The organism is Thermocrispum agreste DSM 44070 (assembly GCF_000427905.1).
In the GTDB taxonomy this organism is placed as follows: Bacteria; Actinomycetota; Actinomycetes; order Mycobacteriales; family Pseudonocardiaceae; genus Thermocrispum; species Thermocrispum agreste.
On sequence record NZ_KE386604.1, the window covers coordinates 227355 to 285025 of the forward strand.

General features: G+C 69.6%; 52 protein-coding genes, 1 tRNA gene, 1 pseudogene and 1 riboswitch (2 of these 55 cut by a window edge). Of the genes and pseudogenes, 37 read left to right on the top strand and 17 right to left on the bottom strand.

The window, feature by feature from the left end; all coding sequences use genetic code 11:
* The 21 genes and pseudogenes from YWY_RS0115800 to YWY_RS23830 all read left to right on the top strand — a co-directional run.
* On the top strand, nt 1-762 hold the end of the coding sequence (locus YWY_RS0115800) for a flavin-containing monooxygenase (protein WP_038045449.1). It extends 990 nt beyond the left edge of the window; 762 of the gene's 1752 nt are visible here — the last part of the coding sequence; the start codon falls outside the window, past its left edge; its stop codon occupies nt 760-762.
* Nucleotides 763-778: 16 nt separating this feature from the next.
* The gene (locus YWY_RS0115805; protein ID WP_038045451.1) at nt 779-1630 is read left to right on the top strand and encodes a mycofactocin-coupled SDR family oxidoreductase; all 852 of its coding nucleotides are present in this window, start codon (nt 779-781) and stop codon (nt 1628-1630) included.
* A gap of 175 nt (nt 1631-1805) precedes the next feature.
* Nucleotides 1806-2210 carry a nuclear transport factor 2 family protein gene (locus tag YWY_RS0115810; protein WP_028848410.1) on the top strand — a complete coding sequence of 135 codons (405 nt, stop codon included), beginning with the start codon at nt 1806-1808 and terminating at the stop codon, nt 2208-2210.
* A 46-nt stretch (nt 2211-2256) separates the two neighbouring features.
* Nucleotides 2257-3810 carry an AMP-binding protein gene (locus tag YWY_RS0115815; RefSeq protein WP_028848411.1) on the top strand — a complete coding sequence of 518 codons (1554 nt, stop codon included), beginning with the start codon at nt 2257-2259 and terminating at the stop codon, nt 3808-3810.
* Nucleotides 3803-4237 (top strand): hypothetical protein, encoded by a 435-nt coding sequence (locus tag YWY_RS0115820; RefSeq protein WP_028848412.1) that lies wholly within the window; start codon nt 3803-3805, stop codon nt 4235-4237. The genes YWY_RS0115815 and YWY_RS0115820 overlap by 8 nt, the downstream gene beginning before the upstream one ends.
* Nucleotides 4234-4668: a MaoC family dehydratase gene (locus YWY_RS0115825; protein WP_245566699.1), complete on the top strand. Its 435-nt coding sequence runs from the start codon at nt 4234-4236 to the stop codon at nt 4666-4668. Before YWY_RS0115820 ends, YWY_RS0115825 begins: the two co-directional genes overlap by 4 nt.
* Before the next feature lie 5 nt (nt 4669-4673).
* Entirely contained in the window at nt 4674-5120 is a 447-nt protein-coding gene (locus tag YWY_RS0115830; RefSeq protein WP_051310440.1) for an acyl-CoA thioesterase, read from the top strand.
* 4 nt (nt 5121-5124) lie between these two features.
* Complete coding sequence (locus YWY_RS22360; protein WP_051310340.1) at nt 5125-5631, top strand: nuclear transport factor 2 family protein; 507 nt, start codon at nt 5125-5127, stop codon at nt 5629-5631.
* Nucleotides 5632-6518: 887 nt separating this feature from the next.
* Nucleotides 6519-8255, top strand: coding sequence for an FAD-dependent oxidoreductase (locus YWY_RS22365; protein ID WP_084609316.1), 1737 nt, complete (start codon nt 6519-6521; stop codon nt 8253-8255).
* Nucleotides 8256-8310: 55 nt separating this feature from the next.
* Nucleotides 8311-9474, top strand: a complete 1164-nt coding sequence (locus YWY_RS0115845) for an ABC transporter substrate-binding protein (protein ID WP_038045453.1) — start codon at nt 8311-8313, stop codon at nt 9472-9474.
* Between the two features lie 73 nt (nt 9475-9547).
* Nucleotides 9548-10432 (top strand): branched-chain amino acid ABC transporter permease, encoded by an 885-nt coding sequence (locus tag YWY_RS0115850; RefSeq protein ID WP_028848416.1) that lies wholly within the window; start codon nt 9548-9550, stop codon nt 10430-10432.
* On the top strand, nt 10429-11313 hold the full coding sequence (locus YWY_RS22370; protein ID WP_084609317.1) for a branched-chain amino acid ABC transporter permease: 885 nt from the start codon (nt 10429-10431) through the stop codon (nt 11311-11313). Before YWY_RS0115850 ends, YWY_RS22370 begins: the two co-directional genes overlap by 4 nt.
* Nucleotides 11314-11316: 3 nt before the next feature.
* Entirely contained in the window at nt 11317-12075 is a 759-nt protein-coding gene (locus tag YWY_RS0115860; protein WP_028848417.1) for an ABC transporter ATP-binding protein, read from the top strand.
* Nucleotides 12068-12787: an ABC transporter ATP-binding protein gene (locus YWY_RS0115865; protein WP_028848418.1), complete on the top strand. Its 720-nt coding sequence runs from the start codon at nt 12068-12070 to the stop codon at nt 12785-12787. The genes YWY_RS0115860 and YWY_RS0115865 overlap by 8 nt, the downstream gene beginning before the upstream one ends.
* Nucleotides 12777-13298 (top strand): pyridoxamine 5'-phosphate oxidase family protein, encoded by a 522-nt coding sequence (locus tag YWY_RS0115870; RefSeq protein WP_051310342.1) that lies wholly within the window; start codon nt 12777-12779, stop codon nt 13296-13298. Before YWY_RS0115865 ends, YWY_RS0115870 begins: the two co-directional genes overlap by 11 nt.
* A gap of 23 nt (nt 13299-13321) precedes the next feature.
* Entirely contained in the window at nt 13322-14920 is a 1599-nt protein-coding gene (locus YWY_RS0115875; protein WP_028848420.1) for an AMP-binding protein, read from the top strand.
* Complete coding sequence (locus YWY_RS22375; protein ID WP_051310343.1) at nt 14917-15702, top strand: enoyl-CoA hydratase/isomerase family protein; 786 nt, start codon at nt 14917-14919, stop codon at nt 15700-15702. Before YWY_RS0115875 ends, YWY_RS22375 begins: the two co-directional genes overlap by 4 nt.
* Nucleotides 15703-16171: 469 nt before the next feature.
* Nucleotides 16172-16981 (top strand): enoyl-CoA hydratase/isomerase family protein, encoded by an 810-nt coding sequence (locus YWY_RS22380; RefSeq protein WP_245566700.1) that lies wholly within the window; start codon nt 16172-16174, stop codon nt 16979-16981.
* Nucleotides 16978-18630 carry an ATP-dependent acyl-CoA ligase gene (locus YWY_RS0115890; RefSeq protein ID WP_028848421.1) on the top strand — a complete coding sequence of 551 codons (1653 nt, stop codon included), beginning with the start codon at nt 16978-16980 and terminating at the stop codon, nt 18628-18630. The genes YWY_RS22380 and YWY_RS0115890 overlap by 4 nt, the downstream gene beginning before the upstream one ends.
* A gap of 20 nt (nt 18631-18650) precedes the next feature.
* The gene (locus YWY_RS0115895) at nt 18651-19538 is read left to right on the top strand and encodes an HpcH/HpaI aldolase/citrate lyase family protein (RefSeq protein WP_028848422.1); all 888 of its coding nucleotides are present in this window, start codon (nt 18651-18653) and stop codon (nt 19536-19538) included.
* 696 nt (nt 19539-20234) lie between these two features.
* Nucleotides 20235-20603, top strand: a pseudogene (locus YWY_RS23830) (histidine phosphatase family protein); the annotation flags it as partial.
* Nucleotides 20604-20605: 2 nt separating this feature from the next.
* On the opposite strand, the gene YWY_RS0115905 reads toward YWY_RS23830, so the two are convergent.
* From YWY_RS0115905 to YWY_RS0115915, 3 genes are read right to left on the bottom strand one after another with little or no spacing between them, the layout of a single operon-like run.
* A complete protein-coding gene (locus tag YWY_RS0115905; protein ID WP_028848424.1) occupies nt 20606-21373 on the bottom strand; it encodes a crotonase/enoyl-CoA hydratase family protein in 768 nt (255 codons plus the stop codon).
* Nucleotides 21370-22128 (bottom strand): SDR family NAD(P)-dependent oxidoreductase, encoded by a 759-nt coding sequence (locus YWY_RS0115910; RefSeq protein ID WP_028848425.1) that lies wholly within the window; start codon nt 22126-22128, stop codon nt 21370-21372. Before YWY_RS0115910 ends, YWY_RS0115905 begins: the two co-directional genes overlap by 4 nt.
* Nucleotides 22129-22156: 28 nt before the next feature.
* Nucleotides 22157-23362 (bottom strand): thiolase family protein, encoded by a 1206-nt coding sequence (locus YWY_RS0115915; protein WP_051310345.1) that lies wholly within the window; start codon nt 23360-23362, stop codon nt 22157-22159.
* 142 nt (nt 23363-23504) lie between these two features.
* Here YWY_RS0115915 and YWY_RS0115920 point away from each other — a divergent pair, with 142 nt between their 5' ends.
* From YWY_RS0115920 to YWY_RS0115935, 4 genes are read left to right on the top strand one after another with little or no spacing between them, the layout of a single operon-like run.
* Nucleotides 23505-24656 (top strand): acyl-CoA dehydrogenase family protein, encoded by a 1152-nt coding sequence (locus YWY_RS0115920; protein ID WP_211227623.1) that lies wholly within the window; start codon nt 23505-23507, stop codon nt 24654-24656.
* A 33-nt stretch (nt 24657-24689) separates the two neighbouring features.
* Nucleotides 24690-25832 carry an acyl-CoA dehydrogenase family protein gene (locus YWY_RS0115925; RefSeq protein ID WP_245566701.1) on the top strand — a complete coding sequence of 381 codons (1143 nt, stop codon included), beginning with the start codon at nt 24690-24692 and terminating at the stop codon, nt 25830-25832.
* The gene (locus YWY_RS0115930) at nt 25832-26581 is read left to right on the top strand and encodes an SDR family NAD(P)-dependent oxidoreductase (protein ID WP_028848429.1); all 750 of its coding nucleotides are present in this window, start codon (nt 25832-25834) and stop codon (nt 26579-26581) included. Before YWY_RS0115925 ends, YWY_RS0115930 begins: the two co-directional genes overlap by 1 nt.
* A 19-nt stretch (nt 26582-26600) precedes the next feature.
* Nucleotides 26601-27398 (top strand): amidohydrolase family protein, encoded by a 798-nt coding sequence (locus tag YWY_RS0115935; protein ID WP_028848430.1) that lies wholly within the window; start codon nt 26601-26603, stop codon nt 27396-27398.
* 495 nt (nt 27399-27893) lie between these two features.
* Here the strand turns inward: YWY_RS0115935 and YWY_RS0115940 are convergent, their stop codons facing one another.
* Entirely contained in the window at nt 27894-29156 is a 1263-nt protein-coding gene (locus YWY_RS0115940; protein WP_028848431.1) for a cytochrome P450, read from the bottom strand.
* A 214-nt stretch (nt 29157-29370) separates the two neighbouring features.
* Here YWY_RS0115940 and YWY_RS0115945 point away from each other — a divergent pair, with 214 nt between their 5' ends.
* Entirely contained in the window at nt 29371-30210 is an 840-nt protein-coding gene (locus YWY_RS0115945; RefSeq protein ID WP_028848432.1) for a mycofactocin-coupled SDR family oxidoreductase, read from the top strand.
* A 724-nt stretch (nt 30211-30934) separates the two neighbouring features.
* On the opposite strand, the gene YWY_RS0115950 is transcribed toward YWY_RS0115945, so the two are convergent.
* Together YWY_RS0115950 and YWY_RS22385 are read right to left on the bottom strand one after the other, a co-directional pair.
* Complete coding sequence (locus tag YWY_RS0115950) at nt 30935-31672, bottom strand: FadR/GntR family transcriptional regulator (protein WP_028848433.1); 738 nt, start codon at nt 31670-31672, stop codon at nt 30935-30937.
* Between the two features lie 100 nt (nt 31673-31772).
* A complete protein-coding gene (locus YWY_RS22385) occupies nt 31773-33011 on the bottom strand; it encodes a CaiB/BaiF CoA transferase family protein (protein ID WP_051310346.1) in 1239 nt (412 codons plus the stop codon).
* Between the two features lie 304 nt (nt 33012-33315).
* On the opposite strand from YWY_RS22385, the gene YWY_RS0115960 reads away from it, so the two are divergent.
* The 6 genes from YWY_RS0115960 (at nt 33316) to YWY_RS0115985 (ending at nt 40235) form a co-directional block, all read left to right on the top strand.
* A complete protein-coding gene (locus tag YWY_RS0115960; RefSeq protein ID WP_028848434.1) occupies nt 33316-33903 on the top strand; it encodes a nucleotidyltransferase family protein in 588 nt (195 codons plus the stop codon).
* A 98-nt stretch (nt 33904-34001) separates the two neighbouring features.
* Nucleotides 34002-34616, top strand: coding sequence for a hypothetical protein (locus YWY_RS23380; RefSeq protein WP_156899301.1), 615 nt, complete (start codon nt 34002-34004; stop codon nt 34614-34616).
* A 163-nt stretch (nt 34617-34779) separates the two neighbouring features.
* Nucleotides 34780-35154 carry an FKBP-type peptidyl-prolyl cis-trans isomerase gene (locus tag YWY_RS0115970; RefSeq protein ID WP_028848436.1) on the top strand — a complete coding sequence of 125 codons (375 nt, stop codon included), beginning with the start codon at nt 34780-34782 and terminating at the stop codon, nt 35152-35154.
* A gap of 61 nt (nt 35155-35215) precedes the next feature.
* Nucleotides 35216-35432, top strand: a riboswitch (cobalamin riboswitch).
* 106 nt (nt 35433-35538) lie between these two features.
* Nucleotides 35539-38358, top strand: coding sequence for a ribonucleoside-diphosphate reductase subunit alpha (locus YWY_RS0115975; protein WP_051310348.1), 2820 nt, complete (start codon nt 35539-35541; stop codon nt 38356-38358).
* A gap of 16 nt (nt 38359-38374) precedes the next feature.
* Entirely contained in the window at nt 38375-39463 is a 1089-nt protein-coding gene (locus tag YWY_RS0115980; protein ID WP_084609320.1) for a ribonucleotide-diphosphate reductase subunit beta, read from the top strand.
* Between the two features lie 361 nt (nt 39464-39824).
* Nucleotides 39825-40235, top strand: a complete 411-nt coding sequence (locus YWY_RS0115985) for a nitroreductase family deazaflavin-dependent oxidoreductase (protein WP_028848439.1) — start codon at nt 39825-39827, stop codon at nt 40233-40235.
* 201 nt (nt 40236-40436) lie between these two features.
* Here YWY_RS0115985 and YWY_RS0115990 read toward each other — a convergent pair whose 3' ends face one another.
* Together YWY_RS0115990 and YWY_RS0115995 are read right to left on the bottom strand one after the other, a co-directional pair.
* Nucleotides 40437-41096: a response regulator gene (locus YWY_RS0115990; protein ID WP_028848440.1), complete on the bottom strand. Its 660-nt coding sequence runs from the start codon at nt 41094-41096 to the stop codon at nt 40437-40439.
* Nucleotides 41093-42874, bottom strand: a complete 1782-nt coding sequence (locus YWY_RS0115995; RefSeq protein WP_051310349.1) for a sensor histidine kinase — start codon at nt 42872-42874, stop codon at nt 41093-41095. The genes YWY_RS0115990 and YWY_RS0115995 overlap by 4 nt, the downstream gene beginning before the upstream one ends.
* A 193-nt stretch (nt 42875-43067) precedes the next feature.
* Here YWY_RS0115995 and YWY_RS0116000 point away from each other — a divergent pair, with 193 nt between their 5' ends.
* The 3 genes from YWY_RS0116000 (at nt 43068) to YWY_RS24195 (ending at nt 46408) form a co-directional block, all read left to right on the top strand.
* The gene (locus tag YWY_RS0116000; protein ID WP_028848442.1) at nt 43068-43763 is read left to right on the top strand and encodes an ABC transporter ATP-binding protein; all 696 of its coding nucleotides are present in this window, start codon (nt 43068-43070) and stop codon (nt 43761-43763) included.
* Complete coding sequence (locus tag YWY_RS0116005; protein WP_028848443.1) at nt 43760-45961, top strand: FtsX-like permease family protein; 2202 nt, start codon at nt 43760-43762, stop codon at nt 45959-45961. The genes YWY_RS0116000 and YWY_RS0116005 overlap by 4 nt, the downstream gene beginning before the upstream one ends.
* Before the next feature lie 285 nt (nt 45962-46246).
* Complete coding sequence (locus YWY_RS24195) at nt 46247-46408, top strand: hypothetical protein (protein WP_156899303.1); 162 nt, start codon at nt 46247-46249, stop codon at nt 46406-46408.
* Nucleotides 46409-46652: 244 nt separating this feature from the next.
* Here YWY_RS24195 and YWY_RS0116015 read toward each other — a convergent pair whose 3' ends face one another.
* The 5 genes from YWY_RS0116015 to YWY_RS0116035 form a co-directional block, all read right to left on the bottom strand.
* Nucleotides 46653-47501 (bottom strand): hypothetical protein, encoded by an 849-nt coding sequence (locus tag YWY_RS0116015; protein ID WP_028848444.1) that lies wholly within the window; start codon nt 47499-47501, stop codon nt 46653-46655.
* Nucleotides 47502-47899: 398 nt separating this feature from the next.
* Nucleotides 47900-47987, bottom strand: a tRNA-Ser gene (locus YWY_RS0116020).
* Between the two features lie 95 nt (nt 47988-48082).
* Entirely contained in the window at nt 48083-48259 is a 177-nt protein-coding gene (locus tag YWY_RS24200; RefSeq protein ID WP_156899304.1) for a hypothetical protein, read from the bottom strand.
* Between the two features lie 91 nt (nt 48260-48350).
* Nucleotides 48351-48818, bottom strand: a complete 468-nt coding sequence (locus YWY_RS0116030; RefSeq protein ID WP_038045456.1) for a nucleoside deaminase — start codon at nt 48816-48818, stop codon at nt 48351-48353.
* Between the two features lie 2 nt (nt 48819-48820).
* Nucleotides 48821-49315 (bottom strand): tRNA adenosine deaminase-associated protein, encoded by a 495-nt coding sequence (locus tag YWY_RS0116035; RefSeq protein ID WP_028848446.1) that lies wholly within the window; start codon nt 49313-49315, stop codon nt 48821-48823.
* A 162-nt stretch (nt 49316-49477) separates the two neighbouring features.
* Here YWY_RS0116035 and YWY_RS0116040 point away from each other — a divergent pair, with 162 nt between their 5' ends.
* Nucleotides 49478-50446 carry a prephenate dehydrogenase gene (locus tag YWY_RS0116040; RefSeq protein ID WP_038045676.1) on the top strand — a complete coding sequence of 323 codons (969 nt, stop codon included), beginning with the start codon at nt 49478-49480 and terminating at the stop codon, nt 50444-50446.
* A gap of 120 nt (nt 50447-50566) precedes the next feature.
* Here YWY_RS0116040 and YWY_RS23385 read toward each other — a convergent pair whose 3' ends face one another.
* Complete coding sequence (locus tag YWY_RS23385) at nt 50567-51118, bottom strand: antitoxin (RefSeq protein ID WP_051310350.1); 552 nt, start codon at nt 51116-51118, stop codon at nt 50567-50569.
* 397 nt (nt 51119-51515) lie between these two features.
* Here YWY_RS23385 and YWY_RS0116050 point away from each other — a divergent pair, with 397 nt between their 5' ends.
* Complete coding sequence (locus tag YWY_RS0116050) at nt 51516-52499, top strand: glucosyl-3-phosphoglycerate synthase (protein WP_028848448.1); 984 nt, start codon at nt 51516-51518, stop codon at nt 52497-52499.
* A 72-nt stretch (nt 52500-52571) separates the two neighbouring features.
* Here YWY_RS0116050 and YWY_RS0116055 read toward each other — a convergent pair whose 3' ends face one another.
* From YWY_RS0116055 to YWY_RS0116065, 3 genes are all read right to left on the bottom strand, one after another.
* Nucleotides 52572-54263, bottom strand: coding sequence for a thiamine pyrophosphate-binding protein (locus tag YWY_RS0116055; RefSeq protein WP_028848449.1), 1692 nt, complete (start codon nt 54261-54263; stop codon nt 52572-52574).
* A 135-nt stretch (nt 54264-54398) separates the two neighbouring features.
* Nucleotides 54399-56294: an FAD-binding monooxygenase gene (locus YWY_RS0116060; RefSeq protein WP_028848450.1), complete on the bottom strand. Its 1896-nt coding sequence runs from the start codon at nt 56292-56294 to the stop codon at nt 54399-54401.
* 81 nt (nt 56295-56375) lie between these two features.
* Nucleotides 56376-57671: the 3' portion of an MFS transporter gene (locus YWY_RS0116065; protein ID WP_028848451.1), read on the bottom strand. It continues 75 nt past the right edge of the window; the window shows 1296 of its 1371 coding nt (coding positions 76-1371); its start codon lies off the right edge, out of view; it ends in the stop codon at nt 56376-56378.

A 57671-nucleotide genomic window follows, 5' to 3' on the forward strand; every position in this document is an offset into this window, starting at 1 on the left:
GTCGACTTCTCCGGGAAGAAGGCGGTCGTCGTCGGCACCGGCAACAGCGGTCACGACCTCGCCCAGGAGCTGTTCGACGGCGGCGCCGAGGTGACCATGATCCAGCGGTCACCCACCTACGTGGTCAGCCTCGCCGGGTCGGCCATCGCGATGACCGGTCTGTACGAGGAGTCCGGCCCGCCGACCGACGTCGCTGACCTGCTCGGCGCGTCGTTCCCGTTCAAGTGCGCCCCGGAGATGCACCAGGCCACCACGGCGGCCATGGCCGAGCACGACAAGGAGCTGCTCGCCGACCTGGAGAAGGCGGGCTTTCTGCTCACCTCCGGGATCAACGGCACCGGCGCGCTTCAGCTGTTCCTGCAACGCGGCGGCGGCTACTACATCAACGTGGGCTGCTCGGAGCTCATCGCCGACGGCTCGATCGGCCTGCGTTCCGGGGTCGAGGCGGTCCGGTTCACCTCGACCGGGCTCGAGCTGTCGGACGGCAGCACGGTGGACGCCGACGTCGTCGTCTTCGCCACCGGCTACCTGGGCATGCGCGAGACCGCCCGGCGCTTGCTCGGCGACGAGGTCGCGGACCGGTGCGGGCCGGTCTGGGGGTTGGACGACGAGGGCGAGCTGCAGGGCGTGTGGCGACGCTCCGGACAGGACGGCCTGTGGTTCATGGGCGGGAACCTCGCGATGGCCCGCTTCTACGGCAAGTTCCTCGCACTGCAGATCAAGGCGCATCAGGTGGGGCTGCTCGAGTCCCGCACCAGGTGAAAGGAGGCAATCCAGCATGAGCGCACCGGGGGCACCGCTGGACGGAAAGGTCGCACTGATCACCGGAGCCGCGCGGGGGCAGGGGCGCAGCCACGCGTTGCGGCTCGCCCGGGACGGCGCGGCGATCATCGCCGTGGACATCTGCGCGCCCATCGGCAGCGTCGAGGGTTTCTACGACCTGGCCACGCCGGACGACCTCGCGGAGACGGTACGACTGGTCGAGCAGGCCGGCGGCCGGATCCACGCCGCCCAGGCCGACGTGCGGGACATCGAGGCGTTGACCGCAGCGGTGAACGCGGGCGTGGACAAGTTCGGCAGGCTGGACGTCGTGGTGGCCAACGCGGGCATCTTCACCTTCGGTGAAGCCACCCACGAGGTCAGTGAGGACGCCTGGCGCGAGCTGATGGACGTCAACGTGACGGGTGTGTGGCACACGTACAAGGCCGCGGCCCCGCACCTGCTGGCTGCCGGTCCCGGTGGCTCGGTGATCATCATCGCCTCGCTGGCGGGTTTCAAGGGCCTGGCCAACGTGGCGGCGTACACCACGACGAAGCACGCGATCGTCGGCCTGATGAAGGTGCTCGCCAACGAGCTGGGCCCGCACGGCATCCGGGTGAACACCATCCATCCCAACTCGATCGACACCCCGATGGTGAAGAACACCCGCACCTACAAGCTGTTCCGGCCCGATCTGGACGAACCCAAGGCCGAGGACGCCGAAGCGTCCTTCGCGAGCCTGAACCCGATGGGCAAGGCGTGGATCGAGCCGGAGCACGTGTCCAACGTCGTCGCCTGGCTCGCCGGGCCGGAGTCCTACTACGTCTCCGGGGGCCAGATCCCGGTCGACGGCGGTGCGTCGGTGCATTGATCGTGGTGCGGTCCATCCGCCGCCGGGAGCGCGACGCAGTCCTTCCGGCGTTCGCGGCGCCGTCGGCCGCATGGATGGGCAGCGGGGCATGACCAGGTGAAACGGCGCTTGCCTCGTGACAGAAACCATATGTATAGTTCTCAGCATTATCCCGTTTTGGATGTGAGGAGACGTCATGTCCGACCGCGCCGCCATCGAGAACCTGCTCAACCGCTACTCCCTGGCCTACGACCTGCCCGATCTGGACATGATGGAGTCGGTCTTCACCAAGGACGCGGTGTTCACCCTGGTGATCGCCGGCGGCGACCCGGTGACGTTCGAAGGGCGCGACGCGATCATGAAGCTGATGCGCGACTCGCTGGCGCAGCAGACCGATCAGCGTCGGCACAACAACAGCAACCTGATCATCGACGACTCCGACCCCGACGTCATCCGCACCACGCACTACCTCACCCTCCTGGCGACCGAGAACGGCGAGATCTCCCTGCTGTCGGCCGGGGTCTACCGCAACGAGATCGTCGAGGAGGAAGGGCAGCTCAAGATTCGCAAGCTGCACCTGGAACTGGACAAGTCCTACTGACCAGAGCACCAGCCCGACAAGCCGCGGCAACCCACGGAGACCAGCGATGAACCAAGGACTCATTCCTGCCAAGTGGGCACGCCTGACGCCGTCCCGGCAGGCGATCTACGACGCCCCCAACGACCGTCGCGTCACCTGGCGCGAGCTGGACGAGCTCGTGCGCCGCATGGCCAACGGCCTGCTGGACCTCGGCTTGTCCAAAGGCGACCGGGTGGCGATGCTGTCCCGCAACTGCGTGGAGTACCAGGCGCTCTACTTCGCCGCGGGCCGCGCCGGCCTGGTCACGCAGCCGCTGAACTGGCGGCTGGCCGCCCCCGAGCTGATCAAGGTGGTCAAGGACGCCGCGCCGAAGGTGCTCATCACGCAGAACGAGTTCCTCCCGGTGGCCAAGGAGATCGAGCGCGAGGTCGACCTGACCGCTTCGTTGTCCTTCGGGGAGGGCTCCGACGGCAGTCTCGACGACCTGATCGCCCGCTCGTCGGACGCCGAGCCAGAGCCGAGCGCGCACGTGTCCGAGGACGACCCGTTCTTCGTGCTCTACACCGGCGGTACGACAGGTGAGTCGAAGGGCGCGGTGCACACCCACCGCAGCGCCGCGGCCGGGATGCTGAACCAGACCGTCGCGGAACGCATCGTGCCGTCGGACGTGTACATGCTGACCGGGCAGATGTACCACATCCCGATCGTGCTGGCGATGAACTACCTCAAGCACGGCTGCCCGCTGGTGCTGATGAACTTCGCCCCGAAGCTGGCGCTGGAGCTCATCGAGAGCGAGAAGGTCTCCGCCTTCCTCGGCGTGACCACCATGCTGAACTGGATGATGGCCGAGCCGAACTTCGCCAGCTACGACTTGTCCAGCCTGCGCAACATCCAGTACGGCGGCGGTCCGATGCCGTCGCACATCGTCCGGCAGGCGCTGGACGCGTTCCCGTGCACGCTGATCCAGGGTTACGGCCAGACCGAGGGCACGACGATGACGTTCCTCTCCCAGGAGGATCACATCGACGCGCTGAACGGCATCCACCCGGAGCGGCTGCGCTCGTGCGGCCGGGAAGGCTTCATCACCACCGTGCGGGTGGTGGACCCGGAGGGCAGGGACGTGCCCAAGGACGGCAAGACGCCCGGCGAGATCATCGTCAAGAGCCCGGCCAACATGATCGGCTACCTCAACCGTCCCGACCTCACCGCGAAGACGCTGCGCAACGGCTGGATGTGGACCGGCGACATCGCCACGTGGGACGAGGACAACTACGTGTTCATCGTCGACCGGGCCAAGGACATGATCATCTCCGGCGGCGAGAACATCTACTCGGTGCAGGTCGAGGAGGCCATCGCCACCCACCCCGCGGTGCTGGAGTGCGCGGTGATCGGCGTGCCGGACGACGAGTGGGGTGAGGTCGTCAAGGGCTTCGTGGTGCTCAAGCCCGGCCAGCAGGCCACCGAGCAGGAGATCATCGACCAGGCGAAGAAGCACCTGGCCAGCTACCAGAAGCCGCGCTCGGTCGAGTTCGTCAAGGAACTGCCCAAGGCGCCGACCGGCAAGATCCTCAAGCGCGAGCTGCGCGCTCCCTACTGGGAGGGCCGCGAGCGGAATGTCTGAGCCGGACGGCTACGCCGACCGGGTCGGGCGGGAGTTCCCCGGCGGTGAGTACACGCTCGCCCCGTGGCGTGCCTGGCTCACCGCGGACGCCTTGCTCGACGACCCGTACGACGAGGTACCCCACCCCGTACTCGCCTGGATGGCAGGTGTGTCGGGGTGGGGGCTGACGTGGGACGAGTTCTTCGCCTGGTTCGACGCCACCGCCGACGACGGTCCGATGTTCGGCGAGCACCGCACCACGTTGTACCGCCCGCTGCGGATGGGCGCCACCTACCGTGTGTCCGGGCGGGTGGTCTCGGTCGAGCGCAAGGTCGGCCGTAAGGCGGGCACGATGGACATCGTCGGATACGAGCTCGACCTGCACGTGGCCGGCGACCACGTGGCCCGGTGTTTCAACTCGATCATCTTCCCGCGGAGGTCGGCGTGAGTCAGCACATCAGCACCCAGGCCCGCGACGTCCAGGTCGGCACGGAGATTCCGCCGCTGGAGCTCACGGTCGACCCGGAGAAGATGAAGGTGATGACGGCGCTGCTCGCCGATCCGAATCCGATCCACTTCGACCCCCGCGCGCTGGCCGCGCTCGGCATGCCGGAGCGCACCGTCAACCAGGGCCCGTTGAACATGGGCTATCTGCAGACGATGCTGGCCAGATGGGCGGGCGGCCGGGACCGGCTGCTGTCGTTCCAGGTGCGCTTCCGGGGCAACGTGCTGGCGGGCGACCGGGTGCGCGCGCAGGGAACCGTCACCGCGATCGAGGACACCGAGCGCGGCCGGGTGGCCACGTGTGACATCAGCCTGGTGGTGGTGGGCGGCGCGGAAGTGCTCACCGGCACCGCCGACGTGATCATCGAGGAGTAGTGAGCATGGCCCTGGTCCACGAGCCGAGCGAGGGGCGGCTGGCCTTCCAGCTGGCCTACGGCGACACCGACACCGTCGGCATCGCCTACTTCGACATCTACTACCGCTGGATGGAGCGCTGCTACTCGACGTGGCTGTACTCGAAGGGCATCCGCAGTGGTCAGATGGTCGACGACCTCGGCATCGTCACCGTGGGGATCAGCTCGGGGTGCCGCTACCTGGACACCGTCAAGGTCTTCGACGAGATCGTCTGCCAGGCGGTGAGCGAGCACATCGGCACCAGCTCCTATGCCGTCGGCTTCGAGTTCACCAGGGGCGATCAGCTGGTGACCAAGGGACAGATGGTGTTCGCCGCCCGCAACCCGGACGACTTCAGCAAAGCGGCGATCCCCGAGCGGCTGCTGAAGGCGTTGCACTCCCTGCCGGAACCGCGGTTCGACGTGAAGGTGTGACGTCGTGGTCGACCAGGTGCAGCGGCTGCTGGATCGCGAGGCGCTGCGTGACCTCACGGCCCGGTACGCGTTCGCCGTGGACGACCACGATCTGGACGCGCTCGCCACGATGTTCCACCCGGACGCCGTGTTCGACCGGGACGGCGAGATCGCGCGCGGGTGGCCGGAGATCGCGGCCATGCTGGGCGCCTCGATGCGCGGGTTCCGGCGCATGATCCACACGCCTCATGCGGTGGTCGTCGACCTGACCGGGGACGACGAGGCGACCGGCATGTCGAGTGGGCACGCGGAGCTGGTCACTTCTCGTGGGGTGCTGCTGGCCGCCTACCGCTATGCCGACCGGTACGCGCGGCACGAGGGCCGCTGGGTGTTCACCCGCCGCGAGGTCCGCTTCCTCTACGCCACCTCGGCGACCGAGTACGCCGCGACCCTGCCGGACACCGACCGCGTGCGCTTCCCGGGCGAGCCGCCACGCGCCAGCGCAGTGACACCACTCGCCGCTGGCCACTGACCTGAGACGGGTGGCATCAGCCAACGGCCGGAAGGTCATGACCGCCACGGGGGCTGGCGCACTTGCGTCCCCTGGGCGCCCCGGATGTCGTGGGGCCGGGCCGGTAGCTCCATGTGTGCCACAGGCCTGACGTCGGAGTCATGGTTCCCCGGACGCCTTGGCTCCGCGGCGGTGTCGCTGGCTGCTGGACGCCCCGGCTCGGTGTCGGTCGGTCGCTGCTGGCTGCGTGAGTCTGGGGTTGGCGATCGAGCTTCCTGACGTCTGGGCACGGGGGAGTGGTTTTCCGGCCACGGCCGGAGCCCGTTGGCGGTCTCCGTCGTTCGGCGGCCGTCGAGGTGTGGGCTCGGTATCCGTGCCTTTCGGACGCGTCGGTCACGTGGTGGTGTCGTGTCTGGTGGGCGCCTTGGTTGTGCTGGCGGTGTCCGTGGTCGTCTGGTCGTCGAGGTGCGGGTGGGTGTTCGGGGTTTCGGGGTGTCTTGGTCGTGGGGTGGTGTCGTGTCTGGTGGGCGCCTCGGTCCTGCTGGCGGCCTCCGTCGCCTTCCGGCCGCCGAGGCACCGGTGCTGGCCGTAGCTCGATGAGTGGCCCCGGCGCCGGTGCCCGTGGGTTCCCGGGACGCCGCGATCCGGCGTCGGTGTCCACTGCAGCCCCGGTCGCTTCGCCCCAGCGTCAGCGTCCGTTGGTCCCCGGTCCCTGCGGCGCCTTCGCCGAGCTCCTCCGGCCCGCGTCGGTGCCGGCGGATTCCCGGCCGCGCGGGCCACAGGTGACGTATCGGCACCAATGATGCGCAGGGATATTGACACAACGCTGATCATCATATTCACTCTTCAGGGCGACAGTGTGACATGCACCATGGCCCCCTCAAAGGCCCTCAAAGGAGAGAGCGAGCATGGCGAACAGGCCCGTCGAGCAGCGTGCGGCGACCTGGAGTACGGACCACGGGGAGCAGCGGCCGGTGCTGGTCGTGGGTGCCGGCCTGTCCGGTCTGGCAACGGCCCTGACGTGTGCGCTCAACGGTCGGCCTGCCGTCGTCCTGGAGGCGGCAGAGCTGGTCGGCGGCGCCGCTGCGTATTCCGGCGGACAGGTGTGGTGCGGAGCCAACCACGTCGCCGTCCGCGAGGGGATCACCGGCGATTCCAAGGAACTCACCGAGACCTACATCCGTGACGTCGCTTCCCACTTCGCGCCGGAGGTGCTCGACGAGCAGGCGCTGCTGCGCTGGATCGACATCGCACCGCAGGCGATGAAGTACTTCGAGGACAACGGTGCGATCCGGTGGACCGTGATCCCGGGGCTGGCCGACTACCACAACGAGGCCAAGGGCGCCCTGCCCGAGGGCCGCTACCTCACCAACGAGGTCATCGACGGCTCCGTGCTCGGCCCGTGGCGGGCAAAGCTCCGCTACAGCCCCTACTTCCCGGTCGGCAGGACCTACCGCGAACTGCTGGAGAAGGGGCGGCGCGCCACCTACGTCGACGACTCGGGCAAGGAAAGGTCGGCGACCAAGCAGTCGCATGCCGGCCTGCCCGCCTTCGGCCTCGCCGACGGCACCGCGTTCGAGCAGGCCGGTCACGACGACCCGCTCACGTACGGCACCGGTGTGGTCGCAAGCTTCCTCGCCCGCGTCGTCCGGCACGACCTGATCGACATCCGCACCGAGCACCGGGTCACCGAACTGATCCAGGAGGACGGCGAGGTGGTCGGCCTCCGGGCCCAGGCCCCGGACGGCACGGTCGAACTGCGCGGGCCGGTCGTGCTCGCCACCAGCACCTACGACTGGGACCCCGAGCTGGTGCGGGAAGTGCTCGGGCTGGACGAGGAGGACTGGGGGTCGGTGGCGCCGGAGACGCTGCGCGGGGACGGCATCAAGCTGGCCCGCCAGGTCGGCGGCCGGCTGGTCAAGATCCCGGCCAACGCCACGCCGATCCTGCCCGGCTGGCGCTCCCAGGTGGGCACCGGCTTCGGCTACGGGCCGGAGTACGCCATGCCGCACTCGATGATCGTCGACCGGCACGGCAAGCGGTACTGCAACGACTCGTACTGGGTCGACATCTGCCGGCGCACGCTCGACCCGGACGACAAGCACCTGCCGTTCTTCCTGATCTGGGACGACCAGCACCGCAGGAAGTACGGCCTGGCAGCCACCCCACCGGGTGGCGAGTATCCCGAGGGTTGGGTGGAATCCGCCGACACCCTCCAGGAACTCGGGGCGCGGCTCGGCATCGACGGCGAGCAGCTGGCTCGCACCGCCGAGCGGTTCAGCCACTTCGCCGAGCGCGGCGAGGACCCCGACTTCGGCCGCGGCACGGTGGACTACGTCAACAAGTTCGCCGGCGACCCGGAGCACGAACCCAACCCGGTGCTGGGGCCGATCGTGCAGCCGCCGTTCCACGGCCTCCGGCTGCGTTTCGTCGGCACCGGCATCGGCACGTCAGGTGTGCACATCGACGGTGACGGGCGCGTCCTCGACGAGTCCGCACGACCGATCCCCGGGCTCTACGCCGCGGGGTCGGTGGCGGCGCTGACGACCACCGGGACCGCCTACAACTCGGGCATCGCGCTGGGCCGCGGGCTCACGCTGGCCTACCTCATCGGCCATGAACTCGCCGGCGATCCCGTCGCCTGACCCCGTCCGCCGCGGTCGCGGCTGGACCTGCATACACGAACAAGTTGGAGGAGCTATGGGTAGTGCAGCGCGCAAGCGCAGGACACTGCTGGCAGGGCTGGCCGTCTCCGCGGTCGTGGCGACCGCGGCCTGTGGCGGCCCCGAAGCGGGGGGCAGCGGTGGCGGTGGCATCGAGAAGACCATCAAGATCGCCCAGGTCCAGGACCAGACCGGGCCGATCGCCTACGCCGGCCTCGGCGCGTCGGAAGGCGCCGAGCTGGCGATCGAGGAGATCGAGCAGCAGAACTTCCTCGGTGAGGGCGTCAAGATCGAGCTGCAGAAGCTGGACACCGCGGGCGAGATCGAACGCGCATCCAGCGAGATGAACAAGGCCATGGGCGACCGGGACGTCGACGCCATCATCGGCCCGGCCGCCACTCAGCAGGCCGCCGCCGTCGCGCCGCTGGTGGGCAGGCAGAAGGTGCCGACCGTGTTCACCCAGGCCGGTGGGCAGGGCGTGGTCATCAACGACTACACCTTCCGCGTCACCCCGCCGATGGAGTCCTACTACGAGCTGGCGGTGGACTACCTCGACAAGAAGGGCGTCAAGACCATCTCGGTGCTGTACAACGCCACGTTCCCGACCTTCGCCGAGCTCGGCGAGAAGCGGGTGCCGCAGATGGCCAAGGACCGCGGCATCGAGATCGTGCAGTCGCTGCCGGTGCAGATGACCACGCAGGACTTCGCCGGCCAGTCCCAGCAGATCGCCAGGAAGAACCCGGACGCGTTGGTCATGCTGCTCATCGCGCCGCAGTCGGTGACGGCGCTGCGCCAGCTGAAGGACGCCGGCTACGACAACCTGATCGTGGCCACGTCGGTGCAGGCGGCGGGCAACATCAAGGAGGCGGGTGACGCCGCCAACGGCCTGGTCTACCCGGTGCCGTTCTCCACCGCGATGGACGGCGAGTCCTCGGCGGCGTTCACCGAGGCGTTCCGGAAGAAGTTCAACAAGGACCCGGACCCGTACGCCGCCGACGGCTACGACGCGATGTGGTTCATCGCACGCGCGATCAAGGCATCGGGTGACTCGTCCCGGGAAGGCATCCGCAAAGGCCTGGCCCAGGTGGCGAAGGAAGGCTTCACCGGTGCCATGGGGAACCTGACCTTCGAGGGCAACGACGCCCGCATCGAGGGCGCGCTGGTCCAGTGGCAGGACGGCAAGGAGATCCTGGCGCAGTGAGCCGGTTCCGCGGGGTGCGGCCGCGGCCGCACCCCGCGGGGCGGTCTCTCGCCCCTACCCGAGGGGAAGCAACGTGCAAGACCTGTTGAACGTCGTCACGCTTGGCTCGATCTACCTGTTGTTCGCGCTGGGCATGGCCTTGGTGTGGGGGACCATCGGCATCCTCAACTTCGCGCACGGGGCCACGTTCATGTTCTCCGCGTTCGTCGGCCATCTCGTCACGCGGGAGACCGAGCTGCCGTTCCTGCCGGTCGTGGCGGTCTCGGTGCTGGTCGGGGCGGCCATCGCGGCGCTCACCCAGCTGCTGGCCTTCCAGCCGATCCTCAAGCGGTCGAAGAACCAGCACGCCGCCGAGATGCGCATCCTCATCGGCGGCATCGGGGTCGCCGCCATCCCGCTGGCGCTCGCCCAGCACCAGACCCGCTCCAGCCCGTTCGGCTTCAATTCCAGTTACGACGCCGAGGTCATGGACGTCTTCGGATTGCGGCTGACCACCACGTCGGCCGTCATCATCGTGTCCGGCCTGGCCATCGGGATCGGCCTGACCGTCTGGGTGCGGCGGTCCCGGCAGGGCCTTGCACTGCGCGCGATCGGGGTCGACGCGGAGACCGCCGCGGGCATGGGCGTCAACCGGACCGCCCTGGCGTTCGGCACCATGGCCACGGCCGGGGCACTGGCCGGCCTCGCCGGGGCGCTGCTGACCTTCCAGCTCGGTGCCATCGCCCCGGAGACCGGAGACCAGCTGCTCATCAAGGCGTTCGCGATCATCGTGCTCGGCGGCCTCGGCTCGATGGCAGGCACGGTCATCGGCGCGTACGTCCTGGCCGGGGCCGAGACGCTCGTGCTGAACCTCAACTACGGCACCTGGGTGGACGCCGTCTCGTTCGGTCTGATCTTCCTGATCCTGCTCGCCCGGCCCCAGGGCCTGCTGGGCCGCAAGGAGGTGCGCCGCACATGAGCGACTGGTACGCGATGAACGTCGTGCTGATCCAGACGACGCTCACCACGCTGCTGCTGGCGTTGAGCATCCAGGTGCCGATCCGCTTCGGAGTCTTCTCCTTCGCCGGGGTCGGCGCCTTCGGTATCGGCGGCTACACCGCCGCCATCGCCATGGTCCACCTGGGCTGGACCACGTGGCCGTCGGTCGCGCTCGGCGCGGTGCTCGCCGGCGTCGTGGTCTTCGCGCTCGGCCTGGTGGTGCAGCGGCTGACCGGCCTGTACATGGGCATGGCGACGATCGCGTTCACGCTGATCGTCTCGGTGGTGGCGGTCAACGGCGGGGAACTCACCGGCGGGCCGGGTGGCCTGTTCGGCGCGCTCGGCGAGATCGACACCGGCCACATCCTGGCGGTCGTGGTCGTGGTGGTGGCCGTGCTGGTGTGGACCGAGGCGAAAGGGATGGGCAGGCGCGTCGACACCGTCCGCGAAGACCCGGAACTGGCCACCGCCATGGGCATCGACGTGGCCAGGTACCGGCTGGCGTCGTTCGCCATTTCCGGGGTCATCGGCGGTCTGGCCGGTGCGATCACCACGCTGCTGCGGTCCACCATCACGCCGGCGGAAGTGAACTTCCACATGGTGGTTCTCGCGTTGACGGCGATCATCGTCGGCGGCGCCCGGTCCTGGCTGGGGGCGTTCATCGGCGCGGTCATCTTCGTCTGGCTGCCGACGGTCATCTCGTTCGTGCAGGAGTGGGAGAAGGTCGTCTACGGGTTTCTGGTGGCGGTGGCCGCGATCTACCTGCCCAACGGTGTGCTCGGCCTGATCAAGGACCTCGTCCATCGCTTGCGCACCCGGCAGGAGCGTGCCCGCATGGCCGTGCTGCAGGAGAAGGGCTGACGGATGGCTGAAAGCGCAGTGGGCAGGCAGACGGCGCTGCTCGCCATGGAGGACGTGGCCGTGCACTTCGGCGGCGTCAAGGCCGTCGACGGCATCACCCTGGAGATGTACGAAGGGAACATCTACGGCGTGATCGGCCCCAACGGGTCGGGCAAGTCGACCTTGCTGGGGGCGATGACCAGGCTGACGCCGTCGACCCGGGGCCGGTTCCTGCTGGACGGCAAGGACTACACCAGGGTCCCGGCGCGGAACGTGCACCGTATGGGCATTTCGCGCACGTTCCAGACCGTGCGCCTGCTCGACGACCGCTCGGTCCGCGACAACATCCTGCTCGGCCTCGACGCGCTGCCCAAGCAGACCCGCAAGGAGACGGCGATGCAGGTCGACGAGGTGATGGAACGGGTCGGCGTGCGGGAGGTGGCGCAGCTGCGCCCCGACGAGCTGTCGTACGGCATGCAGCGCAGGGTGGAGTTCGCCCGCGCCATCATCGGCCGTCCCCGGCTGCTGCTTTTGGACGAGCCCACCGCGGGCATGAACACCGCGGAGCGCAAGGAGATCGGCAAGCTGATGCGGCAGCTGTGCGACGAGGGGATCACCCAGTTCATCGTCGAGCACGACGTGGAAATGATGGTCGAGACCTGCGACTACCTGTTCGCGATGAACGTCGGGAAGCTCATCGCCGAAGGCGAGCCGCAGGACGTGGTCCGGCATCCCGCCGTCCAGGAGGCGTACTTGGGGAAGGGGGCGGCGGCCGATGCTTGAGGTCACCGATCTGCACGTCAGTTACGGGCCGGTACGCGCGGTCCACGGGGTGTCGTTGACCGCCACCGCGGGGCAGGTGACGTTGGTGCTCGGCGCCAACGGCGCGGGCAAGACCACGAGCCTGCGCGCCATCGCCGGGTTCCACAAACCCGACGCCGGGTCGGTGTGGTTCGACGGCCGCGACATCACCGGGATGGCCGCCCACCGGGTGGTGCGGCGCGGCATGGTGCTGGTGCCGGAGGGCCGCAAGATCTTCCTTCCGCTCACCGTCGAGGAGAACTTGCGCATGGGCGGGTACGCCGCCCCGAAGGGCTCGGTCGAGAAGGGGATCGAGGAGATCTACCAGACGTTCCCGATTCTCGCCGAGCGCAGGCATGCGCAGGCCGGCCTGCTCAGCGGTGGCGAACAGCAGATGCTGGCGTTCGGCCGCGCGTTGATGTCCAGGCCCAAGCTCATGCTGATGGACGAACCGTCCATGGGGCTGGCGCCCGCCATGGTCGAGCGGGTGCTCTCCAGCGTCCGCGCGATGGCCGACACCGGGATCGGCATCCTCATGGTCGAGCAGAACGCCGAAGCCGGGCTGCGCATCGCGGACACCGTCGCCGTCGTCAGCCGTGGCGAGACGGTGTGGACGGGCACCGCCGACGAAGCCCGCGACAGCAAGGCGATCGTGCACGCCATGCTCGGGGAGGCGGCGCTGGATGGCGTCTGAGGATGCCGACGACCTGCCCGGAGCGAAGGACATCGAGGACTTGTCCCGGGCCAGGTTGGCTCCGGAGGGCAGGGCGGAGCTGTTCGCCGAGCAGACCGAATGCGTGCTGTCGTTCCTCGAGGACGGCTTGCCGACCGCGGTGGTGCTCAGCTACCTGGTCGACGAGCACGGTCATTTCTGGTTCGCCACGGTGGAAGGCCGGCGCCAGGTGCGTGGCGTGGACGCCGATCCACGGGTTGCGGTGGTGGTGTCCAGTGCGGGCACCGGCCTACCCGGCAGGCGCATGGTCGCGTTGCGCGGCCGGGCCCGGGTGCACCGTGATCGAGCCGTGGTGATGGATCGGGTGCGTCGGCTGGCCCCGCGCCTGGCGCCCGGCGACCCGGAAGCGTTCGTCCGGCTCTTGGACAGCCCCAATCGCGTGGTGATCGAGGTCGTCCCGACCGAGGTGACGGCCTCCCATGACTCGACCCGGCTGGCAGGCGACGGACGAGGCGGCCCTGCCCGTTCGTGACGACGTGTGACGAAGGAGCGCAGGTGGAGCACGACGTGAGTCTCGGTGAGTGGCTGGCCGCGGTGGCGGCCGACCCGGCACGCAAGGGCGCCGAGGTGGTGATCGAGGACGAGCAGGTGGGTGTGCGGGACCTGGACGCGCACGCCTCGAGCGTCGCGGCGGGCTTGCTGGATCTCGGTTTGCAGCCCGGCGAGCGGGTCGCGGTGCTGACCCCGGCTCGGGTGGCGTCGTTGCAGGCGTGGTTCGGTATCGCTCGCGCGGGTCTGGTCGAAGTGCCGCTCAATCCGGCCGCGGGGCCGGTCGCGCTGGCCCACTGCCTGGTGCTGTCCCGGGTTCGCGCTGCGGTGTGCGCGCCGGACCTGGTGCCGCTTCTGGCCAGAGCGATGGCCCAGGCGCGCAGCGACGGAGGGGAGCTGCAGCTGCAGCACCTGCTGCTGCTCGACCCGCTGCCGGGCACCCCGGCCGCCGAGCCCGCCGACACCGGCCTGCGCACGACGCCGTTCACCGATCTTCTCGCGACTTCGCCCCGCGACCTGCCCGCGGTCGACCCCGGGAGCACCGCGGTGGTGCTCTACACCTCCGGGACCACCGGGCCGCCCAAGGGGGTCCGGCTCAGCCACCGGGCCAACGTCAACCTCGCCAGGCACACCACCGAGCTGATGGGTTACACCTCCGACGACCGCCTCTACAGCGTGTTCCCGCTCTACCACGCCAACGCGCGGTACTGCTCGGTCATGACCGGGTTCGACGCGGGGGCGCGCGTCCTCATGCACCGCAAGTTCACCGCGTCCGGCTTCTGGGACATCTGCCGTCGCGAGGGGATCACCGCGTTCAACTACCAGGGCGCGATGATGAGCATCCTGGCCAAGAAGCCTGCTCGGGACGACGACCGCGACAACCCGGTGCGGGTGGCGTTCGGGGCACCGTGCCCGAAGGAGATCTTCACCGAGTTCGAACAGCGCTTCGGGGTGCGGCTGACCGAGATCTACGGCAGCACCGAGGTGTCCCTGGTCTGCGAGATGCCGCCGGAGCGGCGCCGGATCGGCACCGCGGGACAGGAGTCGCCGATCTACACGGTCGCGGTGGTGGACGAGCTGGACCGACCGGTGCCGCCGGGCACTCCGGGGGAGATCGTGGTCCGGCCGAAGAAGCCGGGCTGGATGTTCGACGGCTACGAGGGCGACCCGGCCGCGACCGTCAAGGCGTGGCGCAACCTGTGGTTCCACACCGGCGACCGTGGCGTCCTGGACGAGGACGGCTTCCTCACTTTCCTCGACCGGGCCAAGGACACCGTGCGCAGGCGCGGCGAGAACATTTCGACCTGGGAGGTCGAGCGGGTCATCGCCGAGCACCCGGACGTCGGCCAGGTCGCGGCCTACGGTGTGGCCTCCGAGTTGTCCGAGGAAGAGGTCATGGTCGCGGTCGTCCCGGCGCCGGGCGCGGAGATCGACCCGGCTGCCCTGGTGGAGTTCTGCCGGGGCAGGCTGACCGCCTTCGCTGTGCCGCGTTACGTCCGGGTGGTCGAGGCGTTGCCGCTCACCCCGAGCCAGCGGGTGGAGAAGTACAAGCTGCGCGCCGAGGGCGTCACGCCGGACACCTGGGACCGGGAGGCGGCCCGGTGACCGATCTGCCCGAACACCTGCGGGGCTACGAGCGGTTCCGGCTGGAATCGCCGGCACCCGGCGTGCTGCTGGTGACCATGTGCCGCCCGGAGAAGCTCAACGCGATGGACCAGCTGTGGTTCGCCGAGCTGACCCGGCTCATGCGCACTCTCGGCAAGGACGACGACGAGCACCGCGCGGTCGTGCTGACGGGAGAGGGACGCGCGTTCTCCGCCGGTGGCGACATCGACATGTTCCACGACCTCGACGGCGACGTGAACCTGGTCCGTCCGCACCTGCTGCGGGTGTACGAGGCGTTCCACGCCGTGGAGAAGTGCGCCATCCCGGTCATCGCGGCGGTCAACGGGATCGCGTTCGGTGGTGGGACCGAGCTGACCTTGGCGTGCGACATCGCGTACGCCGCGGAGTCGGCTCAGTTCTCCTTCAAGGAGGTGACGGTCGGCCTCATGCCGGGCTACGGGATCATCCGCGGCCCGGACGTGATCGGGCGCCACCACACCCGGTACCTGGCGCTGAGCGGCCGCACCGTCGACGCGCACGAAGCCCGGTCGATGGGACTGGTCTGCCAGGTGCATTCCGACGACGACCTGGTCCCGGCGGCGGTCGCGCTCGCCGAGGAAATCGCGGCCAACCCACCGCTGGCCGTCCAGGTGGGCAAGGCGTTCATCAACCGGGGGACCGAAGTCGGCTACCCCGAGTCGGTGGAGGCGATCGCCCTGCTGTTCGCCCGGCCGGAGCACCGGGCCGCGGTCGACGCGTTCCGTGCTCGCCGGTTGCGTTGAGGTCGGGGCGCGGGGGTGTGGTGGATGCGTTCCGCGCCCGTCGGATGCGCGCTGGTGGACGAGGTCGTACGAGGACGGATGTGGTGCGTGCTCGTCGGTTGCGCCGACGCCGGCGTCCTGGCTCCGCAGGACGTGCTCGTTCTCACTGGCTGCGCCAAGGTCGCGCCTGGCTGCGCAGGACGAGCTCCGTTTCCACCTCCGTTCTCACCGTTGGCGTCGAGGGCGGAGCGTCGGGCTGCGCAGGACGTGCTCGTTCCCGCCGTCGGTGCCGAGTTCGGAGCGCCGAGCTGCCGTCGACACGTCCCGTGCCTGCCGGTCGTGCTGAGGCCGGACCGCGGAATCGGCCTTGGCTCCGGTGCCGCCATCAGCGCTCGTCACCGGCTTTCCGCAGGCGCCGACGCCTTCCACGTCGCACCATTGCCTGGGGACACGATCTCCGGGTAATGTTGATTATGAACAGCATCATTAGGTGAGGAGCGTCGTGGGCAGCATCGAGGTGGCCGAACGTCGCAACGTCGTCTGGATCACGATCAACGCGCCAGAGCGGCGCAACGCGTACGACCTCGAGATGGCGCGCGCCATAATCGCCGCGATCGAGGACGCCGCAGAGGCCCATGCGGTGGTGATCACCGGCGCGGGCGGCAGCTTTTGCGCCGGCGGCGCGCTCACCGAGCTCGGCGACCCGGACCCGGAACAGCTGCGCCGGCTGTTCACCACGTCGGCGCGGCTGCTCGACACCATCCGGGCCTGCCCTCGGCCGGTGATCGCCGCGGTCGACGGTCCCGCCGCGGGCGGCGGAAACGAACTCGTCGTCGCCTGTGACTTCGCCATCGCCACCGAACGCTCCACGTTCGGCCAGACCGGCCCCAAGGTCGGTTCCGCCCCCGTGCTCGGCGCCACGAACCTGATGGCCGTCCAGATCGGTGAGCGCCGGGCCAAGGAAATGGCGATGATGTGCCGCCGGTACTCGGCCCGTCAAGCGCTGGAGTGGGGGCTGGTCAACGAGGTGGTCCCCGACGGCGAACTCGAAGCCGCCGTCGAGCGCTGGCTCGACGAGATCGACGCGCTCAGCCCTCGCTACCTCGAGATCGCCAAGACCAGCAGCAACCAGTGGTGGAACCAGTCCAAGGACAACATGGCCGCCAACCTCGGCGCGCTCATCCAGGCCATCGGCAGCGAGGACATGCTCGAGGGCGCCCGTGCCTTCCTGGAGAAGCGCAAGCCCGACTTCCGCGGACTCCGCCGTGCCCGCAACGTTGACGAAGGACGGAACCAGTGACCCGCTACTACCGCGACCTGAAGCCGACGTTCCCCGACCGCTCCCAGTGGGCGCTGCCGATCGTGCTGCGTCACCAGGCCGCCGAGCGTCCGGACGCGGTCTGGCTCGACGTCCCCGAGGAGGGCCTGACCTGGACCTATGCCGAGATGCTCGCCTCCGCCGAGCGAGTGGGACGCAACCTCCTCGCGCACGGCGGGGCCAAAGGTGACCGGGTGATCATCGTCGCGGCGAACTCCTCCCGGTTCGTCCGCACCTGGGTCGGCAGTGCCGTCGCCGGCATGGTCGAGGTGCCGATCAACACCGCCTACGAGCACGACTTCCTGGCCCACCAGGTGCGCACGGTGGAAGCGAAGTTCGCGGTCGTCGACGACGTCTACGCGGAACGGTTCGTCGCGGTGAAGGAAGCCGCGAAGGACATCACCAAGTTCTGGGTGATCGACACCGGACAGCAGGACAAGGCGATCGCGGTGCTGCGCGAGGCGGGCTGGGAGGCCGCGCCGTGGGACGAGCTGGAGGCCGAGTTGCCCGCGGGCAGCGACGTGCAGCTGCCGGAGGTGTACCCGCACGACTTGGCCTCGGTGTTCTTCACCTCGGGGACGACGGGCCCGTCGAAGGGCGTCGCCATGCCGCACGCGCAGATGTTCTTCTTCGCCGAGGAGTGTGTGTCCCTGGTGCGGCTCACCGCCGAGGACGCGTGGATGACGGTGACGCCGTTGTTCCACGGCAACGCCCAGTTCATGGCCGCCTACCCGGCGATGGTCGCCGGAGCCCGGGTGGTGGTCCGCCCCCGGTTCTCCGCCAGCCGGTGGATCGACCAGATCCGGGAGAGCCGGGTGACGGTCACCAACTTCATCGGCGTGATGATGGACTTCATCTGGAAGCAGCAGCGACGCCCGGACGACGCCGACAACCCGCTCCGGGTGGTCTTCGCCGCGCCCACCGCGTCCTCGCTGGTGGAGCCGATGAAGGAGCGGTACGGCATCGAAGCGTTCGTCGAGGTCTTCGGCCTCACCGAGACGTCGGCACCGATCATCTCCCCGTACGGGGAGCCGCGGCCCGCGGGCGCGGCCGGTCTCGCCGCGGACGAGTGGTTCGACGTGCGCTTGGTCGACCCGGAGACCGACGAGGAGGTCCCGGTCGGTCAGATCGGTGAGCTGGTGGTGCGGCCGAAGGTGCCGTTCATCTGCTCGATGGGCTACTACAACATGCCGGAGAAGACCGTCGAGGCGTGGCGCAACCTGTGGTTCCACACCGGCGATGCGCTCAAGCGCGACGAGGAGGGCTGGTACTACTTCGTCGACCGGTTCAAGGACGCGCTGCGCAGGCGCGGCGAGAACATCAGCTCCTACGAGATCGAGACCGCGATCCTGGCGCATCCCGCGGTGCTGGAGACGGCGGTGATCGCGGTGCCCGCCGACACCGAAGCGGGCGAGGACGAGGTGATGGCCTATGTGATCACCTCGGAGCCGATCACCCCGGAGGAGCTGTGGGAGCACTGCGACCGCAGGATCCCGTCGTTCGCCGTGCCGCGATATCTGCGCTTCGTCGACGAGCTGCCCAAGACCCCGTCGCAGCGGGTGCAGAAGGCCAAGCTGCGCGAGCTCGGTGTCACGCCGGACACCCACGACCGGACGTCGGTCGGTCGCTGAGCCTGCCGAGGAGCGTGAAGGTGCATCCCTACCGTTCGGTTCTGTTCGTCCCCGCGCACAAGCCGTCGTGGGCGCCCAAGGCGCTGGCGTCGGGGGCCGATTGCATCGTCGTCGACCTCGAGGACTCGGTACCCGAGCACTTGAAGGAGTCCGCCAGGGAGACCGCGCGGCAGATCCTGGCGGACCTGCGCAAGGAGTCGTCCCGGGTGGGCTTGTTCGTCCGCCCGAACGCGCTCGACACCAAGCTCGCGGGCGCGGATCTCGAGGCCGTGGTGGGTCCGGAGTTGAACGGCCTGTTCACCCCGAAGATCCGCAACGCCACGGACGTGCTGCGCTGGGAGACCCTGATCGACTGGTTCGAGACGCGCAACGGCGCCGACGGGCTGGAGATGATTGTCCCGGTGGAGATGGTCGACGCCATCAACAACGCGCTGGAGATCGCCGGGGCGTCGCCGCGCGTCGGGGCGATGATCGGCCCGACCTCGCAGCATGCGGACATCGCCAGGGCTGTCGGCTACCGGCAGTCGCGCGAGGGCAGCGAGACGCTGTACTTGCGCAGCCGGATCCTGCTGGCCTGCCGTCAGTACGGTCTGCACCCGCTGACCGGGCTGTGGGAGGACCTGGAGGATCTCGAGGGACTGCGTGCGTTCGCCGACTACGGCCTCCAGCTCGGCTTCCGCGGGCAGATCCTCATCCACCCGTCGCACGTGCCGGTGGTGCACGAGGTGTACACGCCGTCCGACGAAGAGGTCGCCTACCACGAAGAACTCGTCGCCACCGTGGAGAAGGCGATCGCCGAGGGGCACGGTGCCGTGCGGTTCCGCGGCACGCACGTCGACATCGCGCACATGGAGAAGGCGAAGGACTGGCTGGCGCACGCCAGGCTGGTGCGTGGCGAGGCCGAGTAGCAGCCGGGCGCGGCAGCCCAGCACGAGCGGGCCGGGCGGTCCCGCGGACTCCGATGACCCGCAGGGCGCAAAGGTGGTGCGGTGGACGCCGCCGACGGCCCACCCCAGTCGAGGCGCGCTGGGGCGTACCCAGCCAAGGAGCCTCATCACATTCCCGCGGCTCCCTCACCTGTGGGAGTGTCGTCCAGCCCGGCCGAAGTTGTCCGGCCCGTTGGCTGTCTGGGAAGAACCGACCAGTCGCCTCCGAGGCGGTCGCCGCTGCGCACGACCGTGGCATCGCGATCACTGGGAACGCGGGAATCGCGATGCCCCGCGGCCGGCATCGCGGTCAGCGGCCGCTGCTCGGTGGCCACTCAGCGGCTGCCCGGCGGCCTCTCGGCGGTCGACCTGCCCGCAGCGGCACGTGCCGCCCCAGCGCCTCGACCACAGGCGGATCGGGTCGACGAGTTCAGCCGGTGAGTCTCCCGGGCAGCGAGAAGCAGCTACCCGCAAGATCGCCCACCCACGACCGCCACGAAGCGACGGATGCGGCAATCAGGCCATGGACTCCCAGTCCGCGGGAGGGTCCGCGCGGCAGGGGAAGCGGCGGCCCGAGCCGGAACAGACCATGATCCCGCTGGAGACGGCCTCCACCGAGGCCCAGCCACGCCGCGTGCAGCTCCTCGTCGAGGCGGACGGCGGGTCCCGCCAGCGACCGTGGAACAGCATCCCGGCCTGCTGGAGACCGACTTCGGGCAGTGGGAGGGTCTGACGTTCGCCGAGGCGGCCGCGCGCGAGCGCACCAAGCTCAACCACGAGTCTCCCGGGCAGCAAGGAGCAGCTGCTCGGGCTTCGTCGGAGGGGCAGGCCGCGACCGACGCCATCGCGATCCGCAATCCGCTGGCGGGCCGCGGCGCGCCGGGCCGCGGCTTGCTCGTCGGCCAGCCGCCGCAGCATGGAGCAGCCCCCGCACGACGCCTTCTCGACGGACGCCCACGTCGGCCCCAGACCGGTCGACGGGCGTGGTTCGCTGGTCCGCAGAAAAGAGTGGTCGGGCGAACCCGGCCACCTCTCCGTGGGCGGTGACCTCAGGTGCCGGTCCAGCGGGGCGCGCGCTTCTCCACGAAGGCCCGGGCACCCTCCTTGGCGTCCGCGGACTCGCGTACCGGCTGCACGTACTCGTGCTGCCGTTCGAACATCTCGTCCAGCGACCAGTCCTGCGAGCGCATGATCACCTGCTTCGACGCGGCCAGCGCGAGCGGTGCGTTGGCGGCGATCTCGTCGGCCAGCTCCAGCGCGGTGTCCAGCGCCTTTCCCGGCTCGGCCAGCCGGTTGACCAAGTGCACCTCGGCCGCTTCGGTGGCTGGCCACATCCGGCCGGTCAGCACCAGTTCCATGGCCAGGTGGTACGGGATGCGACGCTGCAGCCGCAGCAGGCCCCCCGCCGCGGCGGTCAGGCCGCGCTTGACCTCGGGCAGCCCGAACTTCGCCTCGCGCGACGCCACGACCAGATCGCACGCCAGCACGATTTCGAAGCCACCGGCCAGGGCGTACCCTTCGACGGCGGCGATGAGCGGCTTGCGCGGCGGCTGCTGCACCAGGCCCGCGAAACCGCGGCCTTCCACCACCGGCCGCTCGCCGCGGGCGAACCCCTTGAGGTCCATTCCCGAGCAGAACGTCCGGTTCGCGCCGGTGATCACGCCGACGCTCAGGTCGGACCTGCTGTCCAGCTGGTCGAGCGCATCGGCGATCTCGTGCGCCATCCGCAGTGACATCGCGTTGCGTGCTTCCGGGCGGTTCATCTCCAGCACCAGCACGCGGCCGCGCTCGGAGACCTTCAGCTGCGGTTCGCTCATCGTGGCGCCATCCTGATCGCGCCGTCGAGACGGATGGTCTCGCCGTTGAGGTACGGGTTCTCGATGATCTGCTGGGCCAGCATCGCAAACTCGTCCGGCCTGCCCAGTCGCGCCGGGTTGGGGACCTGGGCGGCGAGACGGTCTTTGATCTCCTGCGAGAACCGCGCCAGGATCGGCGTGTCGAACACCCCCGGCGCGATCGAGTTGACCCGGATGTACTTGTTCGCCAGGTCGCGGGCGGCGACCAGGGTCATCCCGACGACGCCCGCCTTGGCGGAGGCGTAGGGGATCTGGCCCACCTGGCCCTCCCAGGCGGCGACCGACGCGGTGAGCACGCAGACACCGCGCTCGCCGCCGACGACCTCGTTCTTGGCCATCCGGGCCGCTGTCAGGCGCAGCACGTTGAACGTCCCGACGAGGTTAATGTCGACCAGCTGCCGGTAGAGGTCGAGAGCTCCTGGTGAGCCGTCCCGGTCGACCAAGCGGACGGTGCCGCCTTTGCCCGCGCAGTGCACCAGGGCCCGCAGCGGCGCCCGCTGCTCCGCGGCGTCGAGCGCGGAGCCGACCGCCGCCGGGTCCGTGACGTCGCCATGGGTGAACGTGCCGCCGATCTCCGCGGCCAGCTCCTTGCCGAGCTCTTCATTGAGGTCGAGGACGACCACGTGGGCGCCGGACTTGGCGAGCCTGCGCGACGTCGCGGCGCCGAGACCGGACGCCCCACCGGTGACCAGAGCGGAGGCGTTGCTGAGGTGCACGGAAGTTCTCCTTCGACGGGGAAGCGGGTCACAGTCGCTCGATGATCGTGGCGTTGGCCATGCCACCTGCCTCGCACATGACCTGGAGGCCGAAGCGCTGGTCGTTGTCCTCCAGTGCGTGCAGCATCGTCGTCATCAGCCGGGCACCCGACGCACCGAGCGGATGGCCGAGGGCGATCGCGCCACCCCGGGGGTTGAGCCGCTCGGGATTGCCCTTGCAGTCCTTCAGCCAGGCCAGCGGCACCGGCGCGAACGCCTCGTTGACCTCGACGTGGTCGATCTCCTCCAGCGTGAGGCCGGCGCGAGCCAGCACCTTCCCGGTGGCCGGGATCGGGCCGGTCAGCATCAGCAGCGGGTCGCTGCCCACCACCGCCATGCTGTGAATCCGGGCCCGCGGGCGCAGGCCGAGCGCTTCCGCCTTCGCGCGCGACATCAGCAACAACGCGCTGGCGCCGTCGCTGATCTGCGACGAGTTCCCGGCGGTGGTCGACCAGGTCAGCTGCGGGAAGCGCCGGGCAAGGTCCGGTGAGTGGAAGGCCGGCTTCAGCCCGGCCAGCTTCTCCGGCGTGGTGCCGCGGCGGATCGTCTCGTCGGCAGTGACCACACCGTTCGGGGTGGTCACCGGCACGATCTCGCGGTCGAAGGCGCCTGCGTCCTGCGCCGCGGCGGCGCGGGCATGCGACTGGGTGGCGTACTCGTCGAGCTCGGCGCGGGTGAAGCCCCATTCGGCCGTGACCAGTTCGGAGGCCACGCCCTGGGACACCAAGCCGGGGGCGTAGCGTTCGTTCACGCCTGCGCCGAACGGATCTGCTCCCATGCGCGCCGACCCCATCACCACCCGGCTCATCGACTCGACCCCGCCTGCCACCACGATGTCGGCGTCCCCGGAACGGATCGCCTGCGCGGCGAAGTGGACGGCTTGCTGGCTGGAACCGCACTTGCGGTCGATCGTCGTCGCGGGCACGTGCTCGGGGAACCCGGCGGCGAGCCACGCCATCCGTCCGGGGGTGGCGGACTGCTCGCCGACCTGGGACACGCAGCCGACGATGACGTCGTCCACCGTGCCCGGATCGACCTGCGGGGTGCGGGCGAGGAGTCCTTGCAGGGTCTGCGCCAGCAGGTCGACCGGATGAACCCCGCTGAGCGCGCCGTCGGCTTTGCCGCGGCCGACCGGGGTACGTACGGCGGCCACGATCACCGCATCACGTGGGCCAGCTGGTTGCGGGTGAGCCATGACTATTGCTTATCATGATTGTCATCTCTGTGTCCATGAGCCAGTGAGTCTCCGATGTCGTGGGCAGTCGGCAGCGTGGCCGCCTTGTTGACACCGGCTCACCAAATCCATAATAATCATTAACAACCAAGGAGGTGAGTCCGTGTCGGACCAGCACGCGGAGATCCGGCAGCTCGCTGCCCGGGTGGCGCGAGAGATCTACGAGCCCATGGCCGAGTCGCTGGACGTCAACCGGACACCGCTGCCGAAGGAGGAGCGGCTTCGGCTCGGTGACCTCGGGTTCCTGGGGATCGCGCATCCGGAGAAGTACGGTGGCGCAGGCGCCCCGCTGGAGCAGGCGCTGATCGTCATCGAGGAGCTGGCCAAGGTCTGCCGCCCCGCCGCGTTCCAGGTGTTCGAGGCGAACACCGGCCCGGCACAGGTGATCACCCACCTCGGTACCGAGGAGCAGCGCCAGCGCTGGCTGCCCGACATCATCAGCGGCCGCAAGACGATGGCCGTGGCCATCTCCGAGCCGCACGCCGGATCCGCGGCGACCGACATGCGCACCACGGCCAAGGAGGTCGACGGCAAGCTCATCATCAACGGCACCAAGCGGTGGATCTCCAACGGCGGCGAGGCCGAGCTGTACCTGCTGTACTGCCGGCTGTCCGACGCTCCCGGTTCGAAGGGCATCGGGGCGGTCGTGGTGGAGAAGGGCACGCCGGGATTCACCTTCGGGGCCAGCGAGCGGCTGATGGGCTTCCGCGGGATTCCGTCGGCCGACCTGTACTTCGACAACGTCGAGGTGCCGCTCGACAACGTCGTCGTCCCGGCGGGTTCGTTCGGCAAGCTGTTCCGGATCTTCTCGATCGAACGGCTGGGCAACACCACCATGAGCCTGGCCATCGGGCAGGCCGCGCTGGACAAGACGCTGCAGTACGTCCAGGAGCGCGAGCAGTTCGGCAAGCCGCTGGTGGAGTTCCAGGCGATCCAGGTCATGGTGGCCGACATGGTGCTCGACGTGGAGGCCGCACGACTGCTGCGCGACCGAGCCGCCGCTTCCGCGCGGAAAACCGGCATCCCCGATCCGCTCCAGGTGTCGCTTGCCAAGTGCGCGGCGAACGAGATGGCCAAGCGAGTCACCGACCTGGCCATGCAAATCCACGGTGGCAACGGCTACACCGAGGAGTACGGTCTGGAACGCCTGCACCGTGACTCGCACGGCTGGGCGATCGCGGGCGGCACGCCGACGATGCAGCGCATCCGCATCGTCTCCGAGCTCCTCGGCCGCAAGTTCGATCAGCGCCGCTGAAAGCGCCTGCCGATCGCGAGAAAGGGACACATCGTGGAAGCTGGGCAGCTGTTCGATCTCGGTGTGCAGCACCGCAAGGTCCGGGAGGTGGCCCGCGAGGTCGCGGCGAAGGTCGAACCGTTCGCGGCGGAGGCCGACGAGGCGGTCACCGTGCACCAGGGGTGCCTCGACGCGCTGCGAGCCAGCGGTCTGGCCAGGTACGTGGTCCCCGCGGCCTACGGCGGGCACGACGACGTGCTCGACCCGCTGACGATCGCCGTGATCCGGGAGGCGCTGATGTACACGTCGGCGCACCTGGACTCGATGTTCGGCATGCAGGGCGTGGGCAGCTACTCGCTGTCGGTCGGCGGCACGGAGGAACTGAAGCGGCAGTGGCTGCCCAAGGTGGCCAGCCTCGACGCCATCGCAGGCCTGGCGCTGACCGAGCCCGAGGTGGGCTCCGACCTGCGCGCGATCACCACCAGGATGACGGCCGACGGCGACGAGCTGGTGATCAACGGGCGCAAGTCGTTCATCACCAACGGGGGAGCTGCGGCCTTCTACTGCACCCTGGTGCGCGAGGGTGACGGCTGGTCGATGGTGCTGATCCCGGGCGACGCCCCCGGGCTGCAGATCGAGCGCGGCGCCGACCTGATAGCGCCGCACATCCTCGGCGAGCTGACCTTCACCGACGTGCGGGTTCCGGCCAGCCACCGCCTCGGCGTGCCGGGCAAGGCGTTCTCCCTGATGCTGCAGACGCTGGCCGTCTTCCGCGTGTCCGTCGCGGGGTCCGCGGTCGGCCTCGCCCAGGCGGCGCTGGACGAAGCCAAGGCGCACGTGCTGCGGCGCGAGCAGTTCGGCAGGCCGCTGATCGAGCTCGGCGCGGTCGGGCAGAAGCTGGCCCAGTCGTGGACCGACGTCGAGGCTGCGCGGGCTTTCGTCTACCGCGCCGCGTCGCTGGCCAAGAGCGACCCGCTCGGGCATCTGGACTTCTCGTCGATGGCGAAGGTGCACGCGACCGAAGCCGCGGCGGCCGTGGTGGACCGGTCGCTGCAGGTCATGGGCCGGTTCGGGCTCGTGCGCGGATCCAAGATCGAACGGCTCTACCGCAACGCCCGCCCGCTGCGGATCTACGAAGGCGCCACCGAGGTGCTGCTGGACTCGCTCGCCCGCCGGCTGGCGAAGGGAGGCCGGTGATGGATCTCGGACTGGAAGGCAGTGTCGTCCTGGTGACCGGGGCCAGTCGGGGCCTCGGTGCCGCGATGGCGATCGCCCTGGCCAGGGAAGGCGCCACCGTGGTGGCGGCCGCGCGCTCGAAGGACGCTCTGGCCGAAGTCGCCGCGCAGGGCGAGGGTCGGATCAGCACCGCGACAGTGGACATGCGCGACGAGTCGTCCGTCAAGCAGCTCGTGCCTGAGGTGCTGGACCGTCATGGCCGCATCGACGGGCTGATCAACAATGCCGGGATCGCGCCCGCGGGCAAATTCGCCACCCAGGACCCCGAGGTGTGGAAGGACGTGATGACGGTCAACGTCATCGCCCCCATGATGCTCGCGCAAGCGGCGGGCAGGCAGATGATCGAGCAGGGGGCGGGGCGCATCGTCAACATCGCCTCGACCACCGGTGTGCGCGGCAAGCCGTACCTCGTGCCGTACTCGACGTCCAAGGGCGCGGTGGTGCGCTTCACCGAGGCGCTGGCCGCCGAATGGGCGAGCAAGAACGTGCAGGTCAACTGCATCGCGCCGGGAGCGTTCGTGACCGAGGCACAGAAGGCGGTGACCGAATCGCCGGAACTGTACGCCAAGCGGATCGCGAAGATCCCGATGAAACGGATGGCGGACCCCGCGGAGATCGTGCCGCTGACCTGCCTGCTCGTCTCGCCCCTGTCGTCCTTCACCACGGGGGCGATCTTCGTCATCGACGGCGGTGAGTCCGGAAAGCTGTGACGACCGAGAGGATGTCCGCGTGATCATCGACGCCCACACCCACGTCTGGCCCGACAGGATCGCCAAGATCGCGCTCGACAACAACCGGGTGCCGGGACTGCAAGCCCGCGGCGACGGCACCGTCGGCGGGCTGACCGAGGACATGCGGCGCAGCGGCGTCGACGTCAGTTGCTGCCTGGCCATCGCCAATCAGGCCAAGCACGTCGACTCGGTCAACCGGTTCGTGGCCGGGATCGCGGACGACCACCACGTGCCGTTCGGGACGGTGCACGTCGACCTGAGCGTGGAGGAGAACATCGCCAGCCTGCAGCGCCACGGCGTGCGGGCGGTGAAGATCCACCCGCTGTTCCAGCGGTTCGCGCTGGACGACAAGCGGCTGTGGGAGATCTTCGACGCGTTCGGCAGTGACTACGTGGTGATCGTGCACGTTGGTGAGGGCGGCGACGCGTACACCAACAGCCTGTCGAGCCCGAAAATGATCCGCGACATCGCCCGGCAGTTTCCCGGCCTGCGGCTGGTGGCCTGCCACTTCGGCGGCTACAAGATCCTCGACGACGCCGAGGAGATGCTGGCAGGTGCCGACGTGGTGCTCGAGACGTCCTGGCCGCCGTCGCTGGCCCGGCTGCGCCCGGAGCGGGTGCGCAACCTGATCCGCAAGCACGGCGCGGAGCGGATCGTGTTCGGCTCCGACTGGCCGATGACCAGCCCCGGGGACGAGATCCGGGCCATCGAGGCGCTGGGCTTGTCCGACGACGAGACGAAGCTGGTCCTCGGCGGGACCCTGGCCGAGCTGTTGGGCGACCGGCTGCCGGGCTGACGCCCGGCGATGGTTCCGCCGAGCAGGCGACCGGCTGCCGCGTGGGCGGTTGCCGGGCGGCTTTCGGGTGCGCGGGTGGTGGTTGATGGCCGGGCGTGTGGTCGGTGGTTGGTTGCTGTGCTGGGGCGGTTGTGGCTGTCGTGCTTGGTGATTCGTGATCGGATGTTGCGCGGGTGGCTGGCGTGCTGGCGGCCGAGCGGCTTCCGCCCATGCGGTCGGCCACTGACTGCCGACCATGGTGCCGATGGTCAGCTACTGCGCCGGCAGCCGCTGCGTGGCCACCGGGCAGCGGCCGCTGACCGCGATGCTGGCCACGGGGCATCGCGATTCCCGCGTTCCCAGTGATCGCGATGCCACGGTCGTGCGCAGCGGCGACTGCCTCGGAGGCGACTGGTCGGTTCTTCCCAAACAGCACACGGGCCGGCCACCCGCTGATCGGGCGGGCAGCCGGCCCCGCGCGCCGACGGCACCCCCGCTGCCGTCGACGGCTCGCGCTCACCGCTTCGCCGGAGTGAACTCCACCAGCAGCTCGGGCACGCTCCGGGTGTACAAACCGGCTTCCTTCGGGACGAAGCCGTCCTGATAGCGCAGGTCGTGCAGGTTGTCGAGCACCAGGTTCAGCGCCGTCTGCATCTCGCGCCGCGCCAGCAACGAGCCCACGCAGAAGTGCCTGCCCAGGATGAACTGCACGTGGTTGGCCGCGCCACTGAACGCCTTCGCGACGTCGAGGTCCTCGCGGAAGATGTTGAACTCGTCGGGGTCTTTGAACTGCCGGTCGTCCCGGTTGGCCGCGCTCAGCATCATGATGCACGTCGAGCCCTTCGGGATGGTCGTGCCGTGCAGCTCCACGTCCTCCTCGGTCTGGCGCATGATCATGTGCACCGGGCCGGAGTGGCGCAGCGTCTCGGCGATGGCGTTGTCCACCAGGCTGCGGTCCTTGCGCACCGCTTCCATCTGGTCCGGGTGGTCGATGAGGTTGCGGAACATGTTGGCGGTCGCCTTGTCCGTGGTCTCACCACCCGCGACCAGCAGCAGGCTGACGAACGCCTTGATCTCCTCGTCGGACATTCGGTGCCCGTCGACCTCGGCCTGGCACAGCCGGGTCAGCAGGTCCTCGCCGTCGCCGGTCCGGCGCTCGGCGATGATCGGCATCATGTAGTCGCGCAGCTCCTGCCGGGTTTGCTGGGCCCGAGCCGTGATCTCGGGATCGCCTGCCAGGTTGTTCAGGTGCGCCATGATCGACTGGTACCACTTGTGGAACCGGTCGTGGTCGCTCTTCGGCAGGCCGAGCATGTCGACCATCACGTTGATCGGGAACCACGTGGAGAAGTCCTCGACCAGGTCGGCTTTGCCCACCGACGAGATCCCGTCCACCAGCTGCTGCCCCGCCCGCTGGAGGACGCCGTCGAGCAGCCGGGTGGCGTTGGCCATGATCACCGGCATGAAGCGCTCGAGCCCCTTGCCGCGGAAGAACGGGTTCAGCAAGGCCCGGTGCCGCGAGTGCTCGGTGCCCTCCATCTGCAAGATCGTCCTGCCGTGGATCGGCTCCAGCTGCCACTCGTAGTTGCGGCTGGAGAAAACCGGGTTGCGGAACGCGTTGGCGCAGTCCTCGAAGCGGCTGATCAGGTAGCTGTTCGTGGCCTCGTGGTACAGCACCGGGTACTCGTCGCGGAGCACCCGATAGAAGGGGTACGGGTTCTCGGCGAACTCCGGGGACAGGATGTCCGGCGCCGCGTCCGCCGCTTTGGTGGTGGTCACTCGGGTCACCTCGTTGCTCGTCACTGCTGCGGTCGTCGGTCGTCGCTTAGTGCATCACTAGGCGAATGATGAATACCATACGATTCTATGGCATACACCACAACCGAACGTTGCACGAACGGGTGACGGTCGACCACGGAACGTGGCCATTGCCAACAGTGGCATTCACTGATAATGATTGCCCTTAACGCCGACATCACGGAGGTGCTCAGTCATGGCAGGACGGCTGGAAGGCAAGGTCGCCTTCATCACCGGCGCGGCACGCGGCCAGGGGCGCAACCACGCGGTACGGATGGCGCAGGAGGGCGCGGACATCATCGCGGTGGACATCTGCGAGGACATCGCCACGGTGAGTCCGTGGTACAACCTGGCGACGAAGGCCGAGCTCGACGAGACGGCGAAGTTGGTGGAGGCCACCGGCCGGCGGGTGGTGGCGCGCAAGGCCGACGTCCGTGACTTGGATGCGTTGCAGGCCGCTTTCGACGAAGGCGTGGCCGAGCTGGGCCGGATCGACGCCGTCGTCGCCAACGCGGGTATCGCCTCCTACGGCAAGGCGTGGGAGCTCACCGCGGAGCAGTGGAAGGACATGATCGACGTCAACCTGACCGGTGTCTTCCACACGGCCAAGGTGGCGATCCCGAAACTCATCGAGCAGGGCTCCGGCGGCAGCATCACGTTCACCAGCTCCATCGGCGGGCTGAAGGGCATTCAGCACGTTGCGCACTACGTCTCGGCGAAGCACGGCATCGTCGGGTTGATGCGCACGCTGGCCAACGAGCTCGGTCCGTACCGCATCCGGGTGAACACCATCCACCCGACCAACGTCGACACGATCATGATCCAGAACCCCGGCACCTGGGGGATGTTCGCGCCGGACGACCCGGAGCCCACCCAGGAGAAGGCCATGCCGGGCTTCATGTCGCTGAACACGCTGCCGGTCCCGTGGGTGGAGTGCGACGACATCAGCAACGCGCTGCTGTTCCTCGCCAGCGACGAGGCGCGGTACATCACCGGGGTGACGCTCCCGGTGGACGCGGGCGCTTTCGTCAAGTAGGCCCGAAGCATCAGGTCCGGCCACCCGGGCGCGGTGGCCGGACCTGGCGCGTGCCAAGCCTGGGATCGGGCGCCCCGGTGCCCGGAGACGTGGTGACCGGGGCGGCCACGGCGTCCCGGTCGATGAGGGGCGGAGGGTGCGGGCGGTGCCAGGTGGGAGCGGTGGCACTGTCCGGTCGCCCGCGCAGGGTCGGCCCTGGCGGTCCGGAACGATCGGATTCGGGGACGGTCCGGGTGCCTCGCGCCGATGGGCACTGGATTGGTGGTGGCGTGGATTCCTGCGATGATGCGGGGTCAGGGGTGTCCCGGGCGTCCGGTTCTGATGGGGATCGGGGTGGCACGGTGGTTCTGAGCCATGGGATTGGCGGCGGAGGCCCGGATGTCCCGAGGTGATGCGGGGTCAGGACAGCGCGGGTGCCCGCGAAGCGGCCAGGATCAGGGGTGGCCGGCGGCCGCTCGTGCTCGGCGTCCGAGTGTCGATTCCCGGGATACGGTTCAGGTGTTGCCGGAGGCCGGGCCTGGCAGCGGCTCACCACGCTGGACTTCAGGCGGTGAGAAACAGCCCGGATCGGGGCGCCCAGCTGCCCCGAGACGATGGGGGAACCGGACCACCCAGGCACCCGGCGCTTATGGGGAACCGGACCGCTCAGGCGCCTGGCGCTGATGGGCAGCTCGGGTAACCCGGACCGAGAGGAGCAGCGCCAAGCGTTCTGAGGCGATGGGGATCAGGGGCGGCCCCAGACGATCGGCGCGTCGAGCACCTCGGGGAACTTCTTCTCGGCGTAGCGCAGGTACTCCTTGATGTGATCGCGCATCGTCGCCGCCGCTTCCTCCGGGTCGTGCTTCTCGATCGCCTGGTAGATCCGCAGATGCGCCTTGTGCACCGCGACGCGCCGGGGTTCCGGGTAGTCGATGCCGATGGCGGAGCCGTCCAGGATGCCCAGCAGCGCGTCCACGAGCAGGGCGAACATGGCGTTGCCCGAACCCTGCGAGATCACGTCGTGGAAGCGCTTGTTCTCCTCCAGGAAGATCGCCTGGTTGTCCAGGTTGGCGTGCATGTTGTCCACGCTCTCCTTGAGCGTGGCAAGAGCCTCGTCGTCCATCCGCTCCGCGGCCAGCTGTGCCATGATCGGCTCCAGACCGAGCCTGCCCTCGGCGATCGTGCGGAACGGTGCGTCGGAGAATTGCAGCAACAGCGTGAGCGACGTGGCCAGGCTGGACGCGTCGGGCTGAACCACGACGGGCCCGCCGCCGGGCCCGGGCCGCAGCGTGATGACGCCCTGCAGCTCGAGGAAGCGCAGCGCCTCACGCAGGGTGCCGCGCCCGACCTCGTACTTGTCCAGCATCACGCGCTCGGGGGGCAGCCGGTCGCCGATCTTGTTGCCCCGTGAGTGGATGTCGGCGACGATGCGCTGCGCCACCAACATCGCGGTCTTCTGCGGCCGCAATGAGGTGGATGTCATGCGGAAGTCCCTTCGCTACTTGACCAGACCGCCCCACGATGTGGTTCAATCATAGGGATGATCATACCGGTTCGCCGGTTTTTCCGTGCCGGCGGCCTGGTCAGCCGCTGACGATGCCCTTTTGGGCAAGCTGTGCCACGTGGTCTGGGGCAAGCCCCAGTTCGTCGACCAAAACCTCCTTCGTGTGCTCGCCGATCGCGGCGACCCCGTCGTACGTCGGACCTGCGTAGTCGCCGAAGTGGAGGACCGGGCCGGGCATCATCGCCTTGCCGAACACGGTGTTGGCGAGCTCGACCAGGGTTCGTTCGCGGAAGTGCGGGTCCTCGGTGATGTCCTTGGCGTCGTTCACCGGTGCCGCCACGACCTCGTACTTCTCCAGGATCGCCAGCGCTTCGTCGCGCGGGCGCGAGCCGACCCAGTCGATGACGATCTGCTGCATCGCCTCGTTGTTGGCCATCCGCGCGGCGTTGGTGGCGAACCTTTCGTCCTCTTTCAGCTCCGGCATGCCCATGGCGTCGAACAGCCGCATCGCGATCGTCTGGTTGGACGCGGCGATCGAGAGCCAGCCGCCGTCGGCCGCCTGGTAGATGCCGCGCGGCGAAGCGGCGCCGGAGGCATTGCCGTGTCGCTGCATGATGGTGCCGCTTGCGGTGTAGTTGAGGACGGCGTCGCCGAGGATGAACATCAGCGGCTCGTACAGTGCCACGTCGACCTCGGATCCCTGACCGGTCAGCTCCCGCCGGTAAAGCGCCATCGCGGTGCCGAACGCGGCGGAGATCCCCGCGATCGAGTCGGCGAACCCGAACGGTGGCGCGGTGGGCGGCGTGTGCGGCCACCCGTTGAGGAAGGCGAAGCCGGACATCGTCTCGGCGACGGTGCCGAACCCGGGGCGGTTGGCGTAGGGGCCGGTCTGGCCGAAGCCGCTCACCCTGGTCATCACCAGGCGGGGATTCTTCGCCGAGAGCTGCTCGTAGCCCAGCCCCCAGGCCTCCATGCGTCCGGGACGGAAGTTCTCGATGACCACGTCGGCGCTCACGATCAGCTGCTCGGCGACCGCGCGTCCTTCCGGTTGGCGCATGTCGATGCCGACCGAGCGCTTGCCGGAGTTGAGGCGCGCGTAGCCGATGGCCAGACCCTCGTGGGACGGTTGCCACTGTCTGGCGAAATCACCGTTCTGCGGGTCCTCGACCTTGACGACGTCCGCGCCGAAGTCGCGAAGCATGCGTCCGGCGGTCGGGGCGGCGTACATCGAGCCCAGCTCGACGACTCGGACGCCGGCGAGCGGCCCGGGAGATGGGGAGCCCTGGGTGTCGGGTGCCTGCCCGGCGGGACCGGTCATGTCACGTCCTCTCCTCCTAATTAATGCTTATGAATAGTAGCATTAGCAGGCCGGGTGTGGGGCCGTCGATCGGGCCGGCCGGCCAGGGTGACGGAACGGGCCGAGGAGCCGCACCGCTCATGTCGCCTGCGAACCATGCGACGTGCTCCGGGCCTGTTCCGGGAGCGGAAGGCGTGATCACCGAGATGACCAGGACACCGGCCGCGCAAGACACCGAACTGGCGTCCGCAACGTAGCCGTCGTCTGGCGAAAGATGCGTTCCGCGCCGAGTTCGAATCGTCTCGGCCGGGGTTATGCTGCGCCGGTGGCCGTGGCGGGAGTGTTGCTGGCTGCCGGTGCGGGAACGCGGTTCGGCCGCCCGAAGGCGTTGGTGTCGTTCGCCGGGGAGCCGTTGGCCCAGCGGGGCGCGGCGGCCCTGGCCGAAGCCGGGTGCGACCCGGTCGTGGTGGTGATCGGCGCCGCTGCCGAGCGGGTGCGGGAAGCCCTGGCCCACGCGCCGGCTCGGGTGGTCGAGAACCCCGACTGGGCGACCGGGCTGGCGTCGTCCCTGCGCGCAGGCCTTGCCGCGCTGCCCGTCGACGCGGAGGCCGCGGTGATCACGCTGGTCGACCAGCCGCTGGTCGGCCCCGCCGTCATACGCCGCATGGTGCAGGCCTGTGCCGAGGGTGCGCAGTTGGCGATGGCCGTCTACCACGGCCGTCGAGCGCATCCGGTGCTGCTTGGCCGCACGCATTGGGCGGGGGTCGCCGAATCCGCCCACGGCGACGCGGGCGCTCGCGCTTACCTGCGCCGGCATGCCGACGACGTGGTCGAAATCGACTGCACCGGCCTGGGCGATCCGGCCGACGTCGACACCCCGGACGACCTCGCCACGCTGGAAGCGCGGTCCTGAGACATCACCCACATCCGCATTCCGTGGCAATCGAGCGGCGCGGTGCGCGTTCGTCTGTCATGATGTCGCCCGCGTACCCGGGGGAAAGGTTCACGAACATGGATCGCATCAAGGCGGTCTTCGTCGCGATCATCGGCATCGGATTGCTGGGCGGCGGGATCTTTCAGCTGACCGACGACCGCGTCATGTGCGGCAGCCAGGAGATGACCAGCCCCAACCAGGTGTGCGAGGAGACCAAGCGGGGCCGGGTCACCGCGACCCGCACCATGGAGGAACAGCGGAAGGACAACATCGCCACCGGCTGGCTGCTGGTGGGCTTGGGTGCGGCGATGTCGGTCGGCGGGACGATCTGGTCGGTCATGCTGTTCCGCAAGCCGAAAGCACAGGCCACGCCTGCGGTCGGGCAGCAGCCGCAGGGTTACGGCCCGCCACCGCCCGGGTTCGACGCGCAGCAAGGGATCGCCCAGCAGCAGCCCGGCCAGGGTTTCGGTCCGCAGCACCCCGCACCCGCGTACGGGCCACAGCAGTCCGCACCTGGTTTCGCGCCCCATCAGGCGGTGCCGGGATACGGTCCGCAGCCCGGACAAGGGTTCGGTCCGCAGCCGCCGGCCTACGGGCCGCAGTCCGGGCAGCCGTATCACCAGCAGCCCGGATGGGGTCCGTCGGGTGGCCAGCCAGCTCAGCCGCAGCAGGGCTGGGGACCGCCGCACTGATGCGGCGCCCCGCCTGAGCTTCGAGCGCGGACACGAAGTGCTGGCGTACGCGTGGTGGTCGTCGGACGCTCGTGTTTGCGAGTGCTGCCGGGCTGGAGGTGGCGGGGTGCGCGTGGCGGCCGTGGTGTTGGATGGAGCTTCCCGGTCAACCCAAGGAGGCACCATGACGCCGACCAAGCCAGAAGTCACCATCGCCCCCGGCGCCCCCTCCGGTCTGCTGGAGATCGACGACCTGCAGGTGGGTGACGGTGCCGAGGCCACCGTCGGTGCGCAGGTGACCGTGCACTACGTCGGCGTCGCCCACTCCACCGGGACGGAGTTCGACGCGTCCTGGAACCGCGACGAGCCGTTCACGTTCACGCTCGGCGCCTCGCAGGTCATCAAGGGCTGGGAGCTGGGCGTCAAGGGCATGAAGGTCGGCGGCCGCCGCCGGATCACCATCCCGCCCCATCTCGGCTACGGCCCGTCCGGTGTCCCCGGTGCCATCCGACCCAACGAGACGCTGGTCTTCGTGGTCGACCTACTCGGCGTGGAGTAGGCGCGCAAGCGCGACACGCCACATTTTCTGGGGTTCAATCCCGTTTGGCACCACAACATGTAGTGTTTGCCGTGCCGATGGTCCACCGCTGCCCGGCAGCGGTGGGGCAAGAGGGAATCCGGTGCGAATCCGGAACTGCCCCGCAGCGGTGAGCGGGAACGACCGCCGTCAACCAAGCACTGGGTAGCAAGCGCCTGGGAAGCGACGGCCAGTAGGAGCCTGGGCGTGGTCCCGGCATGCCCGCAAGTCCGAAGACCTGCCATCGGTGCGCGCACCGCCGGTGCGCGCCGTCCGCAGACCGCGAGGGCGGTCGCGCGGCCATGGCGGTCGTGCGCGTGCTTGCGGTCGCGGGCTGGAGGTTGCCGAGCTCGCGAGGAGAGAGCCGTGACACTAGCCGACCCGACCCCGGCCCGCACGCAGCCGGAAGCGCCGTCCACGGTGACGGTGATCCGGCGCGACGGGTCCACGTCGCCGTTCGACGAATCGAAGATCGCGGTGGCGATGACCAAGGCCTTCCTGGCCGTCGAAGGCACCGACGCCGCCTCGTCGTCCCGGGTGCACCATCTGGTCGAGGAGCTGACCGCGCAGGTGCGGGATGCGCTGCTGCGCCACGGTGCCCGGTCGTTGCACATCGAGCAGATCCAGGACCAGGTGGAGCTTGCCCTGATGCGGGGCGGTCACCACGCGGTCGCCCGCGCCTACGTGCTCTACCGGGAAGAACGGGCCAAGGCGCGTCGGCAGGAGACCGGGACCACCGCGTCCGCGCCCACGGTTCGGGTGAAGGGACCGGATGGCACGCTCGAACCGCTGCACCGGGATCGGATCGCCGCGGTCGTCGCGGAAGCGGTCGACGGGGTGCCGGACACCGACGCGCGAGCCGTGCTGGCCGAGCTGGACCGCAACGTCTACGATGGCATCAGCAACGACGAACTCGGCGTGGCCATGGTGATGGCCGCCCGCACGCTGGTCGAGCGGGAGCCGAACTACTCGCAGGTCACCGCGAGGCTGCTGCTGAACAACCTGCGCGCGGAAGCGCTCAGCTTCCTGGCAGGCGGCGCCCGCGAGGCCACCCAGGCGGAGCTGGACTACCCGGAGTACTTCCGCGCCTACCTGGCCCGCGCGATCGACCTCGGCCAGGTCGATCCGGAACTCGGGAAGTTCGATCTGACCACGATCACCGCCGCCTTGCGGCCGGAACGCGACCTGGAGTTCGGCTTCCTCGGCCTGCAGACCCTCTACGACCGCTACTTCCTGCACCACGACGGCACCCGCTACGAACTGCCGCAGGCGTTCTTCATGCGGGTGGCCATGGGCCTGGCGCTGCGCGAGCAGGACCGCGAGGCGCGGGCCGTCGAGTTCTACCACCTGCTGTCCACGTTCGACTTCATGGCGTCGACCCCGACTCTGTTCAACGCCGGCACCACGCGCCCCCAGCTGTCGTCGTGCTTCCTGACCACGGTCGAGGACGACCTGGACGCGATCTTCCAGTCGTATCGGAACAACGCGCTGCTGGCCAAGTACTCCGGCGGGCTGGGCAACGATTGGACGCCGGTGCGCGGGATGGGCGCCCACATCAGGGGCACCAACGGCCAGTCGCAGGGCGTGGTGCCGTTTCTGAAGATCGCCAACGACACCGCGGTGGCGGTCAACCAGGGCGGCAAGCGCAAGGGCGCGGCCTGCGCCTACCTGGAGACCTGGCACATCGACATCGAGGAATTCCTCGAGCTGCGGCGCAATACCGGTGACGACCGGCGCCGCACGCACGACATGAACACCGCGAACTGGATCCCGGACGAGTTCCTGCGCCGGGTGGAAGCCGACGCGGAGTGGACACTGTTCTCCCCGGACGAGGTGCCGGACCTGCACGACCTCTACGGCAAGCAGTTCAGCAAGCGGTACCGCGAGTACGAACAGGCGGCCGACCGCGGCGAAATCCGGGTCTTCCGCCGGGTGTCCGCGGTGCAGCTGTGGCGGCGCATGCTCACCATGCTGTTCGAGACCGGCCACCCGTGGATCACGTTCAAGGACCCGTGCAACCTGCGCTCGCCGCAGCAGCACTGCGGGGTGGTGCACTCGTCCAACCTGTGCACCGAGATCACCCTGAACACCAGCCCGGACGAGGTCGCGGTGTGCAACCTGGGGTCGGTGAACCTGGCCAGGCACGTCACGCCGGACGGCCTGGACACCGAGCGGCTGCGCAAGACGGTCCGGACCGCCGTGCGCATGCTCGACAACGTCATCGACATCAACTTCTACACGATCCCGCAGGCCAGGCGGTCGAACCTGCGGCACCGCCCGGTCGGCCTCGGCCTCATGGGCTACGCCGACGCGCTGCACGTCCGCAAGCTCCCGGTCGACTCGCCGGAAGCGGTGGAGTTCGCCGACCGCAGCATGGAGCACCTGTCGTACTACGCCATCGAGGCCTCCAGCGAGCTGGCCGCCGAGCGTGGCCGGTACGAGACGTTCGACGGGTCGCTGTGGAGCCGGGGCATCCTGCCGATCGACTCGCTGCGGATCCTGGCCGAGCACCGCGACGGTGACCTCGACGTCGACTACACGACCACGCTCGACTGGGACGCGCTGCGGGAACGCGTCCGCACGACCGGGATGCGGAACTCGAACGTCATGGCCATCGCGCCCACGGCGACCATCGCCAACATCTGCGGCGTCAGCCAGTCGATCGAGCCGCTGTACCAGAACCTCTACGTGAAGTCGAACATGTCCGGCGACTTCACCGTGATCAACCCGCACCTGGTGCGCGAGCTGAAGGAACTCGGGCTGTGGGACGAGGTCATGGTCGCCGACCTGAAGTACTTCGACGGCAGCGTCCAGCACATCGACCGGGTGCCCGGCGACCTCAAGCGCAGGTACGCCACCGCGTTCGAGATCGACCCGAAGTGGCTGGTGCGGGCCGCCGCGCGCAGGCAGAAGTGGATCGACCAGGCCCAGTCGCTCAACCTCTACATCCACGAGCCCAGCGGGAGAAAGCTCGACGAGCTGTACCGGTTCGCGTGGCGCAGCGGCCTGAAGACCACGTACTACCTGCGGGCCAGGGCGGCCACCAGCGTGGAGAAGAGCACGCTGCGCGGCACCGACGGCAAGCTCAACGCGGTTCCCGTGGCAGCCGTCCCGGCCGCCGTCCGTCCCGATCCGCAACCGACCGCCTGCGCCATCGACGACCCCGACTGCGAAGCCTGCCAGTAAAGGAGCACGAACCCGCATGACCAGCGACATGACGAGCAACACCGCCATTGCCGACGCCACCGGCCTTGGTGAGATCCAGCGCGGCGCCCCTCGGGTCAACGTCGAGGACAAGGCGATGATCAACGCCCGCGCCGACGTCAACCAGCTGCTGCCGATGAAGTACCGGTGGGCGTGGGAGAAGTACCTGGCCGGGTGCGCCAACCACTGGATGCCCACCGAGGTGTCGATGCAGGCCGACATCGCGCTGTGGAAGTCACCGGACGGCCTGACCCCGGACGAGCGGCTGATGGTCAAGCGCAACCTCGGGTTCTTCGCCACCGCGGAGTCCCTGGTGGCCAACAACCTGGTGCTGGCCGTCTACCGGAACATCACCAACCCGGAGTGTCGCCAGTACCTGCTGCGGCAGGCGTTCGAGGAAGCCGTGCACACGCACGCCTTCCAGTACATCTGCACCAGCCTCGGGCTGGACGAAGGCGAGCTGTTCAACGCCTACCGCGAGGTGCCGTCCATCGCCGACAAGGACGCGTGGGCACTGCAGTACACCCGGCACTTGGAGGACCCGAGCTTCCGCACCGGAACTGCCGAGGCCGATCAGGACTTCCTGCGCGACCTGATCGCCTTCTACGTGGTGTTCGAGGGCATGTGGTTCTACACCGGGTTCGCGCAGATCCTCTCGCTCGGGCGGCGTAACAAGATGGTCGGCATCGCCGAGCAGTACCAGTACATCCTGCGCGACGAGTCGATCCATCTGAACTTCGGCATCGACTGCATCAACCAGATCAAGCTGGAGAACCCGCACCTGTGGGGCGCGGACTTCCAGCGGGAGGTGCGGCAGATGCTGATCGAGGCGTGCGAGCTGGAGGTCGCCTACGCCAGGGACACCATGCCGCGCGGCATCCTCGGCCTGACCGCCGATCAGTGCGAGCAATACCTGCACTTCATCACCGACCGGCGGGCTCAGCAGCTCGGGCTGGAACCGGTGTTCGGGGAGCAGAACAACCCGTTCCCGTGGATGTCCGAGACGATCGACCTGACCAAGGAGAAGAACTTCTTCGAGACCAGGGTGACCGAGTACCAGTCGGGCGCCGCGCTCAGCTGGGACTGACCCCCGGCCCGCACCGGCCGGCCGGTTTCCGCCGCGCGCCGGGGAGGGGCAGCCGTTCAGTTTCGGGCCCGGCGTGACGTATTCGGTTTCCGCTGCGCGCCGGGGAGGGACCGGAAGGGTCGCTGCTGGCTTCGTTGCCCGAGGCGGTTTCCGCCGCGCGCAGGGGGAGGGACCTCGGCGCGCGGCGGGACGCCGGTTGGTGGCCATGCCTGGCGAGCGGCGTCGGCCGCGGTGGAAGTACCTGCGATGAACGGAAAGTGACTGGGCGGCTGCGGTGCGGGAATTCCCCGCGGACAGCTGCTGTTGCTTCGGAACGACAAGCCAGGCAGCGGCGAGGAAGGGACACCGGATGGCTGAACGCATGCTCTTCGGCGACGAGCACGTCAAACGGTACGAGGAAACCAACGGCGAGGTCGGCCACATTTGGGTGAACGGCGCGCCCTGCCTGATCCTGACCACCAAGGGCCGCAAGACCGGCAAGGAGTACAAGCACGCGCTGATCTACCAAAAGGTCGACGAGGGCTACGTGATCATCGCGTCCAAGGGCGGTGCCCCCGACCACCCCGGCTGGTACAAGAACCTGATGGCCAACCCCGAGGTCAAGGTTCAGGTGGGGGCGGAGAAGTTCACCGCGCGGGCCCGCACCGTGGAGGACGAGCCCCGGCGCAAGGAGCTGTGGTCGATCATGACCAAGGTGTGGCCGGCGTACGACGAGTACCAGGAGAAGACCGACCGGAAGATCCCGGTCGTGGTGCTGGAGCCGGCCGCCTGATCTGCTTCGCCAGGATGTCATGACGATCGGGCTTCGCCATCCGGCGGCGTCCATGACAACGGCCGCATGGTGAGGACTTCGGCGGGATTGCCGCGCGGTGAGGACTGTGGCGTGGCCGCTCCGCGGTGGAGGGTCGCTGCGCGGTGAAGGCCCTGATGGGGCGGCCGCCCGTCGGTCACGCCGGCCGGCCCGGTGGCCGCTTCACTCGGTCATCAGCCCGGTCCGCCAGGCCCACGCCGCGACCTCGACGCGGTTGCGTGCACCGATCTTGGCCTGCGCCGACGCGAGGTGCGTCTTCACCGTGGACAGCGACAGGAAGAGCTCGTTGCCGATCTCGGTGTTGGTCAGCCCGCGCGCGACCGCTCGCACCACGTCGGTCTCCCGCGGCGTGAGCGGTTCGCTCGGCTGATCCTCCGGAGCCGTGGCGGGCGCCGGGGTGTTGAAGTGCTTCAGCAGCCGCACGGTGATCTGCGGCGACACCAGCGCATCGCCACGCTGCGCGGCACGCACGGCCTCGATCAACAGCGACGCCCCAGCGTCCTTGAGCAGGAACCCGCTGGCGCCGTTACGCAGCGCAGTGTGCACGTACTCGTCCAGGTCGAACGTGGTGACCACGACGACCTTCATCGGGTCGGTGACACCTGGCCCGGCCAGCTGCCGGGTGACCTCCAGGCCGTCCAGTCCCGGCATGCGTATGTCCAGCAGGCAGACGTCCGGGCGCAGCTCGCGCGCCTTGCGTACGGCTTCCACCCCGTCGGGCACGTCGGCCACCACTTCGATGTCCGGCTGTGCGTCGAGGATCATCCGAAAGCCCATCCGAACCATTTCCTGGTCGTCGGCGATCAGCACACGGATGGTCATGTCCGGGTGTCCTCCACGTTCAGGGGTAGCCAGGCTTCCACGACCCAGCCACCGCCGGGGGCCGGGCCGACCGACAGTCTGCCGTGCAGCAGTTCGACACGTTCGCGCATCCCGACCAAGCCGTAGCCGCTGTCCCGCCACGACCGCGACGCGGCGGCGCTGCTGCTGCCGCGGCCGTTGTCGCTGACCCGGATGCCCAGCTGTCCGTCCACGACACCGACGACGACTTGGGCCTTGGTCGCTCCTTCGGCGTGCTTGCCGACGTTGGTCAGCGCCTCCTGCACGATGCGCAGCGCGGAGCGGGCGACCTCCTGCGGAAGGGCGGTGCCGATGTCCACGCGCAGCTCCGTCGGCACACCGTGGCTGCCGCTGTCCACGAGTTTGCGCAGGTCGGCGGCCAGATCCATGGTGGCGTCCTCGGGCGGGGTGTCGCTCGGCTGGCCGGAGCGGATGCTGGCCACCAGCCGGCGCATCGCGGTCATCGCCTCGATCCCCGCCGCCTCGATCCGGTCGAACGCCTCCTGCGTCAGCTTCGGGTCGTCCTTGGCGACCATCTTCGCGGCCTGCGCCTGCACCACGATGCCGGTGACGTGGTGCGCCACCACGTCGTGCAGCTCGCGGGCCAGCGCCATCCGCTCTGCCGACTTGGCTTCCGCCACCGCCGCGGAGACCATCTGGGCGCGGGCCGTGTCCCGTGACCGCAGGTACAAGCCGATGGCCACGGCCAATCCCAGGGCGAACAACGCGCTGAGCGCGAGTTCCCGCAGCTGGGTTCCGCCGGTCCGCATGGCCGTCGCCAGCGCGACCGCCACCGACATCACCGCGATGACCCCGGTGGCCCGTTCCGGTGTCTGGTAGCGGACCAGGTTCACCGTCACGACGAAGCCGGCCAGCACCTGCACCGCGGGTATCGGCGTGCCTGCCAGGCCGGGGAAGTCGAAGGCCAGCGCGCCGCCGGTCACCGCGGTCAGCACGAACAAGCCGGACATCGCCAGGCCCGCGGTGATCGCGTGCCGCACCGACAGCACCGCAAGCCACGCCGACACCACCGAGACGACCAGGCCGAACAACCCGATCCAGGTCTGCGTCGAGCGCAGGACCGCCAGGAAGACGAACACCGCCAGCACGCCGATCAGCGGCCACTGGGCCAGGTACGGCGCGAACCTGCTGTTTCGTTCGGGCGTCAGCGACGTCTTCCCGGATGCGGTGCGGTGCCCGTAGACGACCGCCCCGACCAGCAGGATGAACCCGAAGATGAACGTCTCCGCGTACAAGTCGCCGCGTTCCCGCAGCAGCAGGGCGGCGAGGCAGGAGACGACCAGCATCGTGGTGGCCGCGACCGCCTTGGGGACCGGCAGCTGCTGGTGGGCGATCACCACCAGCAACACGCCCGCCACTGTTTCCGCCAGCGAGATCCCGGCCAGCAGCGACGTGTAGCCGGAGACCCGGTACACCGCGATCGGGGACGCGACGATCAGCGACGCCGAGCCGAGTACCGCGCCGAGCATGGCGTTCCTGCGGGCCAGCACGGCACACGCGGCCAGCAGCAGGCCGCCGGGCAGCATCGCCAGGGTCTGCCACCGGCTGTAGTACGGGTACAGGTCCAGTTCGCCGGCTCGAAGCAGGTCGGCGATCGCTGCGACGACGTCCGCCAGCACGGCCGCCGCGAGCAGCGCACCGTACAGGCCCAGCCTGCGCCAGGCCGCCTGTACGCCTGCCCATCGCGACGACCGGCCGCTGGTGCGCAGCGGGGTCGTCGGAGCGTCGTCGGAATGCACATCGTGACATTAGGACACCGGGGTGGGGCAGGCCCTCAGCTTCGCGGCCGATTCCCCCTCGGTCACTCGGCCGAGGCACACCGGTCTGCTTGCGGCCGATCGCCCGATGTGCCGCACCCCCTCGCCGCGGGAGGCTCGGCAACCAACAGCGATTTGCGACATGGAGGCTCTTGTGGTTGCTGACCAACGGTCCATGGTGCAGGAGGTGCTTGCGCCGCCGGCCATCTCGGGACGGCACTTGGTGAAGAACTACGGCCCGCACCGTGCGCTCGCCGGTGTGGACATCGACGTTCGCCGGGGCGAGGCGGTCGCCATCGTCGGCCCCTCCGGGTCGGGGAAATCGACGTTGTTGCACGTGCTGGCCGGGATCGTGCCCGCCGACGCAGGCGAGGTGTGCCTGGCCGGGTCGCGGATCGACGAACTGTCCGAGGCCCGGCGCAGCGAGCTGCGGCGCAGCGAGTTCGGCTTCGTGTTCCAGCAGGGAATGCTGGTCGACGAGCTCACCGCGGAGGAGAACGTGGCGCTGCCGATGCTGCTGGGCGGCACCAGCCGGGCGGAGGCGATGCAGGCGGCCCGCTACTGGCTGGACCGGCTGGGGCTGGCAGGCAGGCATCGGAGCATGCCCGGCGAGCTGTCCGGCGGGCAGGCGCAGCGAGTCGCCATCGCGCGGGCGCTGGCCCACCGGCCGACGGTGGTGTTCGCCGACGAGCCGACCGGGCAGCTGGACAGCCGCACCGGCGCGGAAATCATGGACGTGCTGCTGGAGATCTGCGCCGAGACCAACGCGGCGATTCTGGTCGTCACGCACGACCAGGAGCTGGCTTCGCGTGCGACGCGGTCGATCCGTATTCGTGACGGTCGGATCGAATCGGCGGTGTTGACCGCATGAATGCGTTGAGCATCGCATTTCGGGTGTTGCGGGTCGACCGCCGCACGCGAACCTCGGCCTTCCTGACTGCCGTCGGGGTCGCGGTGGCGACCTCGCTGGTGCTGCTGTTGCTCGGTCTGCCCTACGCGGTCGACGCCCGTGAGGAGCGGGTGGCGTGGCAGAACAAAGCCGAGCAGACGCTGGTCGATCAGCGGCAGGACGCGCCGGCCTTGATCAAGATCAGCACGGACAGGTTCGGCGATCAGGAGATCGGCCGGCTGGACGTGGCCCTCACCGGCAAGGGGCGGCTGGACCTGCCGCCCGGTGTGACCCGGCTGCCCGGTCCTGGGGAGTCGCTGGTCTCGCCCGCGCTCGCCGAGCTGATCGACAAGCAGCCGGCGTCGTCGCTGGGCGAGCGGTTCGGCAAGGTCGTCGGGTACATCGGTTCCGCCGGGCTGCGCCATGACGATCAGCTGTTCGCCCTGGTGGGGCAGCGGGTCGAGGACATGGGCGAGGACGCCCTGCCGATCAGCGACTTCACCACGTCGGCCTACTACACCGACTACGATCTGGAACTGCTGGCCGGGGTTGGGCTGGTGGTCCTGCTGGTGCCCAGCCTGGTGCTGGTCGCTTCGGCGGCGCGGCTCACCGCCACGCGTCGTGAGCGGCGGCTGGCCGCGTTCCGGCTGGCCGGGGCGACGCCGCAGCAGGTCATGGCCATGGTGGTGGCCGAGCTGGCGATCCCGACCGTGGTCGGTGTGGTGCTGGGGGCCGCGGTCAACCCGCTGGTGCGCATGTGGGCGTCCGAGGTGCCGTGGGACGGCAGCGAGTGGCACCCGTCCGACCTGGCGGCGCCGACCGAACTGGTCGTCGGCGCGGTCGTCTGCCTGCCGCTGCTGGTGATCGGGGCCGCGGTGTTCGGCCTGCGGCGCGTGGTGATCACGCCGTTGGGGGCGATGCAGCGCACTCCCACGAAGCCGTTGAGCTGGCTGCGGGTGCTGGCACTGCCTGCGGCACTGGCGGTCTTCGTGGTGGCCGCGCAGCTCGGTGCCGGGAACATGGTGGTGCTGGGCGCGCTGGCCACGCTGATCGGCTCGGCCACCGTGGTCGGGCCGTGGGTGACCGCGGCGGTCGGCCGATTCCTGGTGAAGGCGTGGCGCGGACCGGCCGGGTTGCTTGCCGGACGGCGGCTGCACACCGATCCGAAGGCCGCCTATCGTGCGTCCTCCGGCGTGGTGCTGGCGGTGTTCGTCGGTGCCATGGCGCTGACCCTGCTGCCGACGCTCGAGTCGACCGACTTCGGGCCACCGGAGCCGACCTTCGCGCCTTCGACGTTGCGCCTCAACGCCACCGCGGACCAGGCGGACAAGGTGGTCGAACGGATCGACGACCGGTTGACGCGCTACGGCCAGCAGGAACGGGCCGTGCGTCTCGACAACGCTGTCGTCAACGACGCGAACGGCGCGCCCTACCCCGCCTACATCGGCGACTGCAAAGAGGCGGCACCGTTGTTCGGACTGTCCCCGCAGGTGTGTCTCGACCAGCCGGCGGTCTACGGGGTGGGGGGCACTCCGGTGTCGCTCGACGCGGAGTACGACCAGTCCACGTTCCCGCTGCCCAAGGGGGTCGCGACGGCGGACTTGCCGCGCCCCGTGGTGCTGGTGGACCGGGAGCTGGTGCCGGAGGGGTTCAAGGCGACGGCGTCGCTCGTCGCCGTGGCCACGTCGGACACCGACACCGACCTGATCCGGACCGCCATGGTGGCCGGTTCGGCGGGTGCGGAGGTGTTCTCCGACGTGGACATGGTCGCCAGCGGCACCGACCGGCTCGACGAGTTGCGCCGGATCACCGCGATCGGGATCGTCATCGCCGGGTTGCTGGCCGGGTGCAGCGCCGCCATCGCGACGGCAGGCGCAGTGATGGATCGCCGGCGCACGTTCGGTGCGCTGATCGCGGCGGGCACGCAGGTGCCGGTTCTGGCCCGGACGTTGCGGGTCGAGGCGGCGCTGCCCGCGATCATCGCCACGGTGGGCGCCGGTGTCACCGGCACGATCGTCGGCGTCGTGCTGGTGAGCCTGATCGAGAACGCGCCCGCGGTGGTGCTGACACCGTGGCTGCTTGCGCCGGTGGTCGTCGGTGTCATCGTCGCCGTGCTCGCGGGTTCGGTCTGCGGGCCCGCGCTGCGGCGGGTGCGCCAGGAGCCGTTGAGCGACGAGTAGGGGCGCGGGATCACGCGGGCCGGCCTTGCTTCGGGGGAGGGCCGGCCCGCTGCCTTGTGCGCCCCGGCGTTCGTCGTTCCCGGCCGGGTGGCGATCGGTGACCCGGCGGGCCTCGGCCATCTGGCCGAGGCGTGACCAGTCGACCGGTCAACCGTTTCCAGCCGCTCGACCGATCCGCTGACCTGGGGTGATGCCGGATCCTGGAATCACCGGGGTTACGGAGGGGCCACCAGGGGCCCGGGGGAACACGGGGCCGGAGGGGCCCACAGGCACAAGGAGGAGACCGTGATCGTGATTCAGTTGCTGGCCGTCGTCGTGGCGCTGGTGGTGCTGGTGGCCATGGCCGTCGGGCCCGAGTTGAAGGACTGGCACGAGCGCACGCCCGTCTGGCACGACGAGCCGGAGACCACGCACGGGCTGGCCGCCTACAAAAGCCTCGCGCTGTGAGGGTGGGGCCTCGTGCCTGGCCAGGGGAGGCCGGCTCCGGCGAGCGACGCCGTCACGGCCGGGCACGCGCAGTACGACGGCCAGGGCTCGTGATCGATCGGACAGACGGGGTATCCGGACGAAGAGGCCTCGCGCTCGGTAGGGAGCGCGGGGCCTCTTCGTCTTCGAAGGGGGTGGGGGCCTGTTCGGGTCAGCAGGATGTGGGGCCTTCTCGGGTGAGAAAGGGAGCGCGGGCCTGTTCGTCTCAGAAGGGTGTGTTGGCGAACCCGTGCAGGGCGATCTTGTGCAGCAGGTCGCGATAGACCGCGATGTCCGCGGTCGGGTCTCCGGTGATGCCCAGCGTGCTGCGCATGCGGTCGTATTCCCGCTGGGTGTTGGGGCCCCAGATGCCGTCGATGGCCAAGCCGGAGCCCTGGAAGCGGTTGCAGGTCGCCTGGATGAAGAAGGTGGCCGACTGGCTGCCGGTGCGCAGCAGCGGTGGCATGCTGGCGAAGTCGGCGTGGAAGTGGTCGGCATGGTCCGGGTACCAGCCGTCCAGCACGTAGCAGAACTGCCGTCGCAAGGTCGCTTCGACAGCGAGGTAGCGCCGCGCCACGGCGTCGTCGGACGAGGTGTGGTCGCGGTTCAGCGGGGAGCTGACCTGGCCGCTGGCCCACTGCACGACGTCCAGATCCATCGCCGTTCCAGCGCCGTGCTGGCCCGGCTTGTTCACGTAGAACCCGGCGGACACCAGGTACTCGATGCCGCCGTACCCGGCTTGCTGGGAAATCGACCGGAGTTCCCGGATCCAGACGACGAGCGTGTCGAGGAATTCCTGCGTGCAGCGCCAGGTGACCGGGTTCTGGTTTCCCGGATTGGACCGCCAGTAATAGACCGGCGTGCCGTCGATGGCGCTGAACGACACCAGCGCCGAGGAAGCCGGTGCTTGCATCGACTTCGGTAGCTCGGTCCGGGTGATGCGGGCGCTGGCGCCCGCGGCCGGCGGGACCAGCAGGGTCGCGGCGCTCGCGGCGGCGAGCCCGCCGACGGTCCCGAGGAACGCCCTCCGGCCGAGAGAGGATGCCTGGTGGTTGTCCTGCGGTGCAGTGTGCACGGCGACGCCTCCCGTAGGTCGGTGATCCGATCCGAAGGCCGGGACGATAGCGGCGCGCACTGGGAAGAAATAGCGACTTTGTGCGGGAACCGGACAGAAAAATCGCTGTCCGGGAAAAGTTGACGACGATTCGGATTCGTGCGATTTCCGATTTGTGTGATCAGGGCGGGTACGTCGATCTCGACGATGTGACGGGACCGAACGCGATTGCGTGTCCGCGTGTTCGTCGGCGCCTCGGGTGCGAAGGCCCGAGTCCGCTACCCGGGAAGGCGCGCATCGGGTGGCGAACGGAAACGGGCCCAGGAAGGAGGCGTCTGGCGGGCCGTCGGTCAGGAGCCGAGGAACGACTCAGGGCGTCTGGCGGGCCGTCGGCCCGACCAGACGCCCTGGTCCGTCCGCGGTAGCGGTGGGATTTGAACCCACGGAACGGGGTTACCGTTCACTCGCTTTCGAGGCGAGCTCCTTCGGCCGCTCGGACACGCTACCGCCGAATAGGCTACCGGACGGCGGGTGCGATGTCCGAACGGGGGCGGGTCATCACGGGCACCGACCGCCCGCGCCTGCTCGCCCGGCTCGGGCCGTCACTCGGACTTGTCGCCTTCGCCCTTCTCCTGCCCGCTGGCCACCTTCTCCTTGACCTTGCCCTCGGCGTCCTTGGCCTCGTCGGCCTGCTCCTCGGTGGCCACCTTGGCGTCGGCGTCCTCCGCCTTGTTCCGGGACCCGCCGAACAGGCCCTTCACCTTCTCGATGATGCTCATGCGTGTCGCTCTCCCACTGTGTCGAGAGTCTTTCGGGGCACCCGGATCATGCCGTGCGATCACCGCAAAAGCGACGAGCCGTGCCGCGGGTTCACTCGCAGGTGTCACGGTGTCCGGCGAAGAATCGTTCCAGCAGCGCGGCGCACTCGTCCTCCAGCACACCGCCGAGGACTTCCGGCCGGTGGTTCAGCCTGCGGTCACGGACCACGTCCCACAGCGAGCCGACCGCGCCGGTGCGCGGCTGCCAGGCGCCGAAGACCAACCGGGACACCCGGGAGAGCACGACCGCGCCCGCGCACATGGTGCAGGGCTCGACGGTCACCGCGAGCGTGCATCCTTCCAGCCGCCACCCGTCGCCCCACTGAGCGGCCGCCTGCCTGAGCGCCAGGATCTCCGCGTGCGCGGTGGGATCGCCGAGGCCTTCGCGCGCGTTGGCCGCGCCCGCCAGCAGCTCTCCCTTCGGGCTGAACACCACGGCACCGATGGGCACGTCGGCGTCACCGGCCGCTTGGGCGTGGGCCAGCGCGGCGCGTATCGCCTTCTCGGGTTCCACCGGCATGGTCAGGGCCGCTTGGCTGTCCGTTTCACCGCTTCGTCGTACTGGTCGCCGAAGCCGCACCGCTGCGCGATCATCCGGAGCTGTTCGTCCGGGTAGAGGCCCATGTCACCGGCGATCATCGCGAGCTCCTCGGCTGGCAGCCCCAGGTCGGCGACGATGGCCAGGTCACCTTCCGGCCAGACGGCGTCGTCGTCCTCGTCGGGCGTCGGCACACGCAGCATATCCAGCACGTCGGCGGCGATGTCGTAGTCGAGCGCGGCGGAGGCGTCCGACAACAGCAGTTCTGCCCCTCCGGGCGCCGGGCGCAGCAGCACGAAGAACTCGTCGTCGACGTTCAGCAGGCCGAGCACCGCCCCTTCCACGGCGATGGCGCGCACTTCGGTGAGCGCGGTGTCCAGGCTGGTCAGGGCGTTCGTGGAGAGCGGATTGCACCACCAGGCACCCCGTTCCAGGGCGGCTGCCATCGCGAAGCCGGCGACCGGTTCTCGAGCAGTCATCGCATGTCCCCGGCGAATGCTGCCGTCATGACGCCACGGTAGGCCCAATTGGCGGAATGCGCGAGATCAGCGCGTCGGCCAACCGGCGGTTGCGTCGACGGCGGCCCCCGGCCGGACCGTCAGTGGCATAGGGCACACTGGCGCACTGTGCGCGACGTGTGTGTGGTCGGACTCGGCTTGATCGGCGGTTCCGTGCTGCGTGCGGCAGCCAAGGCGGAACGGCAGGTCTGGGGTGCGGCCAGGTCCGAGGAGGATGTCGCGGCAGCACGAGCGGAGGGCTTCGACGCGACCACGTCCCTGCCCGAGGCGCTGAGCCGGGCGGCGGAGCGGGACGCGATCGTCGTCATTGCCGTGCCGCTGACCGCGGTCGAGTCGGTGCTGAGCGACGTCGCGGAGCACGCCCCGCGCGTACTGCTCACCGACGTGGTCAGCGTCAAGCAGCCGGTGCAGGAGATCGTCCGTCGTGCGGTGCCGGAGGCCCGATTCGTCGGCGGGCATCCGATGGCGGGGACGGCCGAGTCGGGGTGGTCGGCCGGCCGGGCGGATCTGTTCGACGGCGCGGCGTGGGCGTTGTGCCTGGCGCACGGCACGGAGCTGGCGTGGTGGGCGGAGATCGCCCACCTGGCGCTGGAGCTCGGCGCGCAGGTCGTGCCGGTGACGCCGGAGCTGCACGACGCCGCGGTTGCCCGGATCTCGCATCTGCCGCACGTGCTGGCGGCGGTGCTCGCCGCGGTCGGTGCGGAGGCAGGCCCGCTGACGCTGTCGCTCGCGGCCGGGTCGTTCACCGACGGCACGCGGGTGGCGGGCACCAGGGTGGACCTGGTGCGTGCCATGACCGAAGGGAACCGCGCGGCGTTGTTGCCTGCGCTGGATGCGGCTTTGGGGATGCTGGGTGCTGCGCGCGGATCCCTGGCGTCGACCGGATCGCTCGCCGCGACCATCGAGGCCGGTCACGAGGCAAGGCGCGCCCTCGCCGCGCTGCGCGCGGCCGCCTCCACGTCGGTGCGCATCGACCTGCGGGCTCCGGACGCCGCGGAAGCGCTCCTGGCCCTGGGCGAGCAAGGCGGGCGGATCACCGAGGTGGAAGGCGGCGCAGCGATCGGGCGGGTGCCAGGTCCGAGTGAGCAGTGAGCGCTGTGCGGCGCGGATGAAACGACGCAGGCTCCCGGCCAGCAAATCGGCGACGAGAGGCCCGAGTGGGTGCGGTCGCCGCGTTCCTGTGCCGGAAGCCTGCGAAAGAGCTGTGCCTGACTAGTCCCACCGATAGGTGTTTTGGTCGCCGGCTGATTCGCGGTCGGACTTGCCGGGGCTGGAGCTGCCCTTGCCTTCCTGCGGGCTGCCGGGTCTGCGCCCAGTGGACGAGGTGTCCGAGCCTTGTGGACTGCCGGGTCCGCGGCCGGTGGTGCTGGGCTGGTCGTCCGCGGTGGCACTCCCTGGGCGGTGGCTGGTCGATGACGTGCTCGAGCCTTGTGGACTGCCGGGTCCGCGGCCGGTGGACGGGGTGTCCGAGCCTTGTGGGCTGCCGGGTCCGCGCCCGGCGGAGCCATGGTCGCTCGCGCCCTTGCTGCTGTGCCCGCCCCCGCCGGCTTCGTCGGTAGGCCGGGCATCCCCCTTGCCGCTCTGGCCCGCCACGAAGCCCTTGGCCTTCTCGGCCACGTTCTCGATGGCCTCCGCCTTGCCCTTGAACTTCTCCTTGGCGAAACCTGCCGCCTTGTCGATCCCCCCGGTGACCTTGTCGCTGTGCTGGCTGAGTGCCTGTTTGGCCTTGTTGGCGAGCTTGCCGAAGTCGACCATGGCGTGCATTCCTCCTCGTTCCCGGCCGGGCCGGGGTCGTCGTCCGGCACCGCAGTGAGCCCGGGCGGCGCTTCGCACCCGTCGCCCGGGCTCGCTACCCGGCGGTGTCGGCTCCCGTCGCGTCCATCCCAGCCGGGGCGAGGTCGCGCCGCAACGCGAGATCCCCCGGCCGGAGGGGACGCGTCGGGTGGGTTGCCCACGATGGCCGTTGGATAACCTCCGACTGGCCGAGTTCACTCGGCCGGGCCCTGTCGGTGACCGGGCCGTGCGACGTGGCACCGGTCGCGACCGGCCGCGCTGTAACACGACCGTTCCCTCACGGGCTCAGGCGGGAAATCCGCATCACCCACTGTTGCGGCACCGACCGTCGGCACTCGCGCCGGCGGGCGACGATGGGGAGGCCGAGATGACGGACCAGGCGAACCGAGTGACCGCACTGTCGTGGCAGGTCGAGCAGTGGCTGCGGCGGCGCACCAGCCGCGCGGCCGACTGGGCGCTGGACGACCTGCTGGCGTGGAAAGGCGCCACCACCATCAGCGTGGTCATCCCGGCCCGCAACGAATCGTCGACCGTGGGCGAGATCGTCCGCACCATCCGCCGGGAGCTGGTCGACGGCGCCGGCCTGGTGGACGAGCTGCTGGTGGTCGACTCGCGGTCCACCGACGCCACCGCGCGGGTGGCTGCCGAAGCAGGGGCGACCGTGGTCGCCGAGCAGGACGTCCTGGCCCAGCTGCCACCGATGTACGGCAAAGGGGAGGCGTTGTGGAAGGGGGTCGCCGCGTCCTCGGGCGACCTGGTGGTCTTCGTGGACGGCGACTTGCGCGAGTTCTCCGCCAGCTACGTCACCGGGCTGGTCGGGCCGCTGCTGGCCGACGAGTCGGTGGTCTACGTCAAGGGCTTCTACCGGCGCCCGTTCGTCGGCGCCGACGAGGTCCAACAGGACGCAGGCGGGCGGGTCACCGAACTGGTCGCCCGGCCGCTGCTGAACATGCACTGGCCGTCGCTCGCCGGCTTCGTCCAGCCGCTGGCAGGCGAATACGCGGGCAGGCGTGACGTGCTGGAGCAGATCCCGTTCATGGCGCACTACGGCGTCGAGATCGGCCACCTGATCGATCTGCACGAGCTGGTCGGCCTGGACGCGCTCGCCCAGGTGGATCTGGGGCAGCGCAAGCACCGGCACCAGTCGCTGCACGACCTCGGCGTGATGGCCGGCCAGATCATGCTCACCGTCAACGACCGGCTGGAGCGTTACGGCCGGATGATTCCGGTCGACCAGCCAGCCACCACGCTCACCCAGTTCCGGCGCGGCTCCGCGGCAGAGCCGGTGGTCAGCCAGCTGACCACGGCCTACCGACCGCCATTGCGGTCGTTGCGCAGCCGCGCGGTCTGAGCGTCCGGCCGCCCTGGCCTTCGGCGGCGCGGGCGGCGACCTCAGCCGTTGCGCGGTGCCGCCGGGCCGCGATCAGGACGGCGGACGTGCCGAGGTGTTCGCGCGCAGGATCTCCTCCTGATACGGCGCCACGACCTTGGGGGAGACGCGCAAGTCGAGCAGCAGGAACGGACGTTGCTGCGGCGGCCGCTCACGCCATTCGGCGAGCGCGTCGAGGTCGTCCAGTTTGCGCACGACGACGCCTTCCGCGCCCACTGCGCGGGCAAGCGCGGCGAAGTCGACCTCGTCGATGACCATCGGCGCGCGAGCCAGGCCCTGGCGGCCGTAGACGTGCACCTCGGCGCCGTACGCGCCGTCGTTCCACACGACCGCCATCCCGCGGCCGCCGGCCACCCGCACCGCGGACTCCAGGTCGGCGGCCGCCATCAGCCCTCCGCCGTCGCCGGTGGTCAGCACGACCGTCGACTCGGGCTTCGCCCTGGCCGCACCGGCCACGCTCGGGAACCCGAGCCCGATCGACTGGAACGCGGTGCCCACCATGATCATCCGGTCCGGCGAGGCGACCGGCCAGTACATGTTCGCCCAGCCGATGAAGTGGCCGCCGTCGGACACCACCACGCGGTCTTCCGGCAGCAGCTCGGCGATCCGGCGGGCGGTGCTGCGCGGATCGAGCCGCCCGTCCGGCGCCAGCTCTTCCCCGGGCTCGTAGGCGCGGGCGGCGGCGACGTCCACCGATTCCCGCCATCCGCTCGGCTTGGCCCCGATCCGGTCGAGCTCGTCGAGCAACCGCTCCGTCACCAGCCGGGCGTCACCGCGCACGTAGCCGCTGACGAACGGGTGCGTCGCGGTCCCGGCCACGTCGACCTGCAACACCTCGGCACCGGGCCCGAACAACTGCCCGAACCGCATGGTGAACTGGTTCAACCCGGCCCCGACCACCAGCACGACATCGGCCTCGGCCACCAGCTTCATCGCCCCGTCGGCGCCGAAGCCGCCGGCCACGCCCAGGTCGTAGGCGTCGTCGAACAGGCCACGCCCCAGCGCGGTCGTGGTCGTCAGCGCCCCGAGCCGGTCGGCCACCTGCCGCAGCACCGGCCCTGCCCCGGACAGCCATGCACCCCGCCCGGCGAGCAGCAGGGGACGCTGCGCGCTCGCCAGCCGCTCGGCGAACCTCCGCACCTGGGCCTCGGCGAACGGACCGGTCGGCCGCAGCGGGTCCAGCAGCCGCGGCTCGGGTGGCTCGGTCTCCGCCGCCCCGCCCTGGGTCGAGGTCGTCACCACCTCCGTCGTCACGACGTCGTAAGGCAGGGCGAGGACCGCGGGCACGCGATAGCTCAGGGCGTGCTCGACGGCGAGGATCACCGTGCCGCCTGCGTCCGCCCGCCCCACGGTGTAGGTGCGGGCCCCGACCGCCGAGGCGAGCGCGATCTGGTCGACGTCCCACGGGCGGTGCCCGGAGGTGGGCGCTTCGCCCGCGATCAGGATCAGCGGCACCCGGGCCTGGGCCGCTTCGGCGAGCGCGGTGATCGTGTTGGTGAACCCGGCGCCATAGGTCGCGGTCGCGGCGGCCAGCCTGCCGGACGCCCGGAAGTAGGCATCGGCGGCCACGACGCAGCCGACCTCGTGACGCATCGGCGTGTAGCCGACGTCGGTGCCGCGATCGAGCGCGTCGATGAGGTGGGCGTTGCCGTTGCCCATCACCCCGAACACGTGGTCGACGTGCCGGGACAGGGTGTGGGCGACGTGTGCGGAGAGGGTGGTCACGCGAACCTCCGTGAGGTTGTGTGGGTGGCGCCCCGAGGGTTGCCCGGGGCGCCACCGGCGGTGGCTACCGGCCGTTGCCGCACCGGCGGTGCAGCCGGCTGTGCGCATGCGGTGCGATCGGGGTGCGACCGCACGTCAACGCTGGGGGAGCAGGCTACGGGAGAAGAACTCGGCGAGCTCGGCGCGCGCGGTCAGCGGAAGGATCGCCGCGACGTACTGGTCCGGCCGCACCACGACCACGACGCCGTCGCGCGACAGTCCTCGCTCCTCGAAGATGTCGGTGTCGCACCACACCGTCGGCTTCGCCGCGAACACCTTCTCCCAGTCGACCAGGCCCAGCGGGCCCGACTTCGGCCGGAACACCGGGGGCACCTTGGTGACGTCGATGTCGGCGAACCCCTGCTGGTAGATGACCTTCACGTCCAGCACGGAGTCCGGGTCCGCGTCCGGCGGCGTGTGGCGCAGCAGCGGGGAGTCCTCCGCCGTGCCCATCCACTCCGCCCACTCCCGCAGCGCGGACGGCTCGTGCGGGCCGGGACGGTCGGCGAACGCGTACACCCGCCAGCGGCCGTCGGCCTTGGCGTGGTGGCCCAGGTGGATGACGTTGCCGTCGCAGGCCAGCGTCACCTTGGCCGACTTGAACCGCATGCCGAGCGGGAACCCGGTGGCCAGGTGCTGGTACTCGTCGGTGCCGACGATCATGGACGGCTCGTACTTGGTCATGAACCCGGACGGGAACTCCGCGGTGGCCAGGTAGTAGTTGGCCAGCTCGTCCGGGTCCTCGATCTCCTCCGGCTTGCGGGCCATCAGCGACGACCACTCACGGTCGAAGTCGATCAGCTGCTGGGCCACCGGCTGCCGCTCCGCCGAGTAGGTGTGCAGCAGCGACTCCGGGGCACGGCCGCTGGCCACCAGGCCGAGCTTCCACCCGAGGTTGAAGCCGTCCTGCATGGACACGTTCATGCCCTGGCCCGCCTTGGCGCTGTGCGTGTGGCAGGCGTCGCCGGCGAGGAACACCCGTGGTGTGCGGTCCGCGCCTTCCGGGACGTCGTCGAACTTGTCGGTCACCCGGTGCCCGACGATGTAGACGCTGTTCCAGGCGACCTGCTGCACGTCGATCGAGTACGGGTGCAGGATCGCGTTGGCCCGGCGGATGATCTCCTCGATCGGGGTCTTGCGCACCCGCTCGAAGTCCTCCGGCTCCACCTCGCCGAGGTCGATGTACATCCGGCACAAGTAGCCGCCTTCCCGCGGGATGTGCAGGATGTTGCCCGCCTGGGACGTGATGGCGCACTTGATCCGCCAGTCCGGGAAGTCGGTGTTGACCAGCACGTCCATCACGCCCCACGCGTGCTTGGCGTAGTCGCCGACGTGCTTGCGGCCGATGGCGTCGCGCACCCGGCTGTGCGCGCCGTCGCAGCCCGCGACGTACTTGGCGCGCACGACGCGGGTCTCGCCTTCCCGCTCGCCCGCGGTGTAGCGGACGGTGACCTCCACCGGGTAGTCGCCGTCCTCCAGCACCTTCAGGTCGACCATCTCGACGCCGTAGTCCGGCACGATCCGAGCCGGACCGTTGCGCGCCGCCTCGGCGAAGTAGTCGAGCACCCGGGCCTGGTTGACGATCAGGTGGGGGAATTCGCTGATCTTGTACCCGTAGTCCTCGGTCCGCGACGTGCGCACGATCCGGCTCGGATCCTCCGGGTCGGGGCCCCAGAAGTTCATCCAGCCGATGTTGTAGGCCTCGGCGATGATCCGCTCGGCGAACCCGAACGCCTGGAAGGTCTCCACGCTGCGCGGCTGGATGCCGTCGGCCTGGCCGAGCTTGAGCCTGCCGTCCCTCCGCTCGATGATCCGCGTGACGACTTCGGGGAACTGCGACATCTGCGCAGCGAGCAGCATGCCTGCCGGGCCGGAGCCGACGATGAGCACGTCCATCTCGTCGGGCAGCTCCGAGGGCCGGTCGATGCCGGTGCCCGCGGCGGGCAGGACGCGCGGGTCGGCGGAGACGTAGCCGTGGTGGTGGAACTGCATCAGGTGCTCCTTACTGCTCTTGCCTGCACGGCACGGCGACCGCGGCGATCACCGCGGTCGCCGTGCCGGGATACGACCGGCTCATGCCCGGCTTGCTCCCAGGATCGGGCTGGCTGCCTGCACATCCTCGTGGTCTGCCCCGAGCGGGATACCCGAACGGTCGCGGATGAGCAAGGTCGCGACAAGTCCGACCGCGGTCATCCCGAGCAGGTACATCGTCACCGAACCGGTGCTGCCGGTGGCCTCCAGCAGCGCCTGGGCGATGGTGCTGGCGAACGCGCCACCGGCGATCGACCCGATCGCGTAGGCGATCGAGACACCGGAGAACCGGATGGACGCCGGGAACAGCTCGGCGTAGTAGGCCGACACCGGGCCGTAGGTGAAGCCGAGGCCGACGCTGAGCGCGGCGAACGCGGCGAACACCGAAGCGATCGAGCCGAGGTGGATGAGCGGGAACAGCGCCAGCACACCGGCGGCCTGCAGCACCCAGCCGAGCACGAAGGTGTTGCGGCGGCCCATCTTGTCGCTGACCCAGCCGGCCACCAGGGTGGAGATCAGCCACACCACCGCGCCACCGACGACCATCCACAGCACGTCGGCGCGGGGCAGGCCGAGCGGCCCGTCCGGGTTGATGGTGTAGTTCTGCAGGAACGGGCCGGTGGTCATGTAGCCGACGGAGTTGTTGCCCGCGAACACCAGCGCGGCCAGCAGCACCAGCACCGTGTGCCTGCGGAACAGCTGGACGATCGGGGTCTTGCTCTGCGCCGCCCGCCGCTTGATCTCGGTGAAGACCGGGCTCTCCTCGACCTTGCGGCGCACGTAGTAGCCGACACCGATGAGCACCACCGACAGCAGGAACGGCACCCGCCAGCCCCACTCGAGGAATTCGTCGCCGGGGGCGATCTGGCTCATGATCGCCATCGCGCCCGCCGACCCGATGAGACCGAGCGGCACACCGATCTGCGGGCCCGCGCCGAACAGGCCGCGCTTGTCCACCGGCGCGTGCTCGCACGCCATCAGCGCGGCGCCGCCCCATTCACCACCGGCCGAGATGCCCTGCAGCACGCGCAGCAGCATCAGCAGGATCGGCGCGATGGCGCCTGCGGTCTCGTACGTGGGCAGCACACCGATCAGCGCGGTGGACGCACCCATGAGCACGAGCGTGAACACGAGTACGACCCGGCGGCCGTAGCGGTCGCCGAGGTGGCCGGCGAGGAAAGCGCCGAACGGCCGGAACAGGAAGCTGATGCCGACGGTGGTGAACCCGACGATGGTGGCCGCGGGACCGCTGAGGCCCTCGAAGAACAACGTCGGCAGCACGAGTGCGGCCGCCGAGGAATAGATGAAGAAGTCGTACCACTCGACGGTGGTCCCGAC

What these genes read in the sequence shown, in the direction of transcription:
- YWY_RS0115805 (WP_038045451.1), top strand. Translation starts at nt 779, where the DNA reads ATGAGCGCACCGGGGGCACCGCTGGACGGAAAGGTCGCACTGATCACC.
- YWY_RS0115810 (WP_028848410.1), top strand. Translation starts at nt 1,806, where the DNA reads ATGTCCGACCGCGCCGCCATCGAGAACCTGCTCAACCGCTACTCCCTG.
- YWY_RS0115815 (WP_028848411.1), top strand. Translation starts at nt 2,257, where the DNA reads ATGAACCAAGGACTCATTCCTGCCAAGTGGGCACGCCTGACGCCGTCC.
- YWY_RS0115820 (WP_028848412.1), top strand. Translation starts at nt 3,803, where the DNA reads ATGTCTGAGCCGGACGGCTACGCCGACCGGGTCGGGCGGGAGTTCCCC.
- YWY_RS0115830 (WP_051310440.1), top strand. Translation starts at nt 4,674, where the DNA reads ATGGCCCTGGTCCACGAGCCGAGCGAGGGGCGGCTGGCCTTCCAGCTG.
- YWY_RS22365 (WP_084609316.1), top strand. Translation starts at nt 6,519, where the DNA reads ATGGCGAACAGGCCCGTCGAGCAGCGTGCGGCGACCTGGAGTACGGAC.
- YWY_RS0115845 (WP_038045453.1), top strand. Translation starts at nt 8,311, where the DNA reads ATGGGTAGTGCAGCGCGCAAGCGCAGGACACTGCTGGCAGGGCTGGCC.
- YWY_RS22370 (WP_084609317.1), top strand. Translation starts at nt 10,429, where the DNA reads ATGAGCGACTGGTACGCGATGAACGTCGTGCTGATCCAGACGACGCTC.
- YWY_RS0115860 (WP_028848417.1), top strand. Translation starts at nt 11,317, where the DNA reads ATGGCTGAAAGCGCAGTGGGCAGGCAGACGGCGCTGCTCGCCATGGAG.
- YWY_RS0115865 (WP_028848418.1), top strand. Translation starts at nt 12,068, where the DNA reads ATGCTTGAGGTCACCGATCTGCACGTCAGTTACGGGCCGGTACGCGCG.
- YWY_RS0115870 (WP_051310342.1), top strand. Translation starts at nt 12,777, where the DNA reads ATGGCGTCTGAGGATGCCGACGACCTGCCCGGAGCGAAGGACATCGAG.
- YWY_RS0115905 (WP_028848424.1), bottom strand. Translation starts at nt 21,373, where the DNA reads ATGAGCGAACCGCAGCTGAAGGTCTCCGAGCGCGGCCGCGTGCTGGTG.
- YWY_RS0115915 (WP_051310345.1), bottom strand. Translation starts at nt 23,362, where the DNA reads ATGGCTCACCCGCAACCAGCTGGCCCACGTGATGCGGTGATCGTGGCC.
- YWY_RS0115930 (WP_028848429.1), top strand. Translation starts at nt 25,832, where the DNA reads ATGGATCTCGGACTGGAAGGCAGTGTCGTCCTGGTGACCGGGGCCAGT.
- YWY_RS0115945 (WP_028848432.1), top strand. Translation starts at nt 29,371, where the DNA reads ATGGCAGGACGGCTGGAAGGCAAGGTCGCCTTCATCACCGGCGCGGCA.
- YWY_RS0115950 (WP_028848433.1), bottom strand. Translation starts at nt 31,672, where the DNA reads ATGACATCCACCTCATTGCGGCCGCAGAAGACCGCGATGTTGGTGGCG.
- YWY_RS22385 (WP_051310346.1), bottom strand. Translation starts at nt 33,011, where the DNA reads ATGACCGGTCCCGCCGGGCAGGCACCCGACACCCAGGGCTCCCCATCT.
- YWY_RS23380 (WP_156899301.1), top strand. Translation starts at nt 34,002, where the DNA reads ATGGATCGCATCAAGGCGGTCTTCGTCGCGATCATCGGCATCGGATTG.
- YWY_RS0115970 (WP_028848436.1), top strand. Translation starts at nt 34,780, where the DNA reads ATGACGCCGACCAAGCCAGAAGTCACCATCGCCCCCGGCGCCCCCTCC.
- YWY_RS0115980 (WP_084609320.1), top strand. Translation starts at nt 38,375, where the DNA reads ATGACCAGCGACATGACGAGCAACACCGCCATTGCCGACGCCACCGGC.
- YWY_RS0115985 (WP_028848439.1), top strand. Translation starts at nt 39,825, where the DNA reads ATGCTCTTCGGCGACGAGCACGTCAAACGGTACGAGGAAACCAACGGC.
- YWY_RS0115990 (WP_028848440.1), bottom strand. Translation starts at nt 41,096, where the DNA reads ATGACCATCCGTGTGCTGATCGCCGACGACCAGGAAATGGTTCGGATG.
- YWY_RS0116000 (WP_028848442.1), top strand. Translation starts at nt 43,068, where the DNA reads ATGGTGCAGGAGGTGCTTGCGCCGCCGGCCATCTCGGGACGGCACTTG.
- YWY_RS0116005 (WP_028848443.1), top strand. Translation starts at nt 43,760, where the DNA reads ATGAATGCGTTGAGCATCGCATTTCGGGTGTTGCGGGTCGACCGCCGC.
- YWY_RS24200 (WP_156899304.1), bottom strand. Translation starts at nt 48,259, where the DNA reads ATGAGCATCATCGAGAAGGTGAAGGGCCTGTTCGGCGGGTCCCGGAAC.
- YWY_RS0116030 (WP_038045456.1), bottom strand. Translation starts at nt 48,818, where the DNA reads ATGCCGGTGGAACCCGAGAAGGCGATACGCGCCGCGCTGGCCCACGCC.
- YWY_RS0116035 (WP_028848446.1), bottom strand. Translation starts at nt 49,315, where the DNA reads ATGACTGCTCGAGAACCGGTCGCCGGCTTCGCGATGGCAGCCGCCCTG.
- YWY_RS23385 (WP_051310350.1), bottom strand. Translation starts at nt 51,118, where the DNA reads ATGCACGCCATGGTCGACTTCGGCAAGCTCGCCAACAAGGCCAAACAG.
- YWY_RS0116050 (WP_028848448.1), top strand. Translation starts at nt 51,516, where the DNA reads ATGACGGACCAGGCGAACCGAGTGACCGCACTGTCGTGGCAGGTCGAG.
- YWY_RS0116060 (WP_028848450.1), bottom strand. Translation starts at nt 56,294, where the DNA reads ATGCAGTTCCACCACCACGGCTACGTCTCCGCCGACCCGCGCGTCCTG.